This window comes from Halanaerobium sp. ST460_2HS_T2 (assembly GCF_003337665.1).
Lineage (GTDB): Bacteria > Bacillota > Halanaerobiia > Halanaerobiales > Halanaerobiaceae > Halanaerobium > Halanaerobium kushneri.
This window is the reverse complement of the sequence record NZ_QPJF01000015.1, coordinates 1-57,671: the sequence shown is the minus strand read 5'-3', so window position 1 is coordinate 57,671 and position 57,671 is coordinate 1. Positions and strand designations below refer to the sequence as shown.

Here is a 57,671-nt window from a genome sequence, read left to right as displayed (position 1 = left end):
TCTACCTCACCCCGACGGGAAGTCACTCTAACCCTGTCTCCTTCTTTTATCCTTAACTTTTTGGCATCCTTTTTATTTATTTCGAGATAGGAATCAGGTTCATGTTTATCAATTGGCTCCGAGTTTCTGGTCATTGTACCGGTATGAAAATGATAGAGCATTCTCCCGGTCATCATGATAAAATCAAATTCGTCATCTACCTCTTCTGCTGGTGGAATATATGTTACAGGATGAAACTTACCCTTACCCCGGGCAAATTCTCCCTGATGTAAAAACTTAGTTCCAGGATCTTCTCTATCTTTACATGGCCACTGCAGACCCTTATCTCCCAGTCGATCAGTATAAATCCCACCATAAATCGGAGTTATTTCTGCAATTTCAGCCATAATATCTGCTGGAGAATTGTAATCCATCTGATAACCCATCCTGGTTGAAATCTCAGAAATTATCTTCCAGTCTGCTCTTGCTTCACCTGGAGGCTCAATTGCTTTATTAACTTTTTGAATTCTGCGTTCAGTATTGGTAAAAGTGCCTTCTTTTTCAGCAAAACAGGCAGCTGGCAGTACAACATCAGCAAATTTAGCAGTCTCCGTCAAAAATATATCTTCTACAACCAGAAAATCAAGTTTATCAAGAGACTCTTCTATATGCCGCTGATCTGGATCAGAAATCACAGGGTTTTCACCTATAATATAGAGTCCTTTAATCTCTTCACCAGCCTGCTTAAAAATTTCAACAACAGTTAAACCAATTTCTTCTGAGAGATCTTCTGATTCCCAGGCACGGGCAAACTTTTCTTTAATCTCAGGATCCTCTACTGATTGATAACCTGGATAAACATTTGATAGGGCTCCTAAATCACAGGCTCCCTGCACATTATTCTGACCCCTGAGTGGATTAACACCAGTACTTTCTCTACCCACATTTCCTGTCAAAAGTGCTAAATTGGCAACTGATAATACATTATCTGTACCAGTTCTGTGCTGGGTGATTCCCATAGCAAAATAAATTGCTGCCTTATCTGCCTCAGCATAGAGCCTGGCTGCTTTTTTTATCTTAGCAGCTTCAACTCCAGTAATTTCTTCTACCATCTCGGGAGTATAATCTTCAACAACTGCGGCCATGTATTCGTAGTTTTCCGTTCTCTCTGCAATAAATTTCTGATCGGCCAACCCTTCTTCTATAATTACATGGATTAGACCATTGAGTAAAGCTACATCTGTACCAGGCCGCTGCTGGATAGCTACTTCTGCCAGTGGAGAAAGTTCGATTTGACGGGGATCAGCAACTATCAATTTTGTCCCCTGTTTTTGAGCTTTTTTGATCTTACTGCCAATTACCGGATGATTTTCTGTTGGATTGGAGCCAATTACAAATATCACGTCTGAACCTTCAATTTCAGCAATCGAATTAGTCATCGCTCCTGAACCAAAAGCCTTAACTAAACCGGCAACAGTTGAAGCATGACATAACCTGGCACAGTGGTCAACAGAATTTGTACCGATTACTGCTCGCATAAATTTCTGCATTAAATAATTTTCTTCATTTGTGCATTTAGCAGAACTTAAACCCGCCAGAGCTCTTCCACCATATTCATCTTTAATTTCTGTCAGTTTTTCTGCCACCAGGGACAGAGCTTCCTCCCATTCGGCCTCTTCAAAACTACCATTTCTTTTTATCAGCGGCTTCTTAAGCCGATCAGGGTGATTAATAAAATCATAACCAAATCTTCCCTTAACACAGGCTTCACCATAAGGGTTGGGAGTTCCTTCTCTATAGACTGAACCAACTTCTATAACTTTTCTATCTCTGGTTTTAAGCTCTAACTGACAGCCAACTCCACAGTAAGGACAGGTAGTAACAGTCCTTTCAAAATCATATTCTCTACCTTTCTTTTGAGAAGGGATATAGCTTAAAGCTCCGGTTGGACAAAGTTCTACACACTGACCACAGAAAACGCAGGTCGAATCTTCTCCCCCCAATCCCTTGTCATTAGCTGCCCCCACCTTAGTTTGAAAACCTCTGTCAACAAAATCTATAGCATCTGAACACTGAATATCCTGATCAACTCTGATACATTTACCGCATAAAATACATTTATCAGGATCCAGCTCAATAAATTCATTGTCTCTTTCAATTTCAAAACGTCTATCAACTTTTGAACCATAAGAAGATCGTTCAATACCATAATGATAGGCTAAATCTTGGAGGATACAGTTTCCATCTGCCTCACAGGTCATGCAGTCTAAGGGATGGTCAGAAATTAATAAGTCAAGGATTGTCCGGCGGGATTCTTCTACTCGTTCGCTTTTTGTTAAAATCTTCATTCCCTCTTTTACCTCAGTGGTACAGGAAGTTTTTAGTTTTCCGTCAGCAAGGTCTTCAATTAAACATATTCTGCAGGCACCAACATCTTCTAAAAAAGAGCTGTGGCAGAGAGTTGGAATTACAATTCCATTTTCTTTAGCAGCTTCCAGAACTGTTTTTCCTTTATCAACTTCAATTTTTTTGTTATCTATAATAATTTCCACTATTTAATTTACCTCCTCTGCTTGCTTAATTAGTGTTTCATATTCTTCTCTAAAATATTTAAGAGTACTTAAAACCGGATTGGGAGCAGTCTGCCCCAGTCCACAGAGGGAGGTTTCCTTAATTGTATTTCCCAGCTTTTCTAATTTATCGAGGTCCTGACTTCTTCCTCTACCCTCCAGTATTTTCTCCAGAATATCAAGCATCCTCTTTGTACCTACCCGGCAGGGAGTGCACTTACCACAGGATTCATCTTCAGTAAACTCCAGAAAAAATCTTGCCACATCAACCATTGAATTATCCTCATCCATAATTACTAAACCACCAGAGCCCACTATGGCTCCTACTTTTTTGACTGACTCATAATCTATTTGTAAATCTAAATATTTTTTAGGAATTGTACCTCCAGAAGGTCCACCTATTTGGGCTGCTTTAAAGCCTTTATCCTCAGCAATTCCACCAGCAATATCAAAAATTATTTCCCGTAGAGTTGTTCCCATTGGTACTTCCACTAAGCCTGTGTTTTTAACATCACCAGCAACGGCAAACACTTTAGTTCCTTTACTTTTTTCAGTACCAATACTGCTAAACCAATCACTACCCTGATTAATAATTGGTACAATATTGGCCAGTGTCTCTACATTATTGATCACAGTTGGCTTTCCCCATAAGCCAGAATTGGCAGGATAGGGCGGTTTAGTTGAAGGCTGACCTCTTTTACCTTCTATAGAAGCAATAAGTGCTGTTTCTTCTCCACAAACAAAGGCGCCTGCTCCTACTCTTACTTCCAGATTAAATGAAAAATCACTTCCATAAATATTGCTGCCCAGATATCCATTATTTTCTGCTGCTCTGATTGCTATTTTTAAATTCTTAACTGCCAGCGGATATTCTGCTCTAACATAAACATATCCCTGTTCTGCTCCAATTGCATAACCTGCAATGATCATTGCTTCAATTATACTATGGGGATCACCTTCCAAAATACTGCGATCCATAAAAGCACCCGGATCACCCTCATCTGCATTACAGATTATATATTTTTGTTCCCCTTCTGCCTGATGGGCAAAACTCCACTTTATACCGGTGGGAAAACCTGCCCCACCTCTTCCTCTAAGCCCTGAATTTTTAATTTCTTCAATTACTTCCAGAGGAGTTAAGTTATTCAAAACAGATTTCAAGGCCTGATAGCCATCTCTTTCTATATATTCTTCAATTTTATTGGGATCGATAATTCCTGTGTTTCTTAAAGCAATTCGCTTCTGTTTTTTCATAAAACGGATTTCCTTAAAATCTTCTATCTTTTCTCCGTCTTCTTCGGTTAATAAATCTTCAACAATTTTACCTTCCAGCAGGTGTTCTCGAACAATTCTTTCCACATTTTCTGTCTTTAAATGGCCGTAAAATGTACTGTCATCTTTTATTATCGCAATTGGTCCCAAACTACAGGGACCTATACAGCCTGTATTACTGATCACTGTTTTTATTTCATAATCTTCAGTTAAATTAAGTTCTTTTATTTCTTCTTCAAACCTATCTTTGATCTCTTCTGCTCCGGCAGATAAACAGGCAGTCCCGGCACAGATTAAAATTTCTTTTTTTGCCATTTTTACACCTCAATTATTAATATTTATTAATTATTTCTGGAATTTTTGCTGCTGTAAGATTACCATGTACCTGTTCATCAATCATAATTACTGGCGCCATACTGCAGGTCCCCAGACAGCGAGTTACAGTCATCGTAAATTTATTATCAGCAGTTGTCTGGCCTGTCTCAATTTCTAATTCTTCTTTTAATCTATTTAAAATATCTTCTGCCCCTTTAACATAGCAGGCGGTTCCCATACAGACACCAATTGTATGCTCACCTTTGGGTTCTGTAGTAAAAAAAGAATAAAAACTTATAACTCCATAAATTTTACTCATAGCAACTCCCAGCTTTTTACTGGCATAGCGCTGAACTTCAACTGGAAGATAACCTATTTCTTCCTGAATATCATGGAGAACAGGGATCAAATTACCTTTTTTCTTTTCGTATTTTTCAAAAATATGATCCAGTGCACTCAATTTAATTACTGTCATTTTACTCCCCCTTAAATCATTTTTTTAATCTTCTAACTTTTTTTGTTAGATGAAATTTTCGCTCACAACAAAAACTGTTTTAAAACAGTCACTATTTATAGCTCCCCCCTTTGAAGGGGGGAGCACTATTAATGAAATCTTCTTATTTATTTAACCAGCATTGCTTTTTCAAGCTCTACTCTCTCTTTTCCATTCAGCAGATATTCCACTACAGTTAACGCAAATTCCATTGCCACTCCCGGGCCTCTGCCGGTAATTATATTGCCATCAATTACTACTCTTTCTTCTCGGTAATTTGCTGACTGCATTTGATCACCAAAGCCGGGATAACTAGTTGCATTTTTTCCTTCCAGAATCCCCGCTGCCTCCAACACAATTGGAGCAGCACAGACTGCAGCACATAGATTTCCTTTTTCATTAACTGCTCTAATTAATTTTAAAAGCTCAGCGCTATTTCTTAAATTTGCTGCTCCGGGCATTCCTCCTGGTAAAACGACAGCAGAGATATCATCAGCACTTAACTCTGATATTTCTGTGTCTGTCTCTATCTTAATACCATGATCACCTTCAATCTGCTTACTACCAATTCCAGCAGTAATTACATCCAGTCCTGCTCTTCTTAAAACATCAATATTTGTCACTGCTTCAATCTCTTCGAAACCAGCTGCTAAAGGAATTAAAATTTTACTCATAGTTAGCCTCCTTATTTGCATTTTTTTCTTTAAATTGTGATTTTAAATATTCATTTACATCTTCCGGAAGTGACCGCAGATGATAATCTTGTTGAGGAAATGGAATTTCAATATCATATTCTTTAAAGTTATCCCAGATTGACATTAAAATTTCACTTCTAATATTCTGAATTCCATTGCGGGGATCACTGATCCAAAAACGAAGTTCAAAATTTACCGAACTATCTCCAAAGCCCATTAAAAGAACATTGGGGGCCGGATCACTTAAAATTCTACCCTTCTCTTCTATAGCTTGCATCATTAGTTTTTCAACCTGTCTTAAATCACTGTTATAAGAAACTCCAACCTCTGCCTCAACCCGGACCAGCTCATCACTGTAAGACCAGTTTATAACTTCTTTAGTAATAAAATCTTCATTTGGAATTAAATATTCCTTCCCAGATCTTGTTACTACAGAAACAAAACGGGTATCAAGTTTTCTAACCCATCCATATACATTTCCTATTTCTACAACATCTCCAGGCTTAATTGATTTGTCAACTAGAATAATTATTCCACTAATAAAATTGGAAACTATTTTCTGTAGTCCAAAACCAAGACCAACACCAATAGCACCACCAAGGAAGGCAAAAGCACTTAAGTCTATTCCTACAGCACTCAGAGTAAATAAAACAGCAGATGTGAAAATTAAAAACTTGGAAATCTTATTCAAAAGCACTTTAATCGAAGGTGTCAAGCCATCACTGCTGTCAATTCTGGCAGTAACAATCCTGCTGACTTTACCGGCCAGCCAGAATAAGATACTAAAAATAATAATGGCTTTAATAATAAGTAGCAGAGAGATTCTTAAATTACCACTGTTAAAAGCAAGACTGTCAAGTAAGTTTAGAGTTTCCTGATAAATATTTAGAATCCTTAAAGCTGCAATTATCCAGATTAAAAATGATAAAAAACGAAACATTTTATTCCGGGGGAAAAACAAACTAATTGCTTTTACTATTAACCAGGCAGAAACTAAATTACCAAAAATACTGATAATCACAAATGGTAAATTAAAGGCTGCCGCAATAACATAATAAAGGCCAATTAAAATCATTAAAACTAAAGGAAATAATAATTTATCAAGAATCCTTATTTTTTTGCGTTCTTTTAAAGCATTAATTTTCCCCAGCAAATCATCAACATGACTGTATAAAAATTTAGATATGAAAAATGCACTTATAGTAATTGCAGCAAAAATGATTAGTTCAATTAAGTTTGCCCAGACCAAAAGATTATTCTGTATTTTATTAATTATCAGCTGCAGATAGTTTCCCAGCTGAATATCTTCAAACATTTAATCACCTCTTTAAATCTTATAATCTTATCGATATTATAATCTAAGTTACTGAAAATCTCAGCAGCTAAACCGCAATTTTAAACTACTGACCTGATAAAAACATTCTGCATAAAAAACAATAGGAAAAATGAAATCACTGCAGCTGTAATTGGAGTCAATACCCAACCAGCACCAATTTTACCGAGTAATTTAAAATTAATATTTCGACCACCTTTAGCGAGGCCCAGTCCCAGTACGGCTCCCACAACTGCCTGAGAACTTGATACTGGTACCAGTGGTAAAGAAGGAAGGCCAAGCATAATCAGAAAATTTTTAAGACTGGCTGAAGCGAAAATAAAAAGAGTAGTTGAACTTGCCAGTACTACAATAAAAGCCCCTACAGGTGAAATATCCATAATATTCGAGCCAACAGTTAGCATAACTTTTTTTGAATAAGTAACTACTCCCACCGAGATAGCAATACCACCAAGCAAAAATAATTGCTGAGCCCCACTAAAAGTAAAGACACCTAAATTATAATCCGGAATATTCATAATTCCAGTAAAAACTCCCATTACATTAGCAATATTATTAGCCCCGAGAGAATAAGCTCCAAAAGCACCTACAATTAATAATCCCCAGCGGGTATAAAAATCAAGCTGTAAAAGATGAATTTTAGCATTATTAAGCCATTTTTTGAAGATAAAATATAAAATCACAGCAAAAAAAGCCGAAAGTACTGGAGAAAATATCCAGGCACCGACTATTTCCCTTAACACACTGAGATCAGTTGCAAAACCGGAATAAAGATTCCAGCCTATTATTCCTCCAACGATAGAATGAGATGTAGACACTGGCAAACTCAATTTTGTCATCCAGGAAACTGCAACCGCTGCTGCAAAAGCAACTACAAATGCTGCTGGCAGGGTCCCAACCTGTCCCAGAGCACCAAGAGTATTTGAAGCTCCCGCACCACTGACCACTGAACCCAAAATTACAAAGACTGTCATGATTAAAGCAGCGGTTGAAAATTTAAGCATCCTGCTGCCCACCGCGGTTCCAAAAATATTTGCTGCATCATTGGCACCTAATGACCAGCCTAAAAATAGACCACTGGAGAGGTAGATAATAACTTCAATCATTTTTCACACCACCATTTACTAATTTAAATTCTTCTCTTAACAGCTGCCACAGAAACATCTTCACTTACCATTTCTGCCTGGTCAGATAAAGCAGCAATTTCTTCAATAAAATATCTTAGCTGCAGCTTATAGGCAATATCAATCTCCTTGCATTGATCAGAGAATATTTTTCTTTTTAGTCGTTCCTCATTTTTGTCTGCCTGATGCTCATAAAAGTGTACCTTATTTACATAATCATTTACCTGAGAAATCTCTTCAAAAAAAGCTCGAACCGATTTAACCAGCATATCTACTGCCTCAGAACTATTTTCTACAAGTTCTAAAAAATCACTTTCTAATTCTTCTGGAATCACTGGTTTTTCAATAGAGATCTCATAAATCACTTCCTTTGCCAGGTCAGTTATTGTATCAATCTCTTCAATAATATTCAAAACATCAGCCCTGGATTCCGGAATCAACATATATTTATATAACTTATATTTAATATCTTTTTGATGCTCATCCGCATTATTTTCAATCTTTTTAATATCAGTTAGAGATTCCTCAAAAAGATTAAAATCTTTCTGGATATACCTTTTTAAATCTCTTTTAAAAGTTAAAGCCCCTCGATTAACAAGATCTAAATATTCTGTGATTTCAATTTCCAGTTCTCTGGAACGGCCAAATAAAATATGAGGCATAATTGTCACTCCCTGAGGTATAATTTTAATTCTTCTTTTAAGTTTTCAGCATCAGTAAAATGAATGACCCTAATTCCCTTTTTAAGTGCTGCTTTGATATTTGGTTTAGAATCATCAATAAACAATGTCTGTGATGCTTTTAAATCAAATTTATCTAAAAGATGTTCATAGATTTCAGCCTCAGGTTTAATCATTCCAATATCTGCCGAAATCACCTGTCCATCAAAATACTTAAAAAAATCATATTCGCTGCTGATATAATCAAAGGCCTTTTTCTGAAAGTTAGATAATATATATAATTTGTACTTTTGTTGTGCCAGAGACTTTATGATTTTAAGGGTGTCTTCTTTCAAAGTCAGAATTCTTTCCCAGCCCTCCATAACATCTGCGATCAAATTTTTAATTTCAGGATTTCGCTGCTGCCATTTTTCTACTGCCTGTTTTTGAGTAATAGTTCCCCGGTCAAGCTGCAGCCATTCTTCACTTGCGAAAATCTCTGACATGAGTTGTGACTTTATTTCTTCACTGTAACCCAGCTCTCCTAAATAAAGATCTGGTTTAAAATCAAGCAGAACATTTCCCAAATCAAATACTATATTTTTAATCATTACATAGCCTCCATCCTGATGATATCAGTTGCATGTAAATTTTTCCTTAAAAACTTTAATTTTATAGCAAAAATTGACAAATTCCTGTTATCTAAATATCTTCTTAATATATTATTCTAGCTTGATTAAAGTTTTCCTGTTTATTTTTAGCTTTAAAAGTAAAAAAATCCGACTAAAAGGCCGGATTTTTAAAATTTAATTTAAATTTTAAAGCTTTTCTTAAATTTTATTTAATGAAATCTTCCAAATTATTCTATCTCAGTTTTCATTTTCTTTATTAGTTTAGTAAATCTTTTATTATAGCCTTCCTGAAACTCGGAAACTTTCTGTGCTAACTGCTGTCTCATCTGAGCATTCATTCCATTCTGGCCCTGATTATTACCACCCTGAGCAGCAGCCAGAGGATTCTGACCCTGTCCCTGTGCCTGTTCTAAATGCTGTTTAACCTGCTCATCAAGCTGTTTTTTCTGAGTCTGATACTGCTGCTGTAAACTTTGAGCCTGAGTAAACTGCTTTTCGAAAAAAGTTGTATTAGCACTTTCCTTAAGTGATTCAACAGCAACCACAGCCTCTTTCCGTCTTTTTATCTGTTCAGAAGAATTACGAAGTCCAATAGACTCAATTAACATTAACTGAGCTTCTTTTAAATAAGCTTCCTCTTTATTTTCTAACTTATGCCATAAACCTTCAGCATCCATCTCTTCTTTAAAAAACGGAGCCATAATATCTTTTAGCTCTTCCCTAATTTCAAGAGAGTTTACCTCCCTATCACCTGTTCCATAAACTTCATCGGCTCTTTCCATTGCAATCTCATAAGCACTTTTCATTATTATCAGTCCTCCCTAAAAAGATCAAAAAATCTATCCTGATATGCATTAAAAACTCCCCAGCGATCAAGCTCCTGCTTCAATCGGCCAGGATCTTCATCCCCATTTTTAACCATCTCAAACATTTTTTCGATCTCTTCACTGGCTGCGATTGGCAGTCCTTCGAGATTTCTGGTAACTACAGAGTAACCATTATCATCTGTGCTTAAAAATCCCTTTTCTTCATAATCTGGAAGTTGAGATTTATAGGCACTTTTTAACATTAGAGTCTGAATAAATTTCATCAGCGAAACATCCCAGAGTTCATCTACACCTTTAATAATTACTGTTAAATTATTATCATTCTCATCTATTTCTTCCCGTATTTCAGCTTCAGCGGCCTCAATTTCTCTGCCAATAGTAAAGGTACTAATTGACTGCTTTTTATAGTTCATCTTATAAAGCAAACCGGCAAGATCTGGATTTTCGCGGGCAATCATTTGCATTGCTTTTTTTGCTTCACCACTAAACCCACTCATATTTATCATATAATCCGGAGTTAAAAGTTTTGGCTTTTCCCAGGTTATTTTCCCTTCACGAACCTTTGTTTCTGGTCCTTCCTCCGGAAATTCATCAAGATAATATGGCCTGCTGATTACATAATAGTGGAGAGTTGTATCATGTTCGGTAGAAATTAAATCGTCTGGCTCAAGCAATATCTCAGTATTTTCCAGCACTTCTTTAATTCTCTGCTTATCTTTCATTTTAACTCCTCCTCTCAAGCCTCAAATGGAGTTAAACACTCCTAATCTATATATTATATTATACCTTATCTGGAACAATTAAGTCAAAAAAGACTGAAGCAGCTGCTTCAGTCTTTTATTCTAATTATTCTTTTGAAAGTTAATCAAAGCTTTGCCGATAATCAACGAAAATACTGCAGCAACAATTATTTCAGGTATTCCATTTGTAGCAGCAACAGCCAGAGCAGCACTTAAAGGTAAATAACCTCTGATTACAGCCAGAGTTAAAACACCGGCTGTATTGACAATAGTACCAACTGCTCCAGCCAGTATTAAAGAAGTACTCTGGTTTAATTTTTTTGTTGATTGATAGGCATAATAAGCAGCCACTCCAATAAACAAACGCGGTAATATAGCAATAATCGGGTCAGCAAAAATCGGATTTGTCGCCCTAATAAAACTAAAAATACCAAAAATCAAACCAATTAGAAGCCCTACAATCGGGCCTTCAATAATCCCTCCCAAAATAGCCGGCAGGTGCATTATCGTTGCATGTCCGGCTGCGCTCGGCCAGGGAATTAAGCCCAATCCAGTAGCACCTAATATAATAGAAATAGCTCCCAGCATACCAGCAATCACGATCTGTCTTGTTTTGAGTTTTATTTTCTTTTCCTCCCATCCCAGTCCATTGATCCAGGTGGACTAAACTTATTGTATTTAACAGCTTCTAAATGGGTGCAGCTCTTAATCTTAAGATTCCGCCCCGGCTGTTATAGCTATATTATAATAATTATCAGCCTGAATAACAAGTGTTTTTAAGAATTTTTTCTTAAAGTCTCTATTTTAGTCTTTTTAACTTCTCTTTTCAGTTAATTTTTTCAAATAATTAATAATAACCTCATCAACTTCCATTGCTTTAAAGTGCTCAATCAACTTATCCTCCTTAAAGTAACGAAGCAATCTAACCAGATAGCTCATTACTTTATTTCTTTTACTCTCTCTTAAAAGCTGACGGTGAAAGAGTTCTGTTCCCATTTCATAATAATTTAGTTTTAAAGCCGCAATCAAGCGGTAAAAATCGAGATATTCATCATCTAAAAATTTACCATGAGGAATTTCTGTCAGAATTGGAGCAGGATCGGCAAATCTTAAAATAGTTTCATAATAAGCAACAGTGTCAAAATAGCTTTCTACATCAGACTCTTTAACCCGGGCCACCAGTTCTGATTTTTGATCCTCCTGCAGATCCGACTGATATTTTAAAAGTCTTAATCTGGCATAACTCAAAGCTGGAGTATCAATATTGGCAGTCTCAACTTCTTCAATTACAGCCTTTAATTCTTCCGTTGTTATTTCTCGACCCTGATCGTAGATTGTCTCATCCCCATCCAGAGCAGCCAGACTGATAAACAAACGGTTATTATAAATATCTTTTTTCTTAATCTGTTCAACTCCGCCAGCATCAACCAGGTTAAGCAGACTGTCGAGCAAACTTTTTTGATAATTTCTCGCCTCTTCATTTTCAATCAGCATCATTAAACTTGCCAGTAGATTATCATCATTATCTAATAGACTAGCAAAGTCATTAACAAAATTAGCCAGCTCCTCATCACCGTGATCCACTAAAAATCTCAGATAATCAGAAGCTACCTGCCAATTATGAAAATGTCCATCCTTTCTGCTCTTTTCAATAGTAAAGGCTGTCTTGATTTTTTCTTCGGCTGCCTGTAAATTTCCCTGCTGATAATCAGCCAGGAATAAGAGTCTCAAATAATCAGGATTTTTCATATGTTCAGTTTCCAGTTCTTCAGCAAAATTAGCAAATTCCGAATATAATTCTGTAGCCAGATAGCGGGCCAGAATATCCAAAGCAATCTGGGAATTTTTAGGCGGCAGATCTCTAATTTCAGATAGTAATTGCCTACCTTCACTTTCTGCTTTACTCATTTTGAGGTTATCCAGCTGCTGAAAAACATTAAAAATCTCAGCTGCCTGAGATAGAGCCACTTTCTTTTTTAAAGTATTATTTTCTTTAAGATTAAATCTTTCTTTAATAAAATCATCTAAAAATGAGATTACCCGCATATGTTTATATTCTTTAAGCTGATCATAATATTTTTCAAAAAGGCTTAAGGCACTTACTACATCGTCCAAATCCATCAGGGTTTCCAGTCGGAAAACAATTAACTGCAAATTCTCGGAATCAATCTGCATTGCTCTCTCGATAATATCATTGACCCGCTGAAAATTTTGACCTTTTTTATAAACTTCAGCCAGAGCAATTAATAGTGGAATGCTTTCTCCTTTATCCTCTAAGGCCTGGCGCACCAGAGTTTCTGCTTCATCAATCTCTTCCTGATCCAGCATAATGTTCACCAGTGGGGAAATAAAAGCCTCATCTAAATCAGTTCCCATTAACTGCCAGGCATGTCTTAAATATTTTCCAGCTTCCTGATAATTATTACTTTGTAAACTATAAACTATCAGAGGCAGCAAAAACCTGTATTCAAGAGGATAATTTTTTACAGCATCTTTAAGCAGATTTAATACCTCTTCTTCATTTTCTGCATCTTTAATTGCCTCAAAATATTCCTCTACGTTCTTTCCCGGATTATTGCGGGCACAGCATTTTTTGAATTTCTTACCACTGCCGCAAGGACATAGTTCATTTCGACCTATACTATAAGAGCGAACCGAATCATTTTTTCTTCTTTTAGCAATACTTTCTTTTAAACCTTTAAGTCGTTTCTCCATTTAATTCCCTACCTTTCTTAATCAGAGATAATATTTAACATTAATAGAGCTCCATCAAGCCGAATAGCTTCTGGAGCTCAATCATTTTTATTTAACTTTATTTTAATCTTATTATAGCAGATGTTGAAAATAATTTAAAGTAAAGAAATAACTACTCAGCTTTAATTATTTCTTCAATATTTTTAATAAGTAAATCTATATCTTCTTTCTCCACAATCAGCGGTGGTAAAAAGCGCAGAGTAGTTTCTTTTACTGCGTTAACTAAAAAACCACGTTCAAATAGCTGGCTGGTGATCTCTTTTGCTGATAAGCTTTCAGCAACTTCTAAAGCCAGCATCAAACCCAAACCTCTAGTTTCAATTAAATTATTATTTGAAGAAACTAATTTATCCAGTTCTCCTCTAAAATAGGCACCTTTTTCTTTAACAGAAGCTAAGAACCCAGGTTCTAGCATAATATCCATAACCTCAGCCGCGGCTCTTGTAGCAAGAGGATTTCCACCAAAGGTTGTTCCATGGTCACCCGGTTCAAAAGCTGAAGCGACTTTTTCTTTAGCCATAAAAGCTCCAATTGGAACTCCTCCTCCAAGCGCCTTAGCCAGTGATATAATATCAGCCTCAACTCCATAATTTTGATAGGCGAAAAGTTCACCAGTTCGTCCCATTCCACACTGAACTTCATCAAAAATTAGAAGAATATCTTTTTCATCGCAGAGCTTACGTACTCCTTCTAAATATTCCTGAACAGCAGGATAGATTCCACCTTCACCCTGAACTGGTTCCAGCATAATTGCTGCTGTCTGATCTGTAACTTCTGCTTTTAAAGCAGCCAGATCATTAAAGGGAACTGTAGAAAAGCCTTCCGGTAGTGGGGTAAATGGTTTTTTATATTTATCCTGTCCGGTAGCAGTTACAGTTGACATTGTTCTTCCATGGAAAGATTTATCTGCGGTAATTGTCTCAAACTTATTGCTTCCTTTTTTCTTAAAATATTTACGGGCCAGCTTTAAAGCACCTTCATTGGCTTCTGAACCACTGTTAGCAAAGAAAACCCTATCATAACAGGAATTCTGACAGAGTCTTTTCTCCAGCTCAGCCTGTGGTTCAATATAATAAAGATTAGAACAGTGAATTATTTTATCAATCTGATCTTTTAAAACCTGCTTAAAACGCTGATTACTGTAGCCTAAAGCATTAACCCCAATTCCTGCCAGAAAGTCACGATAAACCTTGCCATCCTTGCTGTATAATTTTATTCCCTCTGCTTTTTCAACATAAAGCGGGTATCTACCACTGTAGACATTCATAAAATGTTTCTCATCCATCTCAATAATTTCTTCTATTTCCATCTTATCAATTCTCCCTTCTCTTTAATAGAAATAATCAATTTTAGTCAATCACTTAAAAATAATTAATAAATTAAATTCTGCCAGACCGTCTAGTCCTTCAAAATCATGGTCCCAACGCCCCGGTCAGTAAAGATTTCTAAAAGCAGTGGATGCGCTACCAGACCATTCAAAATGTGAGTCCTGATAACTCCACTTTCCACAGCCCGCATACACCCCTCAACCTTAGGCAGCATACCTCCCTGAATTTTTCCCTCAGAAATCCACTGTTTAATCTCCGAAAATGTAAGCTGTGAGACCCTACTCTCCGGATCCTTCGCCTCAAAGCGAATACCATTTACATCAGTTAAATAAATTAATTTTTCAGCCTTTAAAGCAGCTGCCAGTTCTCCTGCTACTGCATCAGCATTGATATTTAAACCTTCACCATCATCATTGACACCAACCGGAGCGATCACAGGGATATAACCATCTTCAATCAACTTTTCAATTAACTCCGGATTAATTTTTTCAACTTCACCGACAAAACCTAAATCCTTTTTTGGGTTACTAAATTCTTTCTTCTTGGCTTTGATCAGATTACCATCCTTACCCGAAACTCCGACTGCCTTGGCCTGCATTTTATTAATCAGGGCCACAATCTCCTTATTAATTTGAGCCGAGAGGACCATCTCCACAATCTCCATTGTCTCCTTATCAGTTACTCGAAGACCATCGATAAAATTAGCTTCAATGTTTAAACGATCCAGAGTCTTATTAATAGCAGGTCCTCCTCCGTGAACAATTACCGGATTAATACCCACATATTTAAGCAGAGTAATATCTTCAATCAATTTTTCTTTTAATTTCGGATCTGCCATAATACTGCCACCATATTTGATCACGAAAGTCTTACCAAAAAAATCTTTAAAATAGGGTAAAGCTTCAATTAAAACATTAGCCTTTTCAATTAATTCTTCTATTGTACTCTCCTCCTTGCTGTTTTAATTAAAAATTATTTCTAACTTAAATTTTAGCAAAAACAGATAGATAAACATATATTCTGCTGTCTATTTTAGGGGAATAAAGCTGTTGCCTCAAGACCTGTCTCTTCGGGTAAATTAAAAATCAAGTTCATATTTTGCACTGCTTGACCAGCTGCCCCCTTAAGCATGTTATCAATTGCTGAAATAATAATAACTCTATTGGTACGTTTATTATATCTAAAAGCTAGCTGGGCATAATTTGATCCCGCTACATTCTTAATTTCAGGTAAAGAGTCTTTTAATACTTGTACAAATCTTTCTTTATTATAGGCTTTTTGGTATAGTTCCATAATTTCAGATTCAGAACTCTGCTGCTCTAAGTCAAGATAAATCGTAGCCAAAATCCCTCTCTTAATTGGAATTAAATGAGGTGTAAACAAAATTTTTGCCCTTTTCTCAGTTTCTAAATCAATCTGATCTTTTAAACTACCAAAAGTTTTTTTGTATTTTCCTGTTAAAAATTGATTTAGTACATATTCTATTTCTGAACTATGTCTGTGAACTCCAGGACTGTAGGCTTTCATTGTATTATGAGTCTCTGTAAAAAGCAGATTTTCTTTTAAACTGCGGCCGGCTCCACTCACTCCAGATTTGGCATCAATAATAATCGAATTAAGATCAGCCTTCTCAAAACTGACAAGTGGTAAAAGCCCTAAAAGTGATGCTGTCACATAACAGCCTGGATTGGCAATAAGCTCTGCTCTTTTTATTTTTTCCCTGTTAAGCTCAACTAATCCATAAACAGCCTCTCTCGCCAGTTCAGGTGATTTATGTTTAACTCCATACCATTTTTCATAAACTTCTACATCGTGATAGCGAAAATCACCACTGAGATCAATAATTTTTGTTCCTTTTCCATAAAGCTCGCCTACAATCTTCTGAGAAACTCCATGAGGCAGAGCTGTAAAAATCAAATCACTTTCCTCTGGCTTAAAATCTTCCATTGCTCTTAGCTGATAATCATTTAATATTGAACCCCTAAACTGAGGATAAATATCAACTAAACGCTGGCCGGCACTGCTTTTAGAAACTAAATCTTTTATTTCAACTTCTGGGTGCTCATGCAGCAGGCGAATCAACTCAATCCCTACATAACCGGTAGCTCCAATTATACTTACCTTTTTCATCTACTCAACTCCTCAAATAATTCTTAAGACCTCTGCTTTTACTTAACTTTTAATTTAAAGTATATCTTTGGCTTATTTTATCGCATTAAAGTATTTGAATCAAGCTATTTAGTTAATTTACTTAGATAAAGCAAAAAAAGTGTTAAACATTTAATATTAATCGATTATTGAATGGTCTAAGATTATTATTAGATAGTATGTAAAAAGTTAAGTTATATTAAATTTGGTAAAAGTAGGACAAATCTGCTTTAGATGATTATAATCAATGATAGATTTCCAGAAGCAAAAAACTTACTGGAAAAAATCGAAAAGGAATTAAATAGTAATAAATAATCTAAACAGGAAGGTGAAATTATGAAGAAATTTGAACTCAAAAATGGTAATGAAATTCCTGCTCTGGGGCTTGGAACTTCTGGTTTAAGAGGAAAAGAGTGCACTAAAGTTGTAAAGAAAGCACTTGATTTAGGTTATAGACATATTGATACTGCTGATATGTACGGAAACCATCAGGCAATTGCTGCTGCTTTAAATCAATCTGATATTAAACGCAAAGATTTATTTATAACCTCTAAAATCAAAAGTGAAGATTTAAAATATGATGATCTAAAAAAAGCTGCAGAGCGTCTTCTCAATGAACTTGATATAGAATATTTTGACTTACTTTTAATTCACTGGCCCAGTCCAGAAATACCTGTTGAAGAGTCTTTAAAAGCAATGAAAGAATTAAAAGAATCTGGAAAGACTGAAAATGTTGGCGTTAGTAACTTTACTATTCCACTTTTAGAAGAAGCTTTAGAATATGACTCTAACTTAATTACTGTTAATCAGGTAGAATTTCATCCAACACTATATCAAAAAGACCTTTTAGATTTTGCCTTCAAAAATGACATTATACTTACTGCTTACAGTCCGCTGGCCCAGGGAGAGGTATTTAAAAATAGTGTTTTAGAATCCCTCGGAAAAAAATATGATAAAAGCCCTGCTCAGCTCGCATTAAGATGGTTAATTGAAAAAAATATTGTTGCAATTCCTAAGGCAAGTTCTGAAAACCACCTTAAAAATAATCTGGATGTCTTTGACTGGAATTTTCCGGTTGATGCCGCCAGAGAAATGGAACTCTTAGACCAGAATAATAGGTTGATTGATCCCGGTTATCCTAAATTTAATTAACTTTATTTAAATAATTCATTAACCCCACTAGAAAGTAGAGATTTTTATCTTTACTTACTCAGTGGGGTTTTTTATTCATAATCTGTTTTTAAGTCTGTAGACAATTTTAGATTTCAAGATTAAGCAGCCATTCTTTTTTAAAATCAATAATTATAACAGAACACTATATTATCATATTTTAAAAAATATATTCTAGCTGATAAAATATTTCACTTCTTTTGCTTCCTTCAATAACATGATCAACTCCTGCAGCAAAAGTCAGCCGGTCAGAAAAATCATAAGTTAAACGGGGACGCCAGAGTAAAGTGTTTTCCATACCTGGTAATGTAGGCATTTCTCTATAAATTAGCCAGTTTTCAACAGATAGGTTATCACGCCAAAATGATCTCTGGATCATTAAGGAATATTCTCCTATACTTTTATCTCTCCTCAGATTATCAGGCTCATCGATTAAAAATCCTTCTTTAGCTTGGAGAGATATTAAATAATCTCCTGGATAAAAGTCAATTCCCAGCAAAACCTCCAGCTCATCATTTTCTACAATCTGGGGTCCCTGATCAGTCTGCTGCAGATAATCTCGATCAAAAAAATAGGCACCCTCTCCTTTTAAAACAAAGCTGCCCAGATCATTAGAAAAACTACCGCCAATAAAATTTTGATCTCTATAAACAAACTCACTGTTTCCTGTTATTCTGTTATAAGAATCAAGCATTAAATTATACTGAGGAAATGAGCCCGCTGTGATTTCATAGTCAAAACCCATTCCCAGAGCTGAATAGCGAAAGCCATAACCTGACCGATCAGAATTCAAATTGGATGCTTCAGGAGGCAGAGAAAAAATTGCCTCCCAAGTTCCTCCTGCTGTATAGTAATCTAATTTTAAAGCATCACTGGCTATAAAACTATCATCTGGATCAACAATGGGATGAATCCCCCTATGCTGATCATTAATTAAATTAATAACTGTCAGGCCATCTGCCTTACCCCAGGTTATTATTTGTCTTCCCAGCCGCAGGTCAGCATCTTGAAAAAATAAATCAAGATAGCCTTCATATAAATCCAGTTCCAGTTCTTCCTTTGCTGAATCAAACTTTAATTTCGGCTTAAAATATAGCTGTCCCTTGTTAAATCGGTGTTCAAAGGTCAGCTCATACTCCAAATCAGAGTATAGATCTGCACTTTTTTCTAAATCAAAGGCCGAATAACCTGTAATTTTCTGACTAATATACGCTGCACCCACAATTGAACTTGTATATAAAAGAATAACTGCTGTCAGTGCTGTGATTAGGATTAGATTGTTGGACTTTACAGTTCTTAAAGTCTTCATTTTGCAAACCTCCCTCAAACTTATTGGATTCCTCGTTTCATCATTCTTTCGCTAAACAGATTGGCGTCTATTGAGGTATTATATTCTACTTCACTATTTTTTAAGATTGTTCGGTGTTCATTTTGTAAATTATGCATTTCTGAATCAACAATTGTCAAAATTCCGCTTATTTCTTTTACCTCATTTACTGTTAAAACTTTAAGCAGTTCTCCTTCTCGATCATAAAATTCTTTTTTTAGACCAATCCATTTATCCTTCCAAACATAAGTCACAGTCCTGCTGTATAAATCATCTTCAGCCACCGGAATATTTTCAACTACATACACTTCTTTATCATGAATAGTATCTTCTCCAATTAATTTGTGTTCATCTTCAGCCAGAGTTCTATCTCCCAGATCGTCATAGGTAAAATCAGAACCCATAAAATAGTCACTTTTATTTTCTGAAGAAATTCTTTTAACTTTATTTAATGCTGGTAAAAAAATCCACTGATCATCACTCTGCTCAGAATCATAACTCCAGTTCATAAAAGAAGTATTGCGTACATCAGCAGGCGAAATGAAAAACATGATTTTCTTATCTACTTCCCCAAAATCTTTTTCAAACTGTTTAATCTCTCTAATTCGTTTAGATCCCTGTTTATTAACTAAAATCATTTTCAAATTTGCAGTTCTGCTGTCACCAGTCTCACGGTTATATACTTTTTTCATAATTTCCTCTCCACTTAAATCTGCGGCTAAAGCTGTGCCAAAGGCTGTTATTAAAACCAGTAAAATTACACCTGTAAATATTATTTTATTCCTCATTTTTGATCATCCTTTCTTCTATTAAAAATGAATTTTGGTTCTATAATGTCAATTAATGCCACTACCAGAGTCAGGGTCCCAACTAAACTAACAAATAATGCATTAGAAACCAACCAGCCGAGCTCTCTATTTGGAGGGAATTTTGAAAATGTTAGTACCATAAATCCTGCAATTACTACTAAAGCATTAAAGGTAATAGCCCTACCGGAAAGATTAATTGCTTTATCAGCAGCTTCTACTTTACTAAAACCTCGGATACCATAGTACTGATAGCGTGATAAAAGATGAATGGCATAGTCAATTCCCATTCCAACTGCAATACTTGAAATCAGAGCCGTAGTAGTGTTTAAAGATACTCCAAGACCTCCCATTAAACCAAAGTTTACAGCTGCTGTAACTGCAATCGGCAGAACTCCTATCAGACCAGCTGTAAAACTCTTAAATAAAAGACTGAGCAGAAAGAAAACTCCAATCAGAGAAATTGCCAGACTTAAAATTTGACCGTCCAGGATCAAGCCAGTAAATATCATATTTGTATAGGCTGAACCTGCAAAATCAACTTCAAATTTATCTAAAGATGTGTGAGCAGCAAAATCTTCAATTTCAGCTATAATACTTTTTATTTCCTGACTTCTATCTGTTTTCAAACTAATCTGAACATGCAGTTGTCGGTAATCATAGTCAATTAATCTGTCCAGATCTTCCGGATCGCCCGACATTGAATATAATAGTAAATACTGGGCAACTAACTCGCGCGAATCAGGTATTTGATTGAATTCTTCTTGATTTTCATTCATTACTTTATTTATTCGCCGCAGGTAATCATTTAAGCTGTAAGTTGTACCAATAAGCTCTCTTTTTTCCAGTTGATTTTGTAACTTCCAAATATCTTTTAGATATTTTGGATCTTTAAAAACTCCATTTTCTTCAGCTTTAAAAATTAAATTTAGCTGTGTTGTACCACCAAAATTATTGTTAATAAAGTGATCAGCTTTAACTATTTCTTCATCTTCGCTAAACTTATTTAACATACTGGAGTCAATCCAGATTTTAGAAGCACCATAGACTGCCATTACTGTAATTATTATTGTTAATACTACAATTACTTTTCTCTTTTCTCTTACAAATTTCGATAATCCATGGAAAAATTTTTGATCAGCTTTTTTATTTTTATCATTTTTTAACTTTAATACTGGCAGGCCAATCACTTTTAAACCAGCTGGAATCATAATTAAAGAAAAAAACATAGCACTCATAACTCCTGCTGCTGTAAATAAGCCGAAATATCTAATTGGCAGTACATCTGAAGTTAATAATGATAAAAAGCCAGCTGCAGTTGTAACTGATGTCATAACCACAGGTTTCCAGAGTTTCTGCTGCATCTCTTTAATTAAATCAAGTTTATCACGATCAGGTTGAGCTTTAATTTCCTGATTTAAATGACTGAGCAGATGAATTCCATCAGCAACTCCAAGCGCAATCAGCATCACTGGAATCATTGTTGAAACAGCATAAACTGGGATTTCAAAGTAAGACATCAAGCCAAAAGCCCAGATTGTACTGAAAAGAACCACCAATACTGTCAGCAAGGTGCTTTTAAAACTATGCAGAGTCAAAAAGAGAACTAAAATGATTACAAAGATAACAATAGGAATCATTTTTTTCATGTCCTGGGGCATCAAATGAGCTAAAGTTCCCTCCACAACAGGCTGACCAGCAATATAAATATTTTCGCTGCCACCGCGATAAGGCTCAACAATTTCTTTAACTTTTTGATAAAGCTTAAGCCTGTCTATTTCTTCATCTTTTAATTCTGCCATTATTAAAGCTGAATTGCCTGTTTTGGAAACAATTCTGCCATTTATCATTTTGTTTGTTTCTACTTCTTTTTTTAACTGTAAAATTTCAGCTTCATTTTCTGGCAGTTTTTGATATAATGGATCCACTTCCAGACCAAAATCACTACTCTTAATATTATCAACTGTAGCCAGACTTTTTACATCACCTCTAGCTACTTCAGGTAATTTTTCTAAAGCTCGAGATATTTTATCAATCTTTTTTAAAGTTTCAGGATTATAAATTCCATATTCTGAACTATTATTTGCAACTGCTACTATTATTGAGTCACTAATCCCAAATAAATCTTCATATTCTTCACTCGCAACAAATTTGGGATGGTCTGCTGGCTTATATTTATCGAGATTTGTTTCCAGACGTGCATTCTCATAAATTTGAAAAGTAAAAAAAGCTGTAATTATCAATATTATAATCAAGACTGTTTTTGGGAACTTCAGCACTAAATCTGTTATTCGATTAATCATTTTAATCCCTCTTTTCTTTTCAATTTCTGTCGTATTATTATTTATAACACTATATGAATGAATGCTCATTCATATAGTGTTATAAAAGTATCAGCTGCTTTCACAGCCGATATTAGTTTTAAAGTGACGGAGTTTTTACATTTAAAACTTCAAACTTTTCTCCCTGATCTGCTCTTAATTCCATTTCTGTATTTGGAGAACAGGTAATTACTGTTCCAGCTTCTACAACATTGGACTGATCACCAATTCTCAAAGTACCCTTGCCCTCTTTAACATAGAAAAACACATCTACCGGCACCTGATGAGCAGGTACAATATCTCCTTTAGATAAAACAAGATTCATTACCTGAGCATTCTCATGTTTTAATACTTCCTTAGCAATTACTCCTCTTTTGTTCTTCTTTCCCTCTAGTTCACTTAACTTAATTATTTCCATCAAGATCAACTCCTCCATTTGATAATTTAAATTTTACTTATTTAAAAAACAACCTTAATGAATGATTGTTCATTCATTAAGTCAATTATAAAAAATATAGCTCAAGTTTACAGTGATTAAGCTCACATAACTAAAAACTTCTTATTTATTTTTTCTAAAATAAAGAGCTACTGCCAGGATAAAGAGTACTGCAATATAAACTTCAACAGGCATCTGACTCCTCCCTTTAAAATAAGATAACTTCTAAAATTATTTAAATATGTGTTCAATTCTTTTAATAATAAAATCAGGTCCATCCACAAGCATTTCTATCTCTGGTTCAGTAAGAGCAAATTCGATTATTCCCTGCATTGAACCAAAAAAATAAACAGCCATCAGATGGGCATTAATGTCCTTTATCTCAGCTTTGTTAATTCCTTCTACAAATATGTCTTCCAGCATCTTAATTAAAGAATTCATATTTTCCTTAATTTCATTATTATCTTTAGCTCTAGAAAATTCTTTTTCTCGAACAAGAACCCTACCTAAATTTGGGTTTTCTCTTAAAGTTAAAAAATGCCTGTCCAAAAATTTCTTTAAAAATCTCCTGGTTGATAATTTTTGCTCCTTTAACTCAGATATACTTTTCATCCTTCTCTGAATCTCATATTTAAATATATATGATAAAACTTCATCCTTACTTGAAAAATAATTATAGATAGTGCCAACCGCTAATTGGGCTCTATCAGCAATATCCTGCATCCTTGTATTAAAAAAGCCTTCCTCTGCTATTACTTCTATAGCTGCTTTTCTAATTCTAGCTTTCGTTTCCTGTGCCACCCTGATCAACTCCTTGAATGAGTGTTCATTCATATTATAACATTATAAATATTATCTGTCAAAATTATTTTTAAATCCATCCCAGATAAATTATTTTAATTCTTATTCAGTTTCTTTTTCAGCTCATAAACATCAAGCCGCTCGGGTACATAGTCTTCATCCCTATTTTCAACCTCTGAGACTGGAATGGATAATTCTCTGCTTATTATTTTTTTAATTCTGCTTTCACAGAAATTAGCCTGGCACTCTCCGGTTTTAGCCCAGGTTCGTCTCTTAATTGCATCAGTGGTTTTGATCGGAATTGATCTATTCAATGCATCTAAAATTTCTGCCTCAGTAACCTTTTCGCAGCGACAGATAATGTTTTTAGCTGGATTTTCATGATCTATTTCACCAGCAAAATCTTCATCTTTTTTTATTTCAATAGCCGGTCTCTGAGAATTAAAATCTTTTTTAGGACTCAACTCAAGACCAGATTCTGCAAGCAGCTTTACAATTCGTTTGGCAATAGCAGGTGAAGAAGTAAGTCCGGGTGAGTCAATTCCAGCTGCCTGAATAAAACCCTTAATCTTACTTTCTTCTATTATAAAATCTTCTCGAGTACTTTTGGGTCTTAGCCCGGCAAAAGTCCTCAACATTCGATTTGTATCAAAATTTGGAATTGATTTTCTTGCCTGATCAATAATATATTTAATTTCTTTAAAACTTGTACTTACATCATTCTTTTTATCTATCTCTTCGGCGTTAGGACCAATCATAAAATTACCATGAGTAGTTGTAGTTGTTACAACCCCCTTAGTTTTTGGATTGGGAGCCTGAAAAATTACTGTATTAACAAGGTGACCCTGACTTTTACTAAAAACAACATATTCTCCTCGCATCGGGTAGATTTTAAAGTCATCAGTATCCAGCATAGCAGCAATCTGATCTGCATAAATTCCGGCAGCATTAATAATATAGCGACTTTTTACTTTTTCTTTAACAGTTTCTATTTCAAAATATTCATTTTTCTTTTCAATATTAATTACTTCTGATTCCAGTTTCAAATCCACCCCATTATCAACAGCATTTTCTGCCAGGGCAATTGTAAATTGATAAGGTGAAGTAATACCTATACTCCTACAGTAAAAAGCAGCCTGTACCTGATCACTAACATAGGGCTCAATCTCTTTAATTTGATCACCGTAAATTATTTCTATATCCGCTTCAGGCTGACCCACTTTTAAGGCATTTTTATATAATTTTTCTAAAGTTTTCTCATCTTCATCATTAAAAGCAAGTACAAGTCCACCTGTTTTTTGATAACCAAAATTAAGTTCTTCATTCAATTTTTCATACATAGAATTCCCCTGAATACATAGCTCTCCCTTTAAAGTTCCTGCCTTAGCTACATAACCACCATGAACAATCCCTGTATTTGCCTTTGAAGCTCCAGTTGAAACATCAGATTCTTTTTCTATTAATGCGACTGAAAGCTTGTATTTTGATAATTCTCTGGCAATAGCTGAACCGATTACACCTGCCCCTATAATACTGACATCATACATTTAAACACCCTCCCATTTTTAAATGTTTGATTAAAATAAATATTACAAATTTTTAAATAATTATATTGAGCTGTTTAGTTAAATGCTTCCCGCTATTTAGATTCGGGAAGCATTTTTGTTTATTGATCCTCATATATTTTTTTATACTCTTTATGAGCTTTAGTTTTATTTATCTCATAAATTGCTTTAACCAAAACATTATTTCTCTGAAACATTTCTAAAATTGATTCCAGATCAAGGCTAAAAGCAATAGCTGAACCACAATCAGCAGATATTTCTGGTGGAACAGCAGCCATTCTATAAATTATATCATTATCCATCAGTACTTTTTCGGCTTTAATTGAGTGATGAGTAGATTGAAAAAGTATTAGTTTTTCATTTTTTACTCCCATATGATTTTAACTCCTTTATTAGAGCCATTATCTTTCTCAGTAGCTTTACCAATTAAAGCTGCTTCAATATCTTCTGCATAAAGATCAATCAGAAAATCCGCCGCATCTTTTTCAGCAACAGAAATTAATAAACCACCTGAAGTCTGAGGGTCATACATCAACTCATATAATATCTGATCTCTTTCCCCAAGATGGGTTACAAAATCCTCATAATTATCCCTGTTTTTATAGGCACCGGCAGGTAACAAACCCGATTCTACATATTCGCGACATTCTGAAAATATTGGTATCTCTGCTGCCTCAATTGAAAGCTCCAGAGAGCTATTTTCTGACATTTCTAATAAATGACCTATAAGCCCAAAACCAGTTATGTCAGTACAGGCATTTATCTGGTACTGATCAAAATATTTAACTGCTTTATTGTTCAGCTCCAGCATAGAAGCAACAGCAGGATTATCTATATTACTGCTGGCAAGACCTGCTTTAATCGCAGAGACCATTACTCCTGTCCCCAGAGGTTTGGTTAAAATCAGAGAATCTCCTGGCTGAATACTGGAATTACTGACTAATTTATTGGGTTCTATGATCCCAGTTACAGAAAGACCATATTTAGGTTCATCATCCTCAACTGTATGTCCTCCACAAAGACTTGCCCCTGCTTCTTTAACTTTATCAGCTCCACCCTGAAGAATTTGAGAAAGTATTTCTCCTTCCAGACAGCTGGGAAAACCAACAATATTCATAGCAAGAATAGGCTTTCCCCCCATAGCATATACATCACTTAAGGCGTTTGCTGCTGCTACCTGGCCAAAAAGATAAGGATCATTTACCACAGGAGTAAAGAAATCAAGTGTCTGAATCAGAGCAAGTTCTTCTGTAAGCTGATAAACTGCTGCATCATCAGCTTTATCCAGACCAATAAGTAACTTTTCTGGATCAGCGGGAAATTTAACGCGACGCAGAACCTGCGCCAGAGCCCGAGGGCCCATCTTAGCCGCTCAACCAGATGTTTTACTGTAATCAGTCAACTTTATATTTGACATAACTATCACCACCTCCTCAAAAAATTAAATAGTATATGCTTTTATATTTTTAAAACTGCACTACTATTTAAACTATCTGCAATCTCGTACATATTGCTAATCTCTCCAACCTGCATTTGAGTTTTTAAATCATAAAAATCAACACAGGTACCACAGAGAAGAATTGTTACACCTCTGGCTTCAAGTTCTTTTAAAGCTGCTACTATATCTTTTTCCAAAATAGCAAGTTTAACTCCAGAATTAATAAAAATTATTTTTTCGGGCAGAGGATTTAAGTCTTTAATTGTTGATATAAAACCTTTTATCAAAATTCGCCCCAGCTCTTCGTTACCTTCACCCATTGTATCAGAACTTATAAAATAAATTTTAGCCTCAGAACCAGCTTCAGAAACTGAAGTCTGATCACCTGCTACTAATGTATCTGCAGATGAGAATTCTGATTGTTTAAACATAACTTTAAACTCAGTTTCCGATTCTTCTACTACAGAAATTTCGGCTTTCATTTTCTGTCCCAATTTACTTAGATTTTCAACTGCAGTTCTATTATCCACTATTACTATAAATTTTTCATTGTTATCAAGTGCCTTTTTGGCCTTAACTACAGGCTTAGGACAGGCAAGTCCTCTGGCATCTATCTCCAGCATAAATTTATGCCTCCTTAAAAATTTATCGTCTCGTCTAAAATCTAAGCTTCAACTTATTTTTTTAGATTTAATTAAATAATTCTTTTAGTTTTATGAATTCAAATCAATGATTCAATAATATTTAAAAATCTGTCTATCTCAGCTTCAGTATTAAAATAACCGGGACTAACCCTAATCATACCCTGCCCTAAAGTTCCCAAGTTCTTATGTAGTATGGGGGCGCAATGCAGTCCGGCTCGCACTTCTATCTTATATTTATTCTCCAGTTCAAAAGCAATTTGATTAGAACTTCTATCACCTATATTAAAAGAAATAACTGCAGTTCGATTAGTAATATCATCTCTACCATAGCTTTTTATTAGGGGAATAGTATTTAGACCCTCAATTAAACGGTGCAGTAATTTTAGTTCCTGCTGATGAATTTTGCTTATACCTTCCTCTTTAATAAAATCAATCCCTGCTCCCAAACCTGCTATTCCAATAGAGTTAGGGGTTCCAGCTTCAAGATAATCTGGCATTATTTCAGGCTGATCTGTACTTAAAGAATTACTACCGGTTCCCCCTTCCTTAAGTGGTAAAAGGTAACTGTGATTTTTAACATAGAGTGCACCAATTCCAGGAGGACCAAAAAGCGATTTATGACCGGCGAAGGCCATAAAATCTACTGCCAAATTATTCAAATTAATATCTATTACTCCAGCTGTTTGAGCTGCGTCAATTAAAAGCAAAACACCTGCCCTACTTGCAATCTCAGAAATCTTGACAAGATTATTAACTGTACCAAGAACATTGGATGCATGCGAAAGTACAATTAGCTTTGTTTTGTCCTGAATACAATTTTCAAGTTCCTGATAATCAATCTCTCCATTTGAATCAAAACCAATAAAATTTATATCTATCTCTTTTTCTGCTTTAAGTCTTCTTAAGGGTCGCAAAACTGAATTATGTTCAAGACAGGATGTAATTACCTGATCTCCTTTTTTTAAAACCCCTTTAATTACCGTATTTAAAGCTTCTGTGGCACCAGAATTAAATACAATTTTACTGGAATCCTGGAGAGTAAAAAAATCTGCAATTTTCTCTCTAACCATAAAAATCTCTCTACTGGTAGAGTTACTGCTTCCACTGCCAGAACGAGAAGTATTAAAAGCAGAACTCCTAAAAAAATCATTTACCTTATCATATACAATATCAGGTTTTGGACAGCTGGTTGCAGCATTATTTAAATATATCATTTTATTTCCAGCCTTTCTTAGCTTACTCTTTTTAATATATTCTTGATTGATAAATGAAATCCTTTATCCTGTTGAAATTAATTATCAAAATAAAAGACCCCCTTCTAGCTGCTCAGGCCAGAGGGAGTCTTAACTAAACTATTTATTTAATTTATCTATTATATTTTATTCTAAATTATCCAGATCAGCTTTTACTTCTTCTACCAGGCGGTCGATTTCCTGATAGTCTTCTTCCGATCCATGACCCTTAGCAACTACTGGATCATAGAGATCAACTTTCAGATTAGGCATCAGCTCTAAAAGTTTATCAGTCATTCTACCTGCCCAGCCATAAGATCCAATAATTGAAGCATAGCGAGTTTTAGGCTTTAAAACATTGGCCAGATAAGCTGCATATACTGCAGAAGGATGTGGACCGGTTAAAACAGTTGGAGAACCAAAGATTACAGTTGAAGCATCAACCAGAGAAATTGCCAGATCTCCTAAATCAACATCTGCCAGATTAAATGGTTTAACCTTAACCCCTTCATCGATTAACTGACTAATAAAATATTTAATTAAGTCATCAGTACTTCCATGCATAGAAACATAAGGAACTACAACTTCTGGTTTGACTTCATCACTTACCCACTCCTGATAAGCTTCTAAGATCATTTCCGGATTATCATAAATTGGACCATGACTCGGTGCAATCATCTCAATCTCATAATCTTCTAATTTTGCCAGATTCTTTTTGATTATCATTCTAAAAGGCATCATAATTTCTGCATAATACCTTTTAGCAGCTTTATAAACTTCACTATGGTTTTCTACAAACAAATCACTTGTTGCCAGATGAGAGCCAAAGAAATCACAGGGAAATAAAATGTTTTCTTCCTGCAGATAAGTGGACATTGTTTCAGGCCAGTGAACCCAGGGAGTATCAATAAACTCTAAAGTACGTCCACCCAGATCAACAGTTTCGCCATCTTCAACCACTCTAATCTTATCTGCATCAAGTTCCATTAAATCCAAAAGCATTGGTTTAGCTTTTTTGGAAGTTAAAACCTCAGCCTCCGGATATTTTTCTAATAAATAAGGAATGGAACCCGAATGATCCTGCTCAGCATGATTGGAGATAATATAATCAATTTTTTCTACGCCAAGATCGTCAAGATTATCTAAAAAATCCTGAACAAAATCAGGTTCTACTGTATCAATAATAGCACTCTTTTCTTCACCTTTAATAAAATACGAGTTATAACTTGTACCATCAGGTAGTGGAATCAACTCATCAAATAATTTACGATGCCAGTCAATAACTCCTACACTGTAGATATCATCTTTTACTTTTCTAAACATTTAAAACTCCTCCTTATATTCTTATACTTTTTGAAAGTTATTATATTAGAATATGTAAAGACAGATTTGACCTGTCAATACATATTATATTAATTCCGACTTCTTTTGTCAAGTTTATTGTACAGTTTTTATTCTTTAATTTCCGTGAGCTATGTCACAGAAAAAATACCTTTTTTATTTACACTAAAAGGTATTCTAAAGCTTTCATATTCATCTGTAAACAACACTGTCAAGATTAGCTTCATATAAAATATATTTATCAAAATTATTTTCTATCTCCACAGTAATTGAGCCAGGGAGATAATAATTTTTATAATCAATATAATCATTATAAGATGCCTTAAGGCTGACACTATTTCCATCAAAACTAAATTTGCCCGAAGTGATTGTGCTTAAAAGACCATCGTCATTGAATTCAAGAACAAAGTTTATTTTACCAGTATCAGTATCCAACTCTAATAAAGTCCGGTTATTACTCATATATTTATAATCTATATTTTCACTCGATAAATAATAATAGGGAAAATAAACTGCATCAATAATCATGCGGCTTCCCAAAAAATTCCTGGCAGCCTGTCCATAAACCTCTCGTTCATTTTTAACCCCTAAATATTTGAATTCATAAATCTGATTTTCTCCAATTGATACTTCTCTTAACTTATCAAAAATAATACGATTTTCATCAATAAACCACTCACTAACAAATTCTTCGTTTTTTAAATTATAAAAGGATTTTACTTTAAAATCATACATCTCACCATACTTGTCTTTGCGAAATTTACCAGAATAATTTAAATTAACATAAGTTGATAAGTTATTACGATCAGGAATACTAAGCTGAATATATCTCCTTAATGAAGACGGAATAGAAATACTGTTTGGATTAGGAATAGTAATATTATCACTGAGTGTATATCTTCTCTGCATCGAGCTGACATCCTGCTTATACTGTCGATCAAGATAAATATTGGCAAGCACTGTATACAAGGAAAATGAAATTATTAATAGAAGTAATAATATAAATATTTTTTTCAGCAAGATAATCACCCCGTATTCATTTTTTAAAGATAATTACAAATTTTACGGTTAACTGCTTTTAAACAGGCTTTTGCTATTGCTAAAGATATATTATTATTTACATGAACTGCCCCAACTAATTTCTCCTGCATCATATTATTCTCTGGATTATACATCGAAATTTGAGCAATTACAAGGTCCTCTTTACCTTTAATAGTAAAAATATCATCTACAATAAGCTGAAGATTAAATTCCACAAACTTGTTCAAAATTGTCAAAACAGACCTCCCGATCAATTTTTCTATATTTTCACCAATTTGTGCTTCAAAACTTTCTTTAATCTCCTGGCCATTTATTTTCATTTCTACATTACAGCGAGAACGATTATTTTCAGTATAAATTGAAACTAACTCTATTCGATCATTCGCATAACCTTCCATTGCCTCTGAAAAATCACTGTCTATTCTGGCAATACTGATTTTTTTATGGTCAATCTTAAAATCTTTATGTACCAGACAAACTGTTTCTACATCTCTGACTATTCGCTTGGGATCTCTTTTCTTATCGGCTATAATATGGATTTCATCTATCTCATCTACCCCTGTTAAATTACAGGATACTACTCCCTCAAGTTCCTGAATCAATTTCTTTATTTCTGTATTCATATTCAGCTCTCCCCTTTTCCTGATAGATTAGTATTCAAGTGACAACTCTAATTCCCTAATTTTTTCTTCACTTTTAAATTTGTCATCAAAATATCCATCTTTAATCAACTGGATCATTTTCCGGGCAATTTCTGGATCAAACTGCCCTCCAGAACACTTTTTAAACTCAGCAATAATTTCTTCTTTTGTCATCGGAGGTTTATATGTTCTCCCGGTAATCATAACATCCAGTGAGTCACAGGCCGTTAAAATTCTAGCTCCTACCGGAATTTTTTCTCCTTTAAGTCCTTCGGGATATCCTCTGCCATCCCAACGTTCATGATGATAAAGAATTATATCAAGCTCATCATTGATTAAATCAATGTCCTTTAAAAGTTGATATCCATACTCTGTATGTCGTTTAATCTCCTTATACTCCTGCTCACTCAACTTATCTGAGCTTCTTAAAATATCATCATCAACATAAATTTTACCAATATCATGGATCTTAGCAATACTGATAATCTTTTCTGACTTTGCTCTGGATAAATTCATTTCATTACAAAGATGGTATGTATAATTGGCCACCCGCTCACAATGACCCTCAGTATAATGATCTTTTGAATCAATTACTTTAAGAAAACTTTCGATTATCTGGGTATAGGAGTTCATCTGCTGCAACCGTGAATAGAAAAAATCTTTAATAATAAATAATAAGATAATGACAAGAACAAATAGCACTTTACTGAAATACATATAGGAAGCGAGTAAAACCAATCCTAAAAAGTAAGAAGTAATCAGATTTTTGGAAAGCTCCCTGAAATAACTTAATAATGACATTTGATTTACATCATTATCAGCTAAATTAATTACAACATACACTAGAAAATTGTTAACAATAAAATAAATAATACTGGCAAATAAAGTAGACATAATTGGAAAAGAATTACTGTCAAGCACAGGGGTAGTTAAGTTAAAAATTAAAGCTCCTGCAGAAGATGCAAGAAAAAAAACAGCTCGATTAAACAAAAACTTATACCAGACAAAATATTTTATTTCCTCTTTAAAAGTTATTGTGCCCACAGCAGCAATAATACCTGCCCATAAAGGATTAACAAAATAAAATGCACTTAATAAAACTGGTAAAGTCATAGATGTTTTAATTTCTGTAATATAATTAAAGAAAATACTATAATTATTCATCACAAATGTCACAATTAATAAAAAAGTTATATCAAAGAAATCAATCTTATAACTATAATTAATAGATAATATAACAAGTACAGAAAAACAAGCTAAATATATTATTGTTAAATAAGCTTTTAACTTTTTACTCAATTGTAATCACCTCTTTATTAATAAATCTGACAGCAGATATTTTAAAATTTTACCACTTACTTGATTCAGCTAATACGGAAATAGCTGTACCAAATGTAATCAAAGCAGTTGTTATAGCAACATAAAGCTTTTTCATTAAGATTCAGCTCCCTTCGTTATCTGTATTTCTAAGCTCAATTTACGAAGGTAAGCTCGGCTCATTTTATTTAAGCTAGTCTCATTCTGCTGTCAGATTACTCTTTAATATAATTCAATATTTTTGGCAGAAGTCCTCTTTTTTAGAGCAAAAAAAGTGCTTTAATAGCTTTAATAATAAGTATTACCAATAAATTTAGTAAAATTATATTATCTTCCAAAAGAAAAAGTTCTGAGTTTAATTCTCAGAACTTGTAATTATATATATTTATTTATAGGTGTTTTCCAAACGACACATTCCGACATATATCGGGTGGTTCACGGTACTAGTATGCTACTCCAGATTGGGCTCGGTCATCTTTTTAGGATCTACATATTGTTCAAATTCTGCTTCAGTTAAATAATTAAGATTAACTGCAGCTTCTTTTAAACTTAAATTTTCTTTAAAAGCTTTCTGGGCGATTTGGGCTGCCTTATCATAACCAATAATCGGATTTAAAACCGTAACTAACATCAAACAGCTATCAAGATAAGATTCAATTTGTTCCTGATTGGCTCCAATCCCCTTTAGACAGCGCTGATTATAAGATTTAACCGCATCTCCAAGTAAGCTGATAGATTGTAAAATATTGTGGATAATTAAAGGTTTAGCAACATTAAGCTGAAAATTACCACTACCCCCACCAATATTAACAGCTGTATCATTTGCCATTACCTGTGCAGCTACCTGAAATAAAGCTTCCGCCTGAGTTGGATTAACCTTTCCCGGCATAATTGAACTACCAGGCTCATTTTTAGGTATTTTAATTTCACCAATACCACAACGCGGACCAGATGCAAGCCAGCGAGTATCATTTGCAAGCTTCATTAAAAAAGAAGCTGCTGTTTTTAAAACCCCACTTAAATTAACAAAACTATCATGAGCTGCAATACCGGCTGATTTGTTCTGAGCCACTTTAAAAGAATTTTTAGTTTCCAGATTAATAAATTTAACTGCTTTCTCAGCAAAACCCACCTTAGTATTTAAACCAGTCCCAACAGCAGTTCCTCCCAGTGGCAACTTTTTTATATATTTAAGACTATCTTTAAGCATTTCAATAATATCAGTAATCTGGGCCGAAAATGCTGCAAACTCCTGGCCTAAAGTTATAGGGGTTGCATCCATTAAATGAGTTCGGCCAACTTTAACTAAATCTGAATACTTTTCAGCTTTTTGTTCCAATTCTGTCTGTAATTTTTCAAAAATCGGCAGCAAAAAATCTTCAGTTCTGCTGACAGCTGCCAGAGCCATTGCGGTAGGAAAAGTATCATTAGATGATTGAGACATATTGACATCATCATTGGGGTGTACAGGTTTTTTACTGCCTGGTTCTTCCCCTGCCATCTCTGAAATCCTATTTGCCAGCACCTCATTAACATTCATATTTGTCTGAGTTCCCGAACCTGTCTGCCAGAGTGAAATAGGAAAATGCTGATCCAGCTTCCCCGCGATTAATTCATCGGCTGCCTTTAAAATATAATCTCTCTTTTCTCTACTAATCAATTCCTGCTCATAATTGGCCAGTACAGCAGCTTTTTTGACAACCCCATAAGCTCTGATAATTTCTGTCGGCATTTTTTCTTCACCAATCGGAAAGTTTTCCACTGCCCTTGCAGTCTGTGCACCATATAGTTTATCACTGGGAACTTTTACCTGTCCCAAACTATCTTCTTCTAAACGGTAATCCATCTGGCACCTCGCTTATTAAATAATTAATTTTTTAAACTACTTTTATACTTTAAACCAGAACATTATCTTCTTTTTCATCTTTATCCGATTCTTCCAGCTCTTCCTGATCTTCTAGTTCTTCCAGTTCTTTCATTACCTGCTTTTCCTCTTCTGGATCTACCTTATAGAGATCAACCTCAATCTCTTCAGGGTCCTTATTTTTCTTTTTTGAAATTTTATCAGCTGAACTTTCTTCTTTTCTGGAGTCAGTCTCAGAACTAACCACACTATCACCAATCAAAGAAGCTTCCCATTTACCACAACGATCTCCAGTAACTGCTATTACTTTTCCATCTGCAATAACTTTAATTACCTCACAGTTATTGGCACAGTCTCCACACTCAAAACTTTTAGTTTCAAACTGCTGCTCTGTTAGATCAAAGCCTCTAAAACTGCTGGCCTTACCACTTCTTTTAACATCCCTTTTGGCAAGCATGGCAATTCCAATTGCTCCCATTACATCATGATGCTCAGGCACAGTAACTTCTGCGTCAATTTCGTCTTCAAAGGCAGCTTTAATTCCAACATTAGCTGCCACACCACCCTGAAATATATATCTTCCTTCTAAAACTCTATTCCGCACAAGGTTATTCATATAGTTTCTAACCAGTGCCTTTGAGAGACCTTTGATAATTTCTGGCTTAGTAAAACCATACTGCTGTTTTGAAATCATATCTGATTCTGCAAAAACTGTACAGCGGCCGGCAATCCTTACATCACGATCAGCTTCCAGGGCTAACCCACCAAACTCTTCAATTGGAACTCCCAGCCTTTCCGCCTGATGATCAAGAAAAGAACCTGTTCCGGCAGCACAGACAGTGTTCATGGCAAAATCAACTGCTATCCCATCCTCAACAATAATTAATTTCGAATCCTGACCACCGATTTCAAAGATAGTACCGGCATCAGGATGATAATAGGTTGAAGCTCTAGCATGAGCTGTAATTTCATTTTTAACAGTATCAGCACCGAGTACATAAGCAATCAGCTGGCGTCCACTACCAGTCACTCCAACTCCACTGATTTGATAATTTTGAATTTCTATTTCATCTTCAAATTTACTTAAACCTTTTTTGACAAGTTCAATTGGATTACCTGAGTTACGGGTATAAAGTTTAAACTGTAATTTATTTGCTTCATCAATTGCAACAATATTGATGCTAACTGAACCTATATCTACACCCAGATAAAGATTTTTCATCTACATAACCTCCCTGTAATCTTTTTCTTTAATCATGTCCAGAAAAGCTTCTACTCTTGTCAGTACATTAGCATCAGCCGTCTGTTCGTCTATAGAAATAGTTAAGACCGGTATTTCGTATTTTTCGGATAGATCATCCATTACACTCTGAGATACAAGCTCAGGTAAACACCCAAAAGGTTTAAGATGAATAATCCCATCGAAACCTTTTTCTTTAAAATCAATAGCATGACCAATATTTCCTCGTGCATGACCACCAATTTCAATCTCTATAAATTCTTCTCCTTTAGCTTCAATTTCTTCTAAATCCTTACCTGTAAAAGGAAGGGCATTGTCTCTAACCCAATCAGTTAGATATTGAGAACGTTCAACCTCAAAGCCAAAGCGGTTAACTTTTTCTTCAATTTGATTATTAATAGACTGTTCTAGCACCACATAGATTTCACCAATAATTCCAATTCGATAACGTTCATTTTCAGGTGGTATTGAAGTTTTAAATTTCTCTAATTTATTTAAATACTTATTTTTAATTTCTTTGACTTCAGCTGCAGACTTTATTTGATAAAAATCCTGTTGAGCATCCATCCAGATTCTATTTATTTTACCGCTGTCACTATAGGCTCTTAATACCTCTATCTTTTTTTCAATTTCATCAAGAGCACGAGTCAGATCATAAATTGTTTTAATTACTTTTGCTACCTTAAACCAGGAACTATCTCCTTTTAATCTTTTAACAATATCATAAAAATATTTATAATCATCATGAGGAGAATCAATAACTATAATTTCCACATCATAACCCAAATCTTTTAATATTTTTTTATGAACCTCGCCATAATAACCTGCACGGCAGGGACCATGCCCCCCACTTGTAACTAAAGTATTAACATTTTTCTCCATAAGTTTTAAATAAATACCTGTTATCACCTTAAAGGGAAAACAGGCAAATTCAGGACTGTATTTTACCCCCAGATCAATGATTTCTTTATTCGGTTTGGGAGGCATTACAACATCATGACCCAGCAGTTCAAAAAGCTTTTTATATACAATTGTAGGACCCATGTAAGGAAAAGATAATCGCATATTAGTTTTTCTCCTTTTTTAGTCTGAGTAAATCAATAAAAGCTTCAATTCTGGTTATAATATGACTTTCGCCGGTCTGCTCATCAATTCTTAAAGTCATAAAAGCTTTATTATTTTCTTTAGCATCCACTTCTAAAATCTGACCAAGCATTGAGTCAGGACCACAACCAAAGGCCGTTAGGTGAATAACTCCATCTATTTTATCATTTTTAAAATAGTGTTCTGCCGCTCCATAAAGTTTGTTTGTAAACTCCCAGAACATCGGTTTTCGCAATCTTGATAATTCCTTTTCTATTATTTCTTCTGCTACCATAGAAAAAGTATGAACGCGAACTCCCATTTCTTTAAGTTTATTTATAATATCCATATTTATGTACTGATCAAATACATTGTAAACATATCCAATCAGAGCAATATCAACAATCTCTTCCTTACCAGCAGTTTTTATTTTTTTTCTTTTGCTCTGAGGTAAATTATTATCAGTTTCAAATTTAGAAATTAAACTTTCCAGCGCTTCAATATCCTCGATCTTTGCAAAATCATCAACCAGATAACCTTTATAAAGAAGTTTCCTGTAGCGCTGCCAGAATTCTGATGCTTTTTTTAAAGCTCTTTTCATCTCTTTTTTGGGAATATCTAGAACTGCAGCCAGCTTTTGATGATTTGAGTAATCTGCTATATTATCATTTTTTGAATCAATCTGATCTGAAATCAACTCTGTATTCAACCCGGGCAGAGAATGTTTAACCATATCCGGCAGACCCAGAAATTTAGGACATAAAACCACACCTTTTCGGATTGATCGAAATCTGGGTAAAAATATATAATCAACTTCTTTTTGATCTAAATTTATTAAATGACCAATCATAACTTTAATTGGAACACAAATTTCAGACAGTGACTTCTTAACTCCCTTATCCAGTAATTCTCTGGATGTACTGTCCGAAATGACTGGTTCCAGATTAAGCTCCGTCAAAAGTTTAAGCCAGAAAGGGAAATAATAATAATAGAGCAGAGCTCTTGGAATACCTATTTTTCTATTTTTCATATATCGATTCCTCCACAATTTAGCAGAAATTATTATCAATTTATAAATATTTTATCTTAAAAAGATAAAAAAATCAAAAAAGCTTTAATCACCTTTAAACTGAAAATCAGCTGCTGTGCCCCAATGATCTGGACATTTTTTTAGAATATTCAACAACAAGATCAGCCAGTTCGCTCATTCTACTTTCCGTCATTCTGGTAATGGGAGCTGAAATACTAAAAGCTGCCACTACCTCACCCCGGTGATTAAAAATTGGTCCTGCTATACAGCGGATATCCTCTTCCTGCTCCTCATCGTCGACTGCATAACCCTGTTTTTTTACTTTTTTTAGATGAATCAGAAACTCTTCAATACTGGTAATTGTATTTTCAGTATTTTTCTCCATTCCTTTTTCTTTTAATATTTCTCTAACTTTTTCTTCTGGTAAATGAGCCATTATTGCTTTGCCAAGACTGGTCGAATGAGCCGGAACTCTTTTACCGACCTGCGAATACATGCGGATTGTGGCCGTACTCTCTACTTTATCCAGATAAATAACCTCACCGGAATCGAGAATCCCAAGGTGAATTGTCTCTTTAGTCTTCTGCATCAATTCCTCTAAATACGGACGGACCCTAATTCGGCTGTCAATATCATTTAAAACCTTAGAACTCAGTTCAAATAAATTAATCCCGGCAATATATTTGTGGTTATCTTCATTCTTTTCCAGATATCCTCTAAATTTAAGAGTATCCAGCAGCCGATAAACTGTACTTTTGTGAATATCTAGCTCCCGACTGATTTCTGTTACACCCATTCCATTTTCTTTTCCTACTATTAATTCCAGAATATCAAGTGCTCTATCAAGAGACTTTATTAACTGGTTTGGTTTTTTAGAAGCCATTATTAATTCCTTTCTCAATAAAAAATATTAAACTAATTTTTTAAACAAAATACTTCCTGCAAACGAAAAGGAAATCTTTAACTTTAACTAAATTATATATTTACTCAACAACAGATAATATCTGCTGACGATTTTTATCTAAATCAGGGATATAACTTTTCATGAGCTTTAAATTCCCTTCCACCCTAAACTCTTCCGAATAAGCAGGAATCAACACACTATCAATTTCAGCTAATTCAAGCTCCTGATCATCATAAAATAGTTTGCCTGATCCCTCTACAACTGTTAAAATATAAAATCGCTCCTGGTCACCCTGATCCTGATAGACTGTCTTTACATTAATAATATCAAGAGCAAATTTATCATTCAAACAAAAATAGCTGTAGTCAAAATCATCACCACATACTTTGAGACCTTTTCTTTTTTCAGAGCTTAATTTAAAATCAATAACATCCATTGCCTTTGATAAGTGCAGTTCTCTGCCGCGGCCATAATCATAGACTCTGTAGGTTGTATCACTGCTCTGCTGTATTTCAGCCAGCATAATTCCAGCTCCTATAGCATGAAGCAGCCCGGCCTTAATAAAAAAGACATCTCCTTTTTTTACTTTAATCTTTTTAACATATTGATTAATTTCATCATTCTGCACTGCCTTTTTAAATTCGCTTTCTGTACAGTCTTCAGTACCAATAACTAAATAAGAATCTTCATCAGCATCAATAACATACCAGGCTTCTGTTTTACCAGCTTCACCCGAATATTTAGCCGCATAATCATCATCTGGATGAACCTGAATTGAAAGCTGAGCCTGTGCATCAAGTATTTTTAATAAAAGTGGAAATTCTTCTGCCTCTATTTCCTCTCCCAGAATTTGCTGAGGATACATTGAAGTCAGTTCTTTAAGACTTTTACCACTTAATTTGCCATTTTGAACAATACTCATCCCTGCTTCCTGAGCAGAAACATCCCAGCTTTCACCAATCTGTCCTTCCACCTCTGGTAGATCATTGCGATAATTCTGGAGTTTATTTCCTCCCCAAATCTTCTCTATATATTTATGATCAAATTTTAGCGGGTAAAACATATTTTATTCCTCCCAATCTATATTTAGTATATCTTATTGAGCATTCAATTTAACTTTTAATCGGTCACCATCATTTATTTTTGCTGAAAGATTAACTGGTTCTCCATTTAAAACCAACTGCATCTTCTGCTTCATCTTACCAGAGATCCCATAATTAATATAATCAAATACTCCTTCAACAGTTAAGGTGCGCGAAAAAGCTCTGATCTGATCCCCATTCTGGATTTTATAATCCAGTTCGACTTTTTCTCCATCGACCTCTATTTCCCATCTCTGATTGGGAACACTTAGCTCACTGCCATTAAAGTAAAAATCAATTTCCTGGTTACCCTTTTCCTGCAGTAACTTCCTGATTGTAAGGGTTTTTTCCTGTTTTTCTTTAATCTGAAGTTTTAAATCGGATTCTAAAGAACGATCCAGATCAACTTTTTCTCCTTCAACTGTAGTAATAGAAAATCTGGAAATGACAGTTTCTTCTTCTCTACCATTAAAATTATATTTAACACTTTCATTAGTAAAAGTTTCTGCAGGAACCTCCATCAGTTGAGCCAGAGCCTCCCTAATAGTTTCTGGTACAGTATATTCGATCTCAGCTCCATCAACTAATTTTTCCTCTAAATTTACCAGTTTTCCATTTTGAAAAACACTAGTACCAACTTTGTTTTTACTGCCATTTAAATATATATCATAATTACATAGATCCTCAGCTGGAATAATTTCTTTAATTTTTGCCTCAGCATTCTTTCCTGGTCTGCCAGCCTGAAAACTAATCCGATCACCATTAGAAACTCTCTGTTTAAGTTTAGCTTCCTCCTGATTTAAAAATATTTTGGCTGCACTACCCATTTCTCCTTTTACGGTTTTTAGTTCACCATTTACTGTAGCAGTAATCCCCATCCCCGGACGAGGACTAAGCTGTTCCATTTCTATATCTGCAGCAAGCAGTGCATCAGCAACTGTGGGTTGAGATAGTGTAAGCAGATTTATTCGATCACCATTGACCTCAACTTCAATAAAAACAGCCTTACTTTGTGTTTCTCGAGTACTAACTGCTATCCCAAGTGGAGTCAGCGTTTGAGTCGTATTAACTCCTTCGATTTCACCTTCAATATTATTTAAGTCTTCTCTTTTTCTAATTCCAATTCTACTCTCAATTATATCAATTTTTTTAGCAAATTTTTCTTTCAGGCCAGGAGTCAGACTCCCTCCTCCAATAAAGATAACAGCCTGAGGTGGAGCGGAATTTATTTCTAAAATACTTTCTGCAATTGAACTGCTTAAATTTTCGAGCTGTTCCTCGATTGCAGCCAGAACCTCATCCTTATTTAACACCAGGCTTTCCCCCAGAATTGTTTTAACTTCTAGATTTTCATTTTTTAAGAGACTGCATTTTACATTTTCAGCATTATTGTAATCAATTAAAAACTTCTCGGAAATAATTTCAGTAATTTCGTCACCTGCCACTGGTACCATTGCGTAACCTGAAATAGAGCCGCTTTTACTAATTGCAATATCAGAAGTTCCAGCCCCTATATCTACCAGGGCCAGATTAAAATTATTCATTGCTTCTGGAATAACCACCTGCGAAGCAGCAATTGGCTCAAGTGTTAAATGTTCAACTTCCAGTCCAACTCTATTAATTACAGAAAGTAGTGAGTCGATAACAATCCTTGGTAAAAAAGTTGCAACCAGTTCAACTTCCATATTCTTGCCCCGCTGCCCCAATAAATGACCCAGTTCCATTCCATCCAAACTATATCTGCGGACTGTATAGCCAACAAAATGATAATCTACAGCATTATTTTTATTTTTCTTAGTTTCCAGTCCCTGATTCTGATAAGACTGGTTCTGCTGCTGATTTTTTTTAAGTTCAGCCTGAGCTTTTTGAATAGTTTTTAACTCTAAAGTTTTAAGATCTTCTTCTTCTATATATCTGCTTCTTTCCAGTTCAATATTGTGGCTTTGAGTTACAGTTTTTAAGGCTCTTCCTGCTGCTGCTATGGCAACATTCTTTAAGCTTAGGCCTGATTTTTCTTCCAGTTCCTTTTTCACTTCGGCAACGGCATCTGCCACCCGGGCCACATTATGTATCTGACCATCAAGCATCGCTCTGGTCTGATGTTCACGCACAGCAGAATTGACAATCTGATAGCCATTTTCATTTTCTTTTATTAATATCCCGACAATTGTTCTGGTGCCGATATCCAGAGCAAATGTGATCTCATTGGTCATAAAGATATTCCTCCCTGTAAACATTTAGTAAAAAATAAAATTAAATAAATTTTCCTACCTGCTAATTATATTCTATATTGAGGGTGATATCCCTTTAAATTAATCGAAGAAAAATGTTACAAAGCTTCTTAAATCAAGAAAACTACCTCCCTGAGTAATTTAGGAAGATAGTTTTAAAAAAATTCAAATTTTATTAAAGAAAAATTATTTTTGAATCAGATATTTAAACAATAACTTTAGTAATTACGATGTTCATATGTTTTAAAAGATCCAATTCTCGATCCAACTCATTGCCTTCATCATCTTCAATTAATCTGAGTATTGGCCGGGTAGGAAAACCTACATTCTGTGTTCTAACTACCGCGCGATGACCCGTACTTAAAATTACTTCTGAACCATTAGGATAAAAAGAAACCTGGGGCAGAAACTTTTTAACCAGCTGATAATCAAATAACTGTTCAGTATGATTCATAATATATTCAGCAGCTTTATAGGTTGGCCATCTGTCCCTATAAACTCGGTCACTTGTCAGCGCATCAAAAACATCAGCAATAGCAGCCACTCTGGCAAATTCGTGGATTTCATCACCTTTTAGTCCGCGTGGATATCCAGAACCATCAACTCGCTCATGATGTGAATAAACTACAATCCGCGATAGTGGACTTATAGATTCTATCTGTTGAAGATAGTTGAAGCCAAGTTCAGGATGATTTTGAATTACTTCATATTCATGATCTGTTAGTTTGTCTGGCTTATTCAGGATTTCTTCGGGAATTAAAGTTTTACCTACATCATGCAGCATACCACCCATACCAAGCTTAAAAAGCTCACTTTTACTGTAACCAAGCATTTTACCAAGAGCAATACAGATAACACTTACATTGACTGAATGCTCATAAGTATAATTGCTGGTACTCTTTAAACTTACCAGATTTAATAAAACATCTTCATTTAAAACCAGCTCATCAGTAATATCTTCAATAACATTTTTTAAATCACCAGTATTCAAATCTATAAACCCATTTTTAATTCTATCAAAAGTATTAGTCACAATCTTTTTACCATTACGTCTTGTGCTGTCCTTAATTGCTTCATTTATTTCGATATCATATGAATACTTATCTTCTACATATAGATGCTTTATTCCAAGTTCCAGCAGTTTTCTTTTATATTTATAGAGATTACTAACACCCTTATTAAGTAATACATTTCCATTTTCATAAATTGGTTTGGCAAGTTCCATATCTTCTTTTAAATTTTCTGTTAAGACTAGACGCATATTCTATGATCCTTTCCCCACAATAGCTAAAATAATTTTTCTCTAAAAAATATTTTCTATAAAAACTATTTAAATCCTTTAAAATTTCAAAATAAAGATCTAATGCAATTTATAACTTTTTTCTGCTTTTTTATTCATGAACATTTTTATAAATTTTTTGTTCCTCTTCTCGCGGCTGAAAAACTCCCAGGCCACCTCTTACTTTACAGTATCTTGCCGCAGTTTGCAATCCTTTAGTCAAAGCTTTTTGATAATTTTTTTCATTTTTTGCCAGATAAGTTAAAAAAGCAGCAATAAATGCATCTCCAGCTCCCAAGGTATCAATAACTTCTACTGGTAAAGAAGTTTCCTTAATTAAATTATCTCCAGTTTTCATTAAAACACCCTGATCACCAAGGGTCAAAATAGCAGCTTCAACTTCAAATTGAGAAACCCAGTCTAAAAAAGCTGCTGGATCCTCATTATCTTTACTTTCAGAGAAAAAGGCAATATCTACTTTAGAAATAATATCTTCTATATATTCTTTATTTCGAAGATAGGAGAAATCAAATGAAAGTTTAGTTTTATAATGAAGCTGAGGCAGATAATCTTCAAAATATGAATAAATATTGCTGTGAACAATTTTAGAATTTTTGATGATTTCCAGCACATTTTTGTTGATCTTTAAATTCTTATAGACACCTTTATCCACAGCTTCTACAATTGCTTTGTTTCCTTCTTTTCGAATAATCGAAAGTGCATTTCTTCCCTTTCTGATATCGTTAACTGGATAAGCTACTTTTTCCTTCTTTAAAGTTTCAAATAAAAATTTCGCATTATCATCTGTTCCAAAAACTCCATAATAGGCCGCTTTAGCCCCCAGTCTTTTTGCAATCACAGCTGTGTTAAAAGCACCTCCACCGGCATAAACCTTCTTTTCTTCGGGATAATAATCAGCTATATTATCTCCTACAGAAAATATATCATACTGCATAATTTCCCTCCTCAATAATGATTTTAAAGTCTTAAAAATACCTCTATTTTATTTTTCTATTAAACTCTGCAAATTCCTTTATTGGCTTTATCTTGTCAATGATCATTGGAACTAAAACAAGTTGAATAACCATCCCCGGAATCCCGGTAATAAAAGCTCCCTGTAGAAAAGGAATAAATGGTGGATTAAAATTAAAGATTGGCCCGATCGCAATTAAAGCCAGCCCATAAACCAAACGCCCCAGAATCATAGCAGCAATCAGACTCAAATATATATTCTTTGACCTATCTGAATAAAGATAACCAGCTATTAGTCCAAAAGCTGCCAGTTCAAAAGCCATCAAAACTGCAATTGGCGGCATCATAGGCGGCATAGCAAAAAGCAAAGTGCTAAATAAAGGTGTAATAAATCCTACCAGCGTCCCATAAAAAGGACCTAAAATTAAGGCTGTTAAAAAGACTGGAATGTGCATTGGGGAGATTAAATTCCCCAGTGTAATACTGCCAGTTAGGTTAACAAGTCTCGGTAATATTATTCCAAGAATCAACAAAAAACTTGCCCAGACTAATTTTCTTGTCTTATTTTTCAAAATAACCACTCCAGATTAAATATTTTATTTAAATTTAATACTGTCAATTAAATTTTCTATTTGTTTTTGCTGCTGAATATTATTTGTACTTGCCAACTCAAAACTTAACCTTAAAAGCTGCTGTCTACCTTTCTGATTAATAAAATATTTAAGTTCAACCTGCTGATTTCGATTTAATTGTAACTGATAAATATCCAGTTTATCATCCTTAATAACTCGCTTACTTACCTGATAACCATTTTCCTCTGCCTCAATAGCTGCATAATTAAACTGTTTACGTCCTGTTTCCATAAAAGTTTTAGAACTTAAATCTTCTAAGAATATTTCTGCTTTTAATTTTTCTGCCTGAAGCTGATATCTAAAACGGACCTCTCTCTTTAATACTCGCTCCTCTTTTATCTCCCAGTCGGAGGGATAGGAAAATGAAATCAGACTATTTTCAAAGTTTGCAGAATCAACTTTCACCGGCAGATTAAGACTGGTATCATTACTTTCTGTATTTTTTTCGCCAGTAGTTTTAGATTTTTTTTGCGCAATATATTCTTTGAGATAGTCAATCCGACTTTGAGGAATAGGATGAGTCTGAGTGAACTCCAGCAGTTTGAAATTATTACTATTTTTCTTAAAAATTTGCATTAGCTCTATCAAGCCCTGAGGATCATAGCCACTTCTTAACATTAAGTCTACCGCATAAATATCTGATTCCTGTTCCTGATCTCTAGAATAACCATTGGCTATTAAATTCTGAGCCACATTAGTCATGGTCTGATATTCATTATCGGTAAAATGATTGAATAAAATGTTTAACAATGATAATCCTAAATTTCTTTCTAAATCCTCAGTCAGGTGTTCCTCCACAGCATGTCCCATCTCATGAGCAATTAAACCTGCCAGCTGGTCTTCAGTGTTCAGTTTCTGTAACAAGCCTTCAAAAAGCATTATATTTCCAGCACCAATATAGTAGGCATTAATTTTTTTATCATCAACATGGTGGGCTTTAAATTCTTCATTCTTAAATTTCTCTTTAATTATATTTTTCTCAAGTGTTTTAAGAGTTTCATATTCCAGGCTGCCTTCCCTAAATTCGGTAATCCTATATTTTTGGTTCAGATCCTTATATAATCTATCTGCAACATCTTTCTCATAATCAGAAAAAGCAGACACAGCTGAAATATTAAAAATCATAATTAAAAATAATATTAAAATTACTGAAAAAACCTTATTAAAATGATACTTTAAATTTCTCATATTAAAGCCTCCAATCTTAAGTAGTTTACTTATATATCTATTGTAATACTTTTTCTTAAAAAATAAAACCCCTAATTTAGAATTATTGACATCACTAAATTAGGGGCTCTACTATAAAGCTAATTAATCTTAAACTTCTCTATTTCTCAGCTAAAAACTTTTTTTCTTTTTTAATTGTTCGTTTACTCTCTGTAAACGCTGGTCCACCTTTAGTAGCATGGGAGTTAACTGCAGCCTCAACGGAAAGTTTTTTCTGCAATACCTCTGCCTCGACTTCTATATGCTGAGCCAGCAGTTCTTCCCACTCAGCCTGCCCCAGCTGGTCCAGTTCTTTTTCTTTTTTAGCAGCAAATAATACTGCCTCTCCTACAATCTGATGCGCCTGACGGAAAGGAATCCCTTTATCTGCCAGGAAGTCAGCCAGTTCCGTTGCATTTAAAAATCCTTTGCTCGCGGCCTTTTTCATTACTTCTTTTTTTACTTTCATAGTCTTTAACATCTCTGGATATAACTTGAGAATTATTTTGACTGTATCTACACTATCAAAGAGGCCTTCTTTATCCTCCTGAAGATCCTTATTATAAGCAAGAGGCAGGCCTTTAATGGTCAGCATCAGCTGATTTAAACTGCCGATTACTCGGCCGGTTTTACCTCTTACCAGTTCCGCCAGATCAGGGTTCTTTTTTTGAGGCATAATTGAACTTCCAGTTGTATACTGATCCGCCAGCTCAATAAAAGAAAACTCCTTAGAATTCCATAAAATAACTTCTTCACTTAAGCGGCTTAAATGCAGCATTAAATTTGAAGCAACAGACAAAAATTCTAAAACAAAATCTCGATCACTAACTCCATCCAGCGAATTTTCGCAGGCTCTATCAAAGCCCAGCTCCTGAGCCGTAAAATCGCGATCTAAGTTAAAAGAACTGCCTGCAAGAGCACCTGAACCTAAAGGAGAAACATTAATTCTTTTTAAGGCATCCTGAAAACGCTCATAATCACGCTTCAATTTAAAGTAATAGGCGAGAAGATGATGACCAAAAGTTAACGCCTGTGCCCGCTGCAAATGGGTATAACCCGGCATTACAGTTTCTATATGTTCCTCTGCCAGTTCGAGCAAAACCTGCATAAATTTTAAGATCATTTCCATAATTTGCTCAGTCTGATCTCTGAGATATAAACGCATATCAACAGCGACCTGATCATTTCGGCTGCGTCCTGTGTGAAGTTTGCCTCCCAGCTCACCAATTTTTTGGGTCAGTCTTGATTCAACCAGACTGTGAATATCTTCAGCTTCATTAAAATCAAAAACTCCAGTTTCTAATTCAGCCCTGAGATCTTTTCTGACAGCTTTAAGACCTTCAGTAATTTTTTCAACTTCTTCTGCTTTTAGAATATCCTGTCTACCCAGCATTTTAACATGGGCCAGGCTGCCTCTTATATCATATTCCATTAAATTAATATCAAAAGGAAGAGAAGCATTAAATTTGTCCATTAGTTCCGAAGTCTTTGCCTCAAATCTTCCTCCCCATAATTTGTTTTTTGCCATCTATTTCTCTTCTCTCTTTTTCTGATTTGCCACCTGCAGAGGTAGAGCCCAGAGATTAATAAATCCAGGGGCAGATTTATGATCAAAATTATCACTTTCATCATAAGTAGCCAGACCGTGGTCATAGAGAGAGTACTCAGATTTTCTACCTGCCAGAGTACAGCTTGCTTTATATAACTTAACTTTAACTGTACCGGTTACAGTTTCCTGGGCCTTTTCCACAAAGGCATCTAAAGCATCCCTTAAAGGTGAGAACCAGAGGCCATTATAGGTCAGCTCAGCATATTTAGCTGACATTTCTGCCTTGTAATTTTTAGTGTCACGATCTAAAGTCAGATCTTCCAGAGCTTTATGGGCGGTAATTAAAATCTCTCCTGCTGGTGCTTCATAAATCTCTCTCGATTTAATTCCAACCAGTCTGTCTTCTAACATATCGATTCTGCCGACTCCGTATTCTGAACCAACTGCATTTAACTTTTCTACAATTTCAATCGGAGACATCTTCTCTCCATCTACTGCTACTGGAATTCCTTTTTCAAAATCTATTGTAAGATATTTAGGCTTATCAGGTGTATCATCTACATCTTTAGTCCATTGATAGGCATCTGCAGGCGGTTCTTCCCAGGGATCTTCCAAAATACCACATTCAATACTGATCCCCCATAAGTTCTGGTCAATACTGTAGGGACTGTCTTTAGTCGCCTTAACAGGTATTCCATTCTCTTCTGCATACTCAATCTCTGCGTCTCTGGAAACAAATTCCCAGTCTCTTAAAGGTGCAATAATTTCCATTTCTGGCGCCAGAGCCTTAAAAGAAACTTCAAAACGAACCTGATCATTACCCTTACCAGTACAGCCATGAGCTAGTGCATCTACCCCCTCTTTCTTTGCAATCTCAACCATTCTTTTGGATATTAAAGGACGAGCCAGGGCTGTTGCCAGGGGATATTTTTCCTGGTACATCGCATTTACCTTAAGTGCCGGATAAACATAATCGGTAATAAACTCTTCTCTAATGTCATCAATATAGGCCTTAGAAGCACCTGTTGCCAGCGCCTTTTCTTCAACTGCATCCCAGTCCTGAGGCTGACCTAAATGGGCAGTATAAGTAATAATTTCCGCATCATATTTATCCTGCAGCCACTTAATCGCCACTGAAGTATCAAGACCACCTGAATACGCCAACAAAATTTTCTTAATTTCTTTTTTAGCCATTTTTAAAATTCCTCCTTAGATTTTCTGCTCTCTTTTCAATTCTCAACAAATCAGACCAACAATTTTTCTATAAATATTTTCAGCAAAAAACTGCTAAAAAACTACAAAAACCCGCCTCCATATAATAGAGACAGGTTAATATCCGTGGTACCACTCTGCTTGATAACATAATTATCCACTTTCAGCTAATTTAACGCAATTCTACGTTTTTTCCTACTGAGTTCAGAAAAAATCCTCACAGATGCGCTTCAGAATCAAGTTTTGCTCGAGCTCACACCATCCTCGATTCGCTGATTCCACTAAAATTCCTACTCTTCTGTTCACAGGTTTATTTTTCTTTATTTTTAAGTATTATATAGTATTTAATTGCTGATTGCAAGAGATTTTGAAATTTATCTGTTCAATTTTAATCTTTTTCTGCTTACAGCTTAATTAATAATGCTCTGAATCAGCCTTTTGATCCTTTAATTGTAAAGCTAGCTTCCGGTTTTCCAACCTTTACAATGGGCTTAATGATTCTATCTACATATTTAATACCTGTATCTAAATTAGCTGCTGAGACTATTTATTATTCTGCTGTTATAACTCATCTGCTTTTAATTGTCTTATTTAGCCTTAAATTTATTAAAAAATTTAATATAAAAAAAGTTTTCCCCAGCTACTTTATTGTTTATGTGGGAATTGTTGTTGCCAGTGTTACTGCTCCAGCTTATAATAATTTGTTTTTAGGTCAGATATTATTTTATCTGGGTTTTGCATCTTACATAATACTATTACCAGTTATATCTTACAGGGTATTTAAAGTTAAAGAAATTCCAGAAGCAGCTCTACCTACGATTACTATCTTTACAGCTCCTGCAGGATTATGTCTGGCTGGATATTTAAGTTCATTTCCGGTTAAAAATATATTTATTTTAAGCTGTCTGCTGGCTTTGACTATCATTTCAGTCACAGCAGTAATTTTGTACTTACCTAAGATGATAGCAGGCGGATTTTACCCAAGCTTTTCTGCTTTTACATTTCCTTTTGTTATCACAGGAATTGGACTAAAAATGAGTAATAATTATTTAAAAAATAATTTTAATCTAAATTTCATAAATTATCCTGCTAGAATGGTAGAATTTTTAGCTGTAATAATTCTGGTTTTTGTTTTTTTATCATATTTTAAATTCTTATTTCGGCAAAACACCTTTTCAAACTCTCTGTAAATTAAAGCATAAGCAAAACCGTTTCTAAGTATATGAAAAAATTTACTGACAGAGGTCATCAAATCCAAGGTAACTTTCTCTTTCATATAAAAAAGAAACTCTTCTTCAAAAAAATTCGGCATAATTCCTTTAAAGAAGAGAATTTTAGAGTCAAATTTATAATTTTAATTTATTTACTTCCTCTAAAGTCGGCAGAGCAGCCATTGCTCCACTTGCTGATGCGGCCAGTGAACCAGAATAATTGGCAAACTTTAAAGTTTTTTCTAAGAAATCATCATCAATATCTTCCAGCTTTAGCTCATTCTGATTAAAGTTATATAAAACTCCAGACATAAAGGCATCTCCAGCTCCAGTTGTATCAACTGCATCTACTTTAAATGCTTCTACAAAACCAAGCTGATCTTTATAATAGTATGAGCCCTTACTGCCACAGGTAATAAAAATTACCGGAATATTATATTCAGCTTTTAATTCTGTTGCACCATTTTTAATATCTTTTTTGCCGGTTAAAAATTCAAGCTCTTCTTCTGAAACTTTTAGGATATCAACCTGATCCATTACAGATAAGATCATCTCTTTAGCATCAGCCAGAGAATCCCAGAGCATTTCTCTAAGATTAGGATCATAAGAAACCAGCATTCCATTTTGGTGAGCCAGTTCGATACCTTTTTTAGTTGCAGTTCTGGCCGGTTCATCAATTAAAGAAATAGACCCAAAATGATAAATCTTATTTTCCCTAAATAGTTTTTCATCAATTTCATCCGCTCTTAAAAATCTGTCAGCACTGGGATCAATATAAAAGTCAAAGCTTCTGTCACCATCTTCATCTAAAGTTACAAAGGTAATTGCTGTTTTAGCCTCATTAGTTAAAACAAGGTTGTCAATATTAACTTTTTCAGACTCTAACTTTTTTGCCAGAAAATTACCTAAAACATCATCCCCAACCTTACCAACAAAACTAATATCTACTCCCAGTCTGCTTAAAGCAACAGCAACATTGGCCGGTGCTCCACCTGGATTTTTGCGAAAGTCCATATTCTGATCATCTAGTGGTGTAAAATCAATTAAAGCTTCTCCTAAAGTTATTACTCCCTGCATTGAAAATCCTCCTTATTAAATTGAAAAATATTTACTTTATTATAACATAAATAGAGCCAAATCAACATCCCAAAAAAAATATCTGTACCCCTCAAGAGTACAGATAATAATTAAATCTTTATTAATTATGATTTAGATTAATCCCAGATAGAATTAAGTTTATAAACTTCTAAATTCTTTATATAAGCTTTTCCACCAGAAACTCTGATCTCTATCTCCTCTGAATCTAACTCTGGAAAAACAAGATCTGTTATAGAAATCTCGCCATCATCCAAAAAAACTTCCATAGAAGAACGATCAATAAAAATATCTAAATCAACTGCTTTTTTAAAATCATAATCTATTTCTTTTTCAAGTAGGAAAGTCTCATCAAAATCTGTGTTACCAGAATTATTAAGATCAATTATAATTTTATTCTGCTTTTTATTCAGCTTAAGTAATGATTCCTGCTTGTCATTTTTATGCAGAGCAAAAACAACTTCTTCAGCATCACTAAAGTCAAGCTCTGCTTTAATTTCATAACTCTGTTCTTTAAAGTCAATCTTTTTTGAACCCTCAAGTTCAGTATTTACTTCAGAATAAAATTTTTCTCTCAAATTCTTTAATTCGGTTATCGGCTTTTGAATTAACTTAATCCTCTCTCCATCATCTTTTAGAGATAGTTCTCTGGGAATTGACATCATTCCCCGCCAACCTGTTGTCGGTATTTTAGACATGTAGCCGATATTGTTCATCCAGCCCAGCCAAATTTCTCTTTGATCAGGCAGGTTAGACCAGCTCTGCAGGGCATAAATATCCTGCCCCTGGTCTACAAAAAAACTCCTGTCATAATCACTTTTAAACTCTCTGCCGTCAAAATCGCCAATAAAATACTGAACAGCTACACCAGACTGACCACCCTGGATATCACCGACTTCTAAAATCCATTTTTCTTTATTTTCTGAAGCATCTGCAGTCCCTGATTTTTCTACCGGCATTTTTATTAAATCCGGACACTCCCAGGTATCAACATGAATACCTATCTCCTGACCAAATTCACTTAAATAATTCCAGTCCTTTAAATCTGGAGAATTATAAAATCTAACCCGGTCAGCACAGGTAACAATCATTACCCACTTTTGACTTTCTTTGTGCCAGAAAACCTTGGGATCTCTAAAATCTGCTACTCCATAATTTTTTATTACAGGATTACCCGCATATTTTGTCCAGCTGCGGCCCTTGTCTTTACTATAGGCAATTGCCTGCTGCTGAAGTGGTCCCTTTTCCCGTTCAAGATGAGTGGTATAAATTGCTACCAGACCTTCTCCCCCATCAAAAAAGCCAGTTGAATCATTTTTATCTACAACAGCTGAACCGGAAAAAATCATCCCCAGTTCATCATCTGGCTCCAGAGCTATCGGCAGATGCTCCCAGTGGATTAAATCCTTGCTGACAGCATGACCCCAGTGCATCGGTCCCCAGATTACATCATTGGGATTATACTGATAAAAAAGATGATATTCTCCCTGATAAAAGACAAGACCATTGGGATCATTGGACCAATTTTTTGCCGGGGAAAAATGATACTGGGGTCTATATTTTTCCTTATATAAATTATCTACTAACATAATTTGTGCCTCCTACAAAATTCAAATCTTAAATTTACTTATCTTAAATCAAATCTTATTCCAGCTGCTTCTTATTGTTCAGCACTAATCATTATAGTATTATTTTTCTGGAAAATAAAGATTTATCTGTCTTATTTAATTCCACTTCTGGCTACAGTATTAACATAGGTATCCTGCAAATAGAGGAATAATAATAACACAGGAATTGTAATCATAGCTGCAAAAGCCATAATATCTCCCCAGTTGCGCGGATACTGACCAAAGAATACTTCCATGGCTACTGTTAAAGGTCGATATTCCGGACCTCTAGTTACCATCAAAGGCCAGAGAAAGGATCCCCACTGCATCAGAAAGTGTAGAATTGCTACACTTGATAAAATAGGCTTTGATAGGGGCAGAGCAATCCGCCAGTAGATTCCAAACCAATTTGCACCATCAATAATTGCAGCCTCTTCCAGTTCAGATGGGAAATTTTTAAAGAACTGAAATAACAGAAATATATATAGTGGATTGGCTATAAAAGGTATAATCTGTACATGATAGCTATCCAGCCAGCCCAATCTATTTGTAATCAGCAATAATGGAACTGCTATTGCTTCAAAAGGAATAATCATTAAAGCTACTACACCAGAAACTATCAAAGCTCTCCCCTTCCAGCGCAGACGTGCCAGTGCAAATGCCATCATACTGTTGACCAGCAGACCAATTATAATTGTAGTACTTACAATAAAAGTTTAGTTAAATAAAAACCTGGCAAATGGCATTCTGTCAAATACATCAAAAAAGTTTTTAAGGCTGAGATCTCCCGGGAAAAAGGCTCTCACTGAAGCCATATTTCTTAAAATTGCAGTTTCATCCGGATTTAAAGATACTGAAATCATATAAAATAAAGGAAATATGAAAAAGATACTTAATACAATCATTGCAAGATAAGCAAAGATTTTTCTATTCTGCTTGTACTTCATTACTACACCTCCTCTTCTGTATCATTAAGTGCAATTCTCTGAATAATTGAAATTACTAAAATAATTAAAAAGAATATAACTGTTAGAGCCGAAGAATAGCCAATATTTAAACGCTTAAAGGCCATATTATAAATATGAAGCATTGCTGTATAAGTAGAATTCTGTGGTCCTCCATTTGTCATTACATAAACCTGAGTAAATAATCTAAAGGCCAGGATTGTTGTTGAAATAATAACAAAAGTTGTAGTATTTTTTAGCTGTGGTAAAGTGATATATAAAAACTGCTGCCAGGTATTGGCACCATCAATATCAGCGGCTTCGTAAAAAGAATCCGGTATTTCCTGTAAGGCTGCTAAAAAGATCAGCATCTGGAAGCCAACTCCCTGCCACATCGACATCAGCATAATTGAGGGAAAGGCTGTAGTAGTATTATTTAAAAAGTCAATTCCATCCCAGGCGCCAAAAGTAATAGAAGTTAAAAAGCCATTAATTAGTCCGTCCGGATGATATAAAAAACTCCAGATTACAGACACAACAACCATTGTGGTAACAGTTGGTATAAAATATATTGCTCGAAAAAATTTATTACCCTTAACTTTTATATTTACTAAAATCGCCAGTGCCAGTGCTAAAGCTGTCTGTAGTGGTACAACCACCAGAACAAAGATAGCATTATTTGTAAGACCGGTTCTAAAAAGATTGTCACCAAGAGCCCGAACATAATTAGTTAAACCAACAAATTGAGTTCCCCGGGGACTTTCAATTAAACGCTAGTTGGTAAAAGACAGTCCAAATGCCATTAAAAAAGGTAAAACCATAAAAACTAATAATAAAATTGATGCCGGCAGCATAAAGGTAGTAATAGACTTTTTATCATTTCTTAGCATAAAATCCTCCTTTCATTAAAAACATTAAATAATAGATTACATTTTCAAATTGAAACCGGGAGAAAATTTCTCCCGGCTGATAAACACCAATCAGAATTTTTATCTTAATTAATTCCTAGATACTCAAATTCTTGATCAATTTCTTGAGCTGCATTATCCAGTTCTTCTTTTACATCTCCACCACTAACAAAGTTATCAACAGCAGTAGTAAAGGCATCAGTAATTACTGGATAGGCAGGAGTAACTGGTCTTGGGACAGCAATAGTTTCCAGCTGTTCAACAAACAGATTTAGAGCTCCACCTTCTTTATATGGTTCAGATAATGCAACAGCAGATGATCTTGCAGGAACAGCACCATTGGCATCTGTCATCTGAACAATATTTTCTGGCTGAAGTACAAACTCTAAGAATTTCCAGGCTGCTTCTGGATTTTCTGAGTTATTGGTTATACTCCAGGCCCAGGAACCCATACCAGTAGCCTGTTTTTCAAACTTAGGTGCAGGTAATAATACTAGGTCTTCACCTAAAGCTTCTGTATAAGGGTTATAGTTCCAGTGTCCTGTCCAGGATAAAGCAGCAACTTCATTGATAAATTCTGTATCTCCTGGAGGATTTGGGTTTGCATAACCATTTTCAAATAATGACTTGAACCATTTACCAGCTTCAATCGCTTTTTCCCCATTTAAAGTTCCCTCAGCCTGATTAGCTTCTCTATCAATCAGATCAGCACCAAAGGCCTGGAAAAATGGTGAAAATCCATAAGTATACCATTCACCTACATCAAACATCTTAAAATCAAGAGCATATTCTACCTCATCAAGCGCCTGCAAATCTTTTACAATTTGCATAAACTCATCATAGGTCCAGGCATCTTCAACAGAAGTAGGAATTCTTGCATCAACAGCCTCTAAATACTTTCTATTTCCCCAGAATGAAAGGCCGGAATCAAAAGCTCCTAATGCATATACATGATCATTGTAAGTTCCCTGAGACATAATTGAAGGTAAGAAATCATTTTTCATTTCTTCGCTCATGTATTCTTCCAGTGGATGTAAATATCCTGACCAGGCATAATTAGCAACATATGGACCATCAAGGTCAAGTACATCAGGTAAGTCATTAGCTACTGCTGCAGCCTGAACCTGCTCATTATAGCTACCTTCTGGAAGCTCAACTAAGTTTACATAAACTTCGTCCTGCATTTCATTAAATCTCTTTACCTGGTCCTGAGTAACTGCTCTTTCTGCACCTCTACCTGAATGATACCAGACTGTTATTTCTGTCTGTGCCATTACACCTGCAGAAAGCACTAAAACTAAAACCATTGTCAAAGCTAAAACTAATTTTTTACTCATTATTGTGGGCTATCAAGCCCATCCCCCCCTTTTTTAATTTGATCTTAGAATTACCAGTGTCAGACAATTGATAAATTATTTTTTTATCCACCTCCTCAAGATATTAATTGATTATCTTTGATAAATATATTAATATTGCCAATATTAGCAATATTAAATCTTTTTAACTGCTATTTTCTCATAAACTTTTAACTTATTATTCTCAAACTAAGTTAATTTTTTAACTGTTTCTCTTTCAATAATTTCAAAATCTGCTTCATAAAAAGATTCACTATCTTTATTCTTTTTAATTTTGTTAAGCAGCAATTCAACTGATTTTTCTCCTAATTTACTGTGATCCACCCTAACAGTAGTCAACTTTGGTCTTACAACTGTAGCAAGTTCTATATCATCAAAACCAATTATTGAAATATCTTCAGGTACTTTAAGATTATTATCTAAACAACAGTCTAAAACCCCAATTGCCATTCTATCAGATGCTGCAAAAACTGCAGTTGGTAACATCTCATTTTCACTTAAAATCTTTTCCATAGCCTGATAGCCACTTTTAATTGTAAAATTACCTTCTTTAACAAAACTGGAATTAACCTTAAGGCCGGCATCTTTTAAAGCTTCAAAATATCCATTATACCTTTGTTTACCGGCTGATTTATCATAAAAAGGCCCTCTAACCATTGCAATTTGCTGGTGATTATTTTTTATCAGAAAATCAACGGCCTGATAGGCAGCTTTAAAGTTATCAATATCAACATAAGGTAAACCAGAACCAGGAAATTTCTGAGAAACAACAACCGTTGGAACCTTATACCTATCAAAATATTCTTTATGCTTTTTTGTGAATTTAACACCTGAAAATATAATTCCATCCAATTGCTGTTCTTTAAAAATATGTAGCTCTCTTAATTCTCGTTCAATTTCACCTTTTGAGTTAGAAACTATTAAATTCATAGAATTCTTTTCAATAACACTTTCTATTCCCTTAACCAGCTCAGCGAATGTACCATTTTCCATATCAGGGGTTATCAAACCAATTAGTCCAGATTCATTTTTCTTTAAACCTCTGGCCATCGCATTTGGTTTATAACCCGTTTCTTTAATTACTTTAAGTATTTTTTCCTTCGTCTCTGGAGCTACAGGCTTGCTGTCATTAATTACTCTAGAGACAGAAGCAATAGAAACTCCAGCTTTTTTGGCAACATCCTTAATTGTAACACCCATATTTACACCCCCAGATACTTGTACGTTACGTCAAATCTAATAGTTTTTTTAAAAATATTAATAGTTATCATAGTTGTCAGGTTAGGAATCTGTATAAAATGCAGGAATCCCCTCCCCT

At 34.8% G+C, this 57,671-nt stretch carries 50 protein-coding genes, 1 pseudogene and 1 other annotated feature (1 of these 52 running past the window's edge); of the genes and pseudogenes, 2 read left to right on the top strand and 49 right to left on the bottom strand.

The features are described 5' to 3' along the window. The 15 genes from fdhF to argC form a co-directional block, all read right to left on the bottom strand. Positions 1-2,534, bottom strand: partial view of a formate dehydrogenase subunit alpha gene (fdhF, locus tag DFR80_RS08550; RefSeq protein ID WP_114489738.1) — the 5' portion only. The gene continues 163 nt to the left of window position 1, outside the view; only the first 2,534 of its 2,697 coding nucleotides appear in the window; it begins with the start codon at positions 2,532-2,534; its stop codon lies beyond the left edge, outside the window. Further along, complete coding sequence (gene nuoF / locus DFR80_RS08545) at positions 2,535-4,136, bottom strand: NADH-quinone oxidoreductase subunit NuoF (RefSeq protein ID WP_114489737.1); 1,602 nt, start codon at positions 4,134-4,136, stop codon at positions 2,535-2,537. 16 nt (positions 4,137-4,152) lie between these two features. Then, complete coding sequence (nuoE, locus tag DFR80_RS08540; protein WP_114489736.1) at positions 4,153-4,611, bottom strand: NADH-quinone oxidoreductase subunit NuoE; 459 nt, start codon at positions 4,609-4,611, stop codon at positions 4,153-4,155. A gap of 146 nt (positions 4,612-4,757) precedes the next feature. Next, positions 4,758-5,303, bottom strand: a complete 546-nt coding sequence (locus DFR80_RS08535; protein WP_114489735.1) for a DJ-1 family glyoxalase III — start codon at positions 5,301-5,303, stop codon at positions 4,758-4,760. Then, positions 5,296-6,639 (bottom strand): mechanosensitive ion channel family protein, encoded by a 1,344-nt coding sequence (locus DFR80_RS08530; RefSeq protein ID WP_114489734.1) that lies wholly within the window; start codon positions 6,637-6,639, stop codon positions 5,296-5,298. Before DFR80_RS08530 ends, DFR80_RS08535 begins: the two co-directional genes overlap by 8 nt. 80 nt (positions 6,640-6,719) lie before the next feature. Beyond that, complete coding sequence (locus tag DFR80_RS08525) at positions 6,720-7,763, bottom strand: inorganic phosphate transporter (protein ID WP_114489733.1); 1,044 nt, start codon at positions 7,761-7,763, stop codon at positions 6,720-6,722. A 23-nt stretch (positions 7,764-7,786) separates the two neighbouring features. Further along, entirely contained in the window at positions 7,787-8,443 is a 657-nt protein-coding gene (locus tag DFR80_RS08520) for a DUF47 domain-containing protein (protein ID WP_076544289.1), read from the bottom strand. Between the two features lie 5 nt (positions 8,444-8,448). Then, complete coding sequence (locus DFR80_RS08515; RefSeq protein WP_114489732.1) at positions 8,449-9,051, bottom strand: HAD family phosphatase; 603 nt, start codon at positions 9,049-9,051, stop codon at positions 8,449-8,451. Positions 9,052-9,299: 248 nt separating this feature from the next. Further along, complete coding sequence (locus DFR80_RS08510) at positions 9,300-9,878, bottom strand: hypothetical protein (RefSeq protein ID WP_114489731.1); 579 nt, start codon at positions 9,876-9,878, stop codon at positions 9,300-9,302. A 5-nt stretch (positions 9,879-9,883) separates the two neighbouring features. Then, on the bottom strand, positions 9,884-10,621 hold the full coding sequence (locus DFR80_RS08505; RefSeq protein WP_114489730.1) for a hypothetical protein: 738 nt from the start codon (positions 10,619-10,621) through the stop codon (positions 9,884-9,886). Between the two features lie 120 nt (positions 10,622-10,741). Continuing rightward, the gene (locus DFR80_RS08500; protein WP_076544285.1) at positions 10,742-11,293 is read right to left on the bottom strand and encodes an ECF transporter S component; all 552 of its coding nucleotides are present in this window, start codon (positions 11,291-11,293) and stop codon (positions 10,742-10,744) included. Positions 11,294-11,452: 159 nt separating this feature from the next. After that, complete coding sequence (locus DFR80_RS08495; RefSeq protein ID WP_114489729.1) at positions 11,453-13,354, bottom strand: SEC-C metal-binding domain-containing protein; 1,902 nt, start codon at positions 13,352-13,354, stop codon at positions 11,453-11,455. A gap of 151 nt (positions 13,355-13,505) precedes the next feature. Then, positions 13,506-14,702 (bottom strand): aspartate aminotransferase family protein, encoded by a 1,197-nt coding sequence (locus DFR80_RS08490; protein WP_114489728.1) that lies wholly within the window; start codon positions 14,700-14,702, stop codon positions 13,506-13,508. An 89-nt stretch (positions 14,703-14,791) separates the two neighbouring features. After that, positions 14,792-15,661: an acetylglutamate kinase gene (argB, locus tag DFR80_RS08485; RefSeq protein WP_114489727.1), complete on the bottom strand. Its 870-nt coding sequence runs from the start codon at positions 15,659-15,661 to the stop codon at positions 14,792-14,794. A 92-nt stretch (positions 15,662-15,753) separates the two neighbouring features. After that, entirely contained in the window at positions 15,754-16,851 is a 1,098-nt protein-coding gene (argC, locus tag DFR80_RS08480) for an N-acetyl-gamma-glutamyl-phosphate reductase (protein WP_114489726.1), read from the bottom strand. Between the two features lie 354 nt (positions 16,852-17,205). On the opposite strand from argC, the gene DFR80_RS08475 reads away from it, so the two are divergent. Then, positions 17,206-18,021, top strand: coding sequence for an aldo/keto reductase (locus tag DFR80_RS08475; protein WP_114489725.1), 816 nt, complete (start codon positions 17,206-17,208; stop codon positions 18,019-18,021). A gap of 178 nt (positions 18,022-18,199) precedes the next feature. Here the strand turns inward: DFR80_RS08475 and DFR80_RS08470 are convergent, their stop codons facing one another. From DFR80_RS08470 to DFR80_RS08340, 27 genes and pseudogenes are all read right to left on the bottom strand, one after another. Continuing rightward, positions 18,200-19,348: a hypothetical protein gene (locus DFR80_RS08470; RefSeq protein WP_114489724.1), complete on the bottom strand. Its 1,149-nt coding sequence runs from the start codon at positions 19,346-19,348 to the stop codon at positions 18,200-18,202. A 20-nt stretch (positions 19,349-19,368) separates the two neighbouring features. Then, the gene (locus tag DFR80_RS08465; RefSeq protein ID WP_076544277.1) at positions 19,369-20,154 is read right to left on the bottom strand and encodes an outer membrane lipoprotein-sorting protein; all 786 of its coding nucleotides are present in this window, start codon (positions 20,152-20,154) and stop codon (positions 19,369-19,371) included. Then, the gene (locus DFR80_RS08460) at positions 20,151-22,475 is read right to left on the bottom strand and encodes an RND family transporter (RefSeq protein WP_158537701.1); all 2,325 of its coding nucleotides are present in this window, start codon (positions 22,473-22,475) and stop codon (positions 20,151-20,153) included. Before DFR80_RS08460 ends, DFR80_RS08465 begins: the two co-directional genes overlap by 4 nt. A 118-nt stretch (positions 22,476-22,593) precedes the next feature. After that, positions 22,594-22,911, bottom strand: a complete 318-nt coding sequence (locus DFR80_RS08455; protein ID WP_076544275.1) for a cupin domain-containing protein — start codon at positions 22,909-22,911, stop codon at positions 22,594-22,596. A gap of 249 nt (positions 22,912-23,160) precedes the next feature. Next, positions 23,161-23,730: a TetR/AcrR family transcriptional regulator gene (locus DFR80_RS08450; RefSeq protein WP_076544274.1), complete on the bottom strand. Its 570-nt coding sequence runs from the start codon at positions 23,728-23,730 to the stop codon at positions 23,161-23,163. 95 nt (positions 23,731-23,825) lie between these two features. Then, entirely contained in the window at positions 23,826-25,277 is a 1,452-nt protein-coding gene (locus tag DFR80_RS08445) for an NAD(P)/FAD-dependent oxidoreductase (protein ID WP_114489722.1), read from the bottom strand. A gap of 119 nt (positions 25,278-25,396) precedes the next feature. Then, positions 25,397-25,669 carry a DUF3343 domain-containing protein gene (locus tag DFR80_RS08440; RefSeq protein ID WP_076544272.1) on the bottom strand — a complete coding sequence of 91 codons (273 nt, stop codon included), beginning with the start codon at positions 25,667-25,669 and terminating at the stop codon, positions 25,397-25,399. After that, complete coding sequence (gene selD / locus DFR80_RS08435; RefSeq protein ID WP_084566097.1) at positions 25,660-26,712, bottom strand: selenide, water dikinase SelD; 1,053 nt, start codon at positions 26,710-26,712, stop codon at positions 25,660-25,662. The genes DFR80_RS08440 and selD overlap by 10 nt, the downstream gene beginning before the upstream one ends. Positions 26,713-26,753: 41 nt before the next feature. Next, on the bottom strand, positions 26,754-27,356 hold the full coding sequence (gene yedF, locus DFR80_RS08430; RefSeq protein WP_076544270.1) for a sulfurtransferase-like selenium metabolism protein YedF: 603 nt from the start codon (positions 27,354-27,356) through the stop codon (positions 26,754-26,756). Between the two features lie 98 nt (positions 27,357-27,454). Next, positions 27,455-28,591 carry an aminotransferase class V-fold PLP-dependent enzyme gene (locus tag DFR80_RS08425; RefSeq protein ID WP_114489721.1) on the bottom strand — a complete coding sequence of 379 codons (1,137 nt, stop codon included), beginning with the start codon at positions 28,589-28,591 and terminating at the stop codon, positions 27,455-27,457. A gap of 165 nt (positions 28,592-28,756) precedes the next feature. Continuing rightward, positions 28,757-29,932, bottom strand: a complete 1,176-nt coding sequence (locus DFR80_RS08420; protein ID WP_114489720.1) for an FprA family A-type flavoprotein — start codon at positions 29,930-29,932, stop codon at positions 28,757-28,759. Between the two features lie 210 nt (positions 29,933-30,142). Beyond that, entirely contained in the window at positions 30,143-30,970 is an 828-nt protein-coding gene (locus DFR80_RS08415) for a DUF6544 family protein (RefSeq protein ID WP_147270181.1), read from the bottom strand. Between the two features lie 23 nt (positions 30,971-30,993). Continuing rightward, positions 30,994-31,614, bottom strand: coding sequence for a hypothetical protein (locus DFR80_RS08410; protein WP_076544266.1), 621 nt, complete (start codon positions 31,612-31,614; stop codon positions 30,994-30,996). A 27-nt stretch (positions 31,615-31,641) separates the two neighbouring features. Continuing rightward, a complete protein-coding gene (locus DFR80_RS08405) occupies positions 31,642-32,931 on the bottom strand; it encodes an HD-GYP domain-containing protein (RefSeq protein WP_114489718.1) in 1,290 nt (429 codons plus the stop codon). A 469-nt stretch (positions 32,932-33,400) separates the two neighbouring features. Further along, positions 33,401-34,795, bottom strand: a complete 1,395-nt coding sequence (fumC, locus tag DFR80_RS08400) for a class II fumarate hydratase (protein WP_114489717.1) — start codon at positions 34,793-34,795, stop codon at positions 33,401-33,403. Between the two features lie 274 nt (positions 34,796-35,069). Further along, positions 35,070-36,035, bottom strand: a pseudogene (locus tag DFR80_RS08395) (acyl-CoA dehydratase activase); the annotation flags it as partial. Beyond that, on the bottom strand, positions 36,036-37,118 hold the full coding sequence (locus DFR80_RS08390) for an acyl-CoA dehydratase activase-related protein (protein ID WP_114489716.1): 1,083 nt from the start codon (positions 37,116-37,118) through the stop codon (positions 36,036-36,038). It lies immediately after the preceding pseudogene. 1 nt (position 37,119) lies between these two features. Beyond that, complete coding sequence (locus DFR80_RS08385; RefSeq protein WP_114489715.1) at positions 37,120-38,166, bottom strand: acyl-CoA dehydratase activase-related protein; 1,047 nt, start codon at positions 38,164-38,166, stop codon at positions 37,120-37,122. Positions 38,167-38,272: 106 nt separating this feature from the next. After that, positions 38,273-39,049 (bottom strand): IclR family transcriptional regulator, encoded by a 777-nt coding sequence (locus tag DFR80_RS08380; protein ID WP_076544261.1) that lies wholly within the window; start codon positions 39,047-39,049, stop codon positions 38,273-38,275. Between the two features lie 100 nt (positions 39,050-39,149). Next, positions 39,150-40,133, bottom strand: a complete 984-nt coding sequence (locus DFR80_RS08375; RefSeq protein ID WP_076544260.1) for a type I phosphomannose isomerase catalytic subunit — start codon at positions 40,131-40,133, stop codon at positions 39,150-39,152. Between the two features lie 33 nt (positions 40,134-40,166). Then, entirely contained in the window at positions 40,167-42,365 is a 2,199-nt protein-coding gene (locus tag DFR80_RS08370) for a cell division FtsA domain-containing protein (RefSeq protein ID WP_114489714.1), read from the bottom strand. A gap of 223 nt (positions 42,366-42,588) precedes the next feature. Continuing rightward, complete coding sequence (locus DFR80_RS08365; RefSeq protein ID WP_076544258.1) at positions 42,589-43,644, bottom strand: HD-GYP domain-containing protein; 1,056 nt, start codon at positions 43,642-43,644, stop codon at positions 42,589-42,591. Between the two features lie 130 nt (positions 43,645-43,774). Continuing rightward, positions 43,775-44,617 carry a PfkB family carbohydrate kinase gene (locus tag DFR80_RS08360; protein ID WP_114489713.1) on the bottom strand — a complete coding sequence of 281 codons (843 nt, stop codon included), beginning with the start codon at positions 44,615-44,617 and terminating at the stop codon, positions 43,775-43,777. 43 nt (positions 44,618-44,660) lie between these two features. Continuing rightward, positions 44,661-45,206: an ECF transporter S component gene (locus DFR80_RS08355; RefSeq protein WP_158537700.1), complete on the bottom strand. Its 546-nt coding sequence runs from the start codon at positions 45,204-45,206 to the stop codon at positions 44,661-44,663. 24 nt (positions 45,207-45,230) lie between these two features. Continuing rightward, positions 45,231-46,454, bottom strand: coding sequence for a M48 family metalloprotease (locus DFR80_RS08350; protein WP_114489711.1), 1,224 nt, complete (start codon positions 46,452-46,454; stop codon positions 45,231-45,233). A 139-nt stretch (positions 46,455-46,593) separates the two neighbouring features. Beyond that, complete coding sequence (gene argH, locus DFR80_RS08345; RefSeq protein WP_114489710.1) at positions 46,594-48,000, bottom strand: argininosuccinate lyase; 1,407 nt, start codon at positions 47,998-48,000, stop codon at positions 46,594-46,596. After that, positions 48,001-49,215 carry an argininosuccinate synthase gene (locus DFR80_RS08340; RefSeq protein ID WP_114489709.1) on the bottom strand — a complete coding sequence of 405 codons (1,215 nt, stop codon included), beginning with the start codon at positions 49,213-49,215 and terminating at the stop codon, positions 48,001-48,003. A gap of 123 nt (positions 49,216-49,338) precedes the next feature. Beyond that, positions 49,339-49,548 (bottom strand) — a binding site (T-box leader). Positions 49,549-49,646: 98 nt separating this feature from the next. Here DFR80_RS08340 and DFR80_RS08335 point away from each other — a divergent pair. Further along, positions 49,647-50,423, top strand: coding sequence for a TDT family transporter (locus tag DFR80_RS08335; protein ID WP_327077764.1), 777 nt, complete (start codon positions 49,647-49,649; stop codon positions 50,421-50,423). A 156-nt stretch (positions 50,424-50,579) separates the two neighbouring features. Here DFR80_RS08335 and DFR80_RS08330 read toward each other — a convergent pair whose 3' ends face one another. The 7 genes from DFR80_RS08330 to DFR80_RS08305 all read right to left on the bottom strand — a co-directional run bounded on the left by DFR80_RS08330 (position 50,580) and on the right by DFR80_RS08305 (position 57,553). Next, the gene (locus tag DFR80_RS08330) at positions 50,580-51,521 is read right to left on the bottom strand and encodes a carbohydrate kinase (protein ID WP_076544251.1); all 942 of its coding nucleotides are present in this window, start codon (positions 51,519-51,521) and stop codon (positions 50,580-50,582) included. A 137-nt stretch (positions 51,522-51,658) separates the two neighbouring features. Further along, the gene (locus DFR80_RS08325) at positions 51,659-53,128 is read right to left on the bottom strand and encodes a glycoside hydrolase family 32 protein (protein ID WP_076544244.1); all 1,470 of its coding nucleotides are present in this window, start codon (positions 53,126-53,128) and stop codon (positions 51,659-51,661) included. 131 nt (positions 53,129-53,259) lie between these two features. Then, complete coding sequence (locus DFR80_RS08320; RefSeq protein WP_199505796.1) at positions 53,260-53,814, bottom strand: carbohydrate ABC transporter permease; 555 nt, start codon at positions 53,812-53,814, stop codon at positions 53,260-53,262. A gap of 48 nt (positions 53,815-53,862) precedes the next feature. Continuing rightward, entirely contained in the window at positions 53,863-54,093 is a 231-nt protein-coding gene (locus DFR80_RS15270; protein ID WP_199505795.1) for a hypothetical protein, read from the bottom strand. A gap of 2 nt (positions 54,094-54,095) precedes the next feature. Then, on the bottom strand, positions 54,096-54,749 hold the full coding sequence (locus DFR80_RS08315) for a carbohydrate ABC transporter permease (RefSeq protein WP_199505794.1): 654 nt from the start codon (positions 54,747-54,749) through the stop codon (positions 54,096-54,098). 335 nt (positions 54,750-55,084) lie between these two features. Beyond that, positions 55,085-56,335 (bottom strand): sugar ABC transporter substrate-binding protein, encoded by a 1,251-nt coding sequence (locus DFR80_RS08310; protein WP_114489708.1) that lies wholly within the window; start codon positions 56,333-56,335, stop codon positions 55,085-55,087. A gap of 207 nt (positions 56,336-56,542) precedes the next feature. Continuing rightward, on the bottom strand, positions 56,543-57,553 hold the full coding sequence (locus DFR80_RS08305; RefSeq protein ID WP_114489707.1) for a LacI family DNA-binding transcriptional regulator: 1,011 nt from the start codon (positions 57,551-57,553) through the stop codon (positions 56,543-56,545). Between the last annotated feature and the right edge of the window lie 118 nt (positions 57,554-57,671).

Excerpts from the sequence above, each read along its gene's own strand:
- nuoF (WP_114489737.1), bottom strand. The coding sequence starts at position 4,136 with ATGGCAAAAAAAGAAATTTTAATCTGTGCCGGGACTGCCTGTTTATCT.
- nuoE (WP_114489736.1), bottom strand. The coding sequence starts at position 4,611 with ATGACAGTAATTAAATTGAGTGCACTGGATCATATTTTTGAAAAATAC.
- DFR80_RS08535 (WP_114489735.1), bottom strand. The coding sequence starts at position 5,303 with ATGAGTAAAATTTTAATTCCTTTAGCAGCTGGTTTCGAAGAGATTGAA.
- DFR80_RS08530 (WP_114489734.1), bottom strand. The coding sequence starts at position 6,639 with ATGTTTGAAGATATTCAGCTGGGAAACTATCTGCAGCTGATAATTAAT.
- DFR80_RS08525 (WP_114489733.1), bottom strand. The coding sequence starts at position 7,763 with ATGATTGAAGTTATTATCTACCTCTCCAGTGGTCTATTTTTAGGCTGG.
- DFR80_RS08520 (WP_076544289.1), bottom strand. The coding sequence starts at position 8,443 with ATGCCTCATATTTTATTTGGCCGTTCCAGAGAACTGGAAATTGAAATC.
- DFR80_RS08515 (WP_114489732.1), bottom strand. The coding sequence starts at position 9,051 with ATGATTAAAAATATAGTATTTGATTTGGGAAATGTTCTGCTTGATTTT.
- DFR80_RS08510 (WP_114489731.1), bottom strand. The coding sequence starts at position 9,878 with ATGAAAAGTGCTTATGAGATTGCAATGGAAAGAGCCGATGAAGTTTAT.
- DFR80_RS08505 (WP_114489730.1), bottom strand. The coding sequence starts at position 10,621 with ATGAAAGATAAGCAGAGAATTAAAGAAGTGCTGGAAAATACTGAGATA.
- DFR80_RS08495 (WP_114489729.1), bottom strand. The coding sequence starts at position 13,354 with ATGGAGAAACGACTTAAAGGTTTAAAAGAAAGTATTGCTAAAAGAAGA.
- DFR80_RS08490 (WP_114489728.1), bottom strand. The coding sequence starts at position 14,702 with ATGGAAATAGAAGAAATTATTGAGATGGATGAGAAACATTTTATGAAT.
- argC (WP_114489726.1), bottom strand. The coding sequence starts at position 16,851 with ATGAAAAAGGTAAGTATAATTGGAGCTACCGGTTATGTAGGGATTGAG.
- DFR80_RS08475 (WP_114489725.1), top strand. The coding sequence starts at position 17,206 with ATGAAGAAATTTGAACTCAAAAATGGTAATGAAATTCCTGCTCTGGGG.
- DFR80_RS08470 (WP_114489724.1), bottom strand. The coding sequence starts at position 19,348 with ATGAAGACTTTAAGAACTGTAAAGTCCAACAATCTAATCCTAATCACA.
- DFR80_RS08465 (WP_076544277.1), bottom strand. The coding sequence starts at position 20,154 with ATGAGGAATAAAATAATATTTACAGGTGTAATTTTACTGGTTTTAATA.
- DFR80_RS08460 (WP_158537701.1), bottom strand. The coding sequence starts at position 22,475 with ATGATTAATCGAATAACAGATTTAGTGCTGAAGTTCCCAAAAACAGTC.
- DFR80_RS08455 (WP_076544275.1), bottom strand. The coding sequence starts at position 22,911 with ATGGAAATAATTAAGTTAAGTGAACTAGAGGGAAAGAAGAACAAAAGA.
- DFR80_RS08445 (WP_114489722.1), bottom strand. The coding sequence starts at position 25,277 with ATGTATGATGTCAGTATTATAGGGGCAGGTGTAATCGGTTCAGCTATT.
- DFR80_RS08440 (WP_076544272.1), bottom strand. The coding sequence starts at position 25,669 with ATGGGAGTAAAAAATGAAAAACTAATACTTTTTCAATCTACTCATCAC.
- yedF (WP_076544270.1), bottom strand. The coding sequence starts at position 27,356 with ATGCTGGAGATAGATGCCAGAGGACTTGCCTGTCCTAAGCCTGTAGTT.
- DFR80_RS08425 (WP_114489721.1), bottom strand. The coding sequence starts at position 28,591 with ATGATATATTTAAATAATGCTGCAACCAGCTGTCCAAAACCTGATATT.
- DFR80_RS08420 (WP_114489720.1), bottom strand. The coding sequence starts at position 29,932 with ATGTTTAGAAAAGTAAAAGATGATATCTACAGTGTAGGAGTTATTGAC.
- DFR80_RS08410 (WP_076544266.1), bottom strand. The coding sequence starts at position 31,614 with ATGAATACAGAAATAAAGAAATTGATTCAGGAACTTGAGGGAGTAGTA.
- fumC (WP_114489717.1), bottom strand. The coding sequence starts at position 34,795 with ATGGATTACCGTTTAGAAGAAGATAGTTTGGGACAGGTAAAAGTTCCC.
- DFR80_RS08390 (WP_114489716.1), bottom strand. The coding sequence starts at position 37,118 with ATGCGATTATCTTTTCCTTACATGGGTCCTACAATTGTATATAAAAAG.
- DFR80_RS08385 (WP_114489715.1), bottom strand. The coding sequence starts at position 38,166 with ATGAAAAATAGAAAAATAGGTATTCCAAGAGCTCTGCTCTATTATTAT.
- DFR80_RS08380 (WP_076544261.1), bottom strand. The coding sequence starts at position 39,049 with ATGGCTTCTAAAAAACCAAACCAGTTAATAAAGTCTCTTGATAGAGCA.
- DFR80_RS08375 (WP_076544260.1), bottom strand. The coding sequence starts at position 40,133 with ATGTTTTACCCGCTAAAATTTGATCATAAATATATAGAGAAGATTTGG.
- DFR80_RS08370 (WP_114489714.1), bottom strand. The coding sequence starts at position 42,365 with ATGACCAATGAGATCACATTTGCTCTGGATATCGGCACCAGAACAATT.
- DFR80_RS08365 (WP_076544258.1), bottom strand. The coding sequence starts at position 43,644 with ATGCGTCTAGTCTTAACAGAAAATTTAAAAGAAGATATGGAACTTGCC.
- DFR80_RS08360 (WP_114489713.1), bottom strand. The coding sequence starts at position 44,617 with ATGCAGTATGATATATTTTCTGTAGGAGATAATATAGCTGATTATTAT.
- DFR80_RS08350 (WP_114489711.1), bottom strand. The coding sequence starts at position 46,454 with ATGAGAAATTTAAAGTATCATTTTAATAAGGTTTTTTCAGTAATTTTA.
- argH (WP_114489710.1), bottom strand. The coding sequence starts at position 48,000 with ATGGCAAAAAACAAATTATGGGGAGGAAGATTTGAGGCAAAGACTTCG.
- DFR80_RS08340 (WP_114489709.1), bottom strand. The coding sequence starts at position 49,215 with ATGGCTAAAAAAGAAATTAAGAAAATTTTGTTGGCGTATTCAGGTGGT.
- DFR80_RS08330 (WP_076544251.1), bottom strand. The coding sequence starts at position 51,521 with ATGCAGGGAGTAATAACTTTAGGAGAAGCTTTAATTGATTTTACACCA.
- DFR80_RS08325 (WP_076544244.1), bottom strand. The coding sequence starts at position 53,128 with ATGTTAGTAGATAATTTATATAAGGAAAAATATAGACCCCAGTATCAT.
- DFR80_RS08320 (WP_199505796.1), bottom strand. The coding sequence starts at position 53,814 with ATGATGGCATTTGCACTGGCACGTCTGCGCTGGAAGGGGAGAGCTTTG.
- DFR80_RS15270 (WP_199505795.1), bottom strand. The coding sequence starts at position 54,093 with ATGAAGTACAAGCAGAATAGAAAAATCTTTGCTTATCTTGCAATGATT.
- DFR80_RS08310 (WP_114489708.1), bottom strand. The coding sequence starts at position 56,335 with ATGAGTAAAAAATTAGTTTTAGCTTTGACAATGGTTTTAGTTTTAGTG.
- DFR80_RS08305 (WP_114489707.1), bottom strand. The coding sequence starts at position 57,553 with ATGGGTGTTACAATTAAGGATGTTGCCAAAAAAGCTGGAGTTTCTATT.